Below are 55,960 nucleotides of genomic sequence, written 5' to 3' on the forward strand. Positions count from 1 at the left end.
GATATCGCGGATCTCGTCGACGCCGACGCACATCACGTCTTCCTTGGGGCCGATGTTCCAGCCGTAGGTGGCGTCGCTGGTGTAGAAGTCCGCCAGCGGCTTCCAGTCACCGGCCTTTTCGCAGTCCTTGTTGGCCTGCAGCCAGCGGTCGACCCATGCTTCGAGATCCGCGCGTGAATGCGACGCCTTGGAATTCATGAGTCAGCCTTCTTTCTCTTTGATGAATAGTGCTTGCGTGGGGCACATCGCGACCGCGCGTTCGACCTCATCGCGGGCGTCCTCGGACGGTTCGGGGTCGAGGATCTCGACCTTGCCTCGCTTGGGCACCCGAAAGTAGTCCGGTGCCTCTAGTTCGCACATGGCGTGGCCCTGACACAAATCCAGATCCGCTTCGACTCGAAAACCCATGACCGGTCAGGCTTTCCGCTTGCGGTAGCGCACCCTCGCCGGCCGGGCGAGTTGGACGACCATCTTGGAGTGGTCGTTGTGATAGCTGTCGGCCGGCTGGGCCATCTCGAACTCATACTCGCGCAACAGAACCGAGAAGATGGCCTTGATCTGCATCTGGGCGAAAGCGGCCCCGACACAGCGGTGTCGCCCCGCGCCGAACGGAATCCAGGTCCACCGGTTGACGATGTCGGCCTGCTCGGGCTTGTTGTAGCGATCGGGATGGAAGGCGTCCGGATCGGGAAAGTCCTCGGGGATCCGGTTCGAAATCGCCGGGGACGCCGCCACATAGTCCCCGGCGTGAATCGGGAAGCCCTCGACCTCGAACTCGCCCTTGGCGACCCGCATCAGGATGATCAGCGGCGGGTGCAGCCGCAAAGTTTCCTTGACCACGTTGTCCAGCTTCGGAATCGAGCGCAGCGCATGGAAACTCACCGCCTGGCCGTCGGCGTACAGCTCCTCGAGCTCGGCGAGCACCTCGGCGTAGATGTTGGCGTGGCGGATCAACTCGATCAACGTCCACGCCGAGGTCCCCGAACTGGTGTGGTGCCCCGCGAACATCAGTGAGATGAACATCCCGGTGACCTCGTCGGCGGAGAAGCGCGGCGTGCCGTCCTCGTCCTTGATCGAGACCAGCACGTCGAGCATGTCGCGGTCGGCCTTGTCCTTCGGCGGATTGGCCAGCCGCTGGTCCATGATCTCCTGCACCACCGCAACGAGCTTCACCCGTGCTTCATCACGACGCTTGAAGCTTTCGATCGGGAGATAGGGGTCGACGTAGCACAGCGGGTCGGTGCCGCGCTCGAGCTCGTGGTAGTACTCGGCGAACCGGTGGTCGAGCTGCTCACGAAACTTCAGCCCGATCAGGCAGGCGGTCGAGGTGTAGATGGTCAGCTCGGCGAAGAAGTCGAGCAGCTCGATCTCGCCCTCGTCGCCCCAATCGGCGATCATCTTCTTGACTTCGCCCTCGATGGTGGCGGCGTGGCCCTTCATCTGTTCGCCCCGCAGCGCCGAGTTGTGCAGCATCTCCTTGCGCCGCTCGGGGCTGGCATCGAACACCACGCCCTTACCGAAGATCGGCGTCATGAACGGGTACGCCTCGGCCTGGTCGAGGTCCTCGTCGGCGGAACGGAAGAAGAATTCGTTGGCGCCCGCGCCGGACAACAGGATCACGTGCTTGTCGACCAGCTGGAACCAGCCGACATCTCCGCATTCGTCGCGGACCCGCTGCATCAAACCGATTGGGTCCGTCCGGAACTCCTCCAGGTGGCCGTGCTCTTCTTCACCGCCGGAAACCCGCGGCACGATGGCAGTGGAAGTCATGACGGCATCCCCTCTTCGCCGAGCGCGAGCTTCTGGCGACCCTTCTTGTCGGCCAACGGGGCTTCCGGCTGAAGCTCCATGTTCGCGATGAAGCCACCGCGCGGGGTCTCGGCGACGAACGTGATGGCCCGCGCCAGATCCGCCGCGCGCAGGAAGTAGTCGTGGCGGGCCTGGCCCCACTTGGCCCAGTCTTCGAGCGCGGGGCCGATCTTCTCGGCCGGCAGGCTCCAGCCCATCGACGTCTTCGTGGGGCCGGGGTGCACGATCGAGGCGCGGACGCCGGTGCCCTCGAGCTCCATCTGGAAGTTGGTCACCATCGCGACGAGCGCGGCCTTGGCCGCGCCGTAGGCGCCCATGTGCGGCCGCTGGCGCAGGGCCACATCGGAGCCGACGAAGATCAGATCGCCGCGCTGCCGGTCGAGCATGCTGGGCAGCACCGCTGCGGCGAGCCGGTTGGCGCCGACGAGGTGGATCTGCAGCTGCGACTCGAACTCGTCCGTGGTGATCTCGGCGAGCTTGCCGAAGTAGGTGTCGCCAGCGCCGGCCACCAGCACCTCGATGTCACCGAGCGCGTCGACCGACTGTGCGACAAAGGATTTCACCGAGTTAGGGTCGGTGACGTCCAGGTGGAATCCGACCGCCTCACCGCCTTCGGCGTTGATCTTGCCGACGATGTCGTTGAGCTTCTCGACCCGTCGGGCGCCCAGCGCGACCGGGAAGCCGTGCGCCGCGAGTTCGATGGCGGTGGCCTCGCCGATGCCGGACGAGGCGCCGGCCACGATCGCCGGCCGGCGCTCGGGCAGGGGGTCAAAGCGGGGCATTCAGCGGACCTCCACGGTCATGGGTAGGTGAGCGAATCCGCGGACATTGCTGGAGTGGACGCGGACGGCGCTGGCCTCGTCCACCTGATATCCGCGGATTCGCTTGAACAACTCGGTCAGCGCGACCCGGGCCTCCATGCGCGCCAGATGCGCGCCCAGGCAGAAGTGTGCGCCGCTACCGAAACTCAATAACTTGGGCCCGATTTCGCGCCCGATCACATAGTCGTCCGGGTTGTCGAAGACCCGCTCGTCGCGATGGCCCGAACCGGGCAGCAACAGCAGAACGTCGCCCTCGGGAATGGTGGTGTCGTAGAGGGTGAGTTCGCCGGCCACGGTGCGGGCCAGGATCTGGCTCGAGGTGTCGTAGCGCAGGGTCTCCTCGACCCACAAGGGCACCCGGGACAGATCGGCGTAGACCGGGGTCAGCTGATCCGGGTTTCGGTGCCCCCAAAACGCCGCATTCGCAAGCAGTTTGGTGGTGGTCTCGTTGCCGGCGATCACCATCAGGAACATGAAGCCGAGCACTTCGTCGTCGGTGAGCCGGTCGCCGTCGATCTCGGCCTCCAGCAGCGCCGACGTCAGGTCGTCCGTCGGCCTCGTGCGCCGCTCGGCCACCATCCCCTGGTAGTAGACGATCAGGTTGATGGAGGCCTCGACGGCCTCCGGTGGCACGTCGGTGACACCCTCATCGCGGTGCATCACGCCGTCGGCCCAGGCGCGGACCTGGACCCGGTCCGGCTCGGGGACGCCCATCAGCTCGGAGATGACGTCCATGGGCAGCTTCCCGGCGAACTCGTCGACGTAGTCGACGGTGCCGTCTTTCGCCTTCGCCAGCATGGTGTCCAGGTGCCGGGTCGCGATCTCGGTGACACGGGGCTCCAGCTCCCGGATCCGCCTGGGGGTGAACCCTTTCGAGACCAGGGTCCGCAGCCGCAGATGGCTGGGATCGTCCATCGCCAGGAAGGACATCGTCTTGGACGCGTGCGGGCCGCGCGACGCCGGATCCAGCGAGACGCCGTACTTGTTGGACAGCGTCGTGCTGTTGCGGAAGCCTTGCAGCACATCCCGGTGCCGCGACAGCGCCCAGAACTTCAGCTCGTCGTTGCGATACAGCGGCGCCTCATCGCGCAGCCGCCTGTAGTACGGGTACGGATCCTCATGGAAGTCGTAGTCGTAGGGATCCAGGACCAGCTCGTGGTCGCCGACGTGCACGGTCATCTAACTACCTGTCTCCTCGCTGGCGGCGCCCAAGATGAGCCCCGCCACGTCGACGAGGCGGTCGGCGATCTCGCGGTAGGTGAGCTGCCCGCTGGCGGCCTGCACCAGCGCGCCGAAAAACGCCATCTCGAGCGCGGATACGGTGGCGGAGTCGGCGCCTGGACCGATCGCCGAGGCGATGCGGCGATGGATTTCCGCGCCAATCCGGTCGCGTGCGGCGCAGACGGCGGGATCGGTGCCGCCCCCCAGCAGCGCCGCCGTGCAGGCCGCGCCGACCTCGGGTTCGTCGGCGACCACCAGGGCCAGATGGCGCAAGACCTTGTCCACGCGGGTGGGCATGGGGTCGTTCACGTCGGTGAAGTAGGGCACCTGCCGCACCAGGTCGAGGTAGACCTCCGCGATCAGATGGTTCTTCGACGAGAAGTAGGTGTACGCGGTCGCCGGGGCCACTTTTGCGCGGGCCGCCACCGCGCGCACCGTCAGGTCGGCATAGGACTTCTCGCGCAGGGTTTCGATGCCGGCCGCGAGGACCTTGCGGAAGGTCTCCTCCTGGCGGCGGTTGCGCAAAGTCGCTCCGGTCTGACGGTCGGCGTGGGATGCGATCGTAACCAGTGCATCGCTGGACACATGTCCAAGCTATCGGATGCGTGCGCCGCGAAGCAAGCCCGGCCCGCAAAAATGCAGCTTAAATGCGTACTTTGCTGATCATCGGGGTGGCCGACGAGATCCGCTCTTGCACCTCCGGCGGCCGGACGACTATGGTTCGATGCGACTATATCGGACAAGTGTCCACTCAATTGGCGTGCTTGATTGAGCCGCGCACAGACGGGAGCGGAAGATGGCCTTGTTGGCCGACGGCGCGAGCGCACTGTTCATTGACGGGAAGCTGTCGCCGGGCAACGCCGGCACGTTTCCGACGATCAATCCGGCGACCGAGGAAGTGCTCGGAGTTGCCGCCGACGCCGACGCCGACGACATGGGTCGAGCCATCGATGCCGCGCGGCGGGCTTTCGACGACACGGACTGGTCCCGCAACACCGAGCTGCGGGTGCGGTGCGTGCGCCAGCTCCGCGAGGCGATGCAGCAGCACCTCGAAGAGCTGCGCGACCTGACCATCGCCGAAGTCGGTGCGCCGCGAATGCTCACCAGCATCGCCCAGCTGGAAGTCCCGGTCAACGACCTCGCGTTCGCGGCCGACACGGCCGAATCATACGAATACAACCAGGATCTCGGCGAGGCTTCGCCGATGGGCATCCGCACCCGGCGCACCATCGCCCGCGAGGCCGTCGGTGTTGTCGGCGCCATCACCCCATGGAACTTCCCCCACCAGATCAACCTCGCCAAGATCGGACCGGCGCTGGCCGCCGGGAACACCGTCGTCCTGAAGCCAGCGCCCGACACCCCGTGGTGCGCCGCCGTGCTCGGCGAACTCATCGCCGAGCACACCGACTTTCCGCCAGGTGTGATCAACATTGTTACGTCCAGCGACCACAGCGTGGGAGCGCTGTTGGCCAAAGACCCTCGGGTGGACATGGTTTCGTTCACCGGGTCGACCGCCACCGGTCGCAGCGTGATGGCCGACGGCGCGGCCACCATCAAGAAGGTCTTCCTCGAGTTGGGCGGCAAGTCGGCGTTCATCGTCCTCGACGACGCCGACCTGGCCGGGGCGGTGGGCATGGCGGGGTTCTCGGTCTGCATGCACGCCGGGCAGGGATGCGCAATCACCACCCGGCTGGTGGTGCCGCGGGCGCGGTACGACGAAGCCGTCTCCATCGCGGCCGCCACGATGGGCGGCATCAAGGCCGGTGATCCCACCGACCCCGGAACCATCTGCGGGCCGGTGATTTCGGCGCGCCAGCGTGATCGGATACAGGGCTACCTCGACTCGGCCATCGCCGAGGGCGGGGCGTTCGCGTGCGGTGGCGGGCGACCGGCCGACCGTGACGTCGGTTTCTTCATCGAGCCCACCGTGATCGCGGGGCTGGGCAACGACGCCCGCTGCGCGCGCGAGGAGATCTTCGGCCCGGTCCTGACCGTGATTCCCCACGACGGTGACGACGACGCCGTTCGCATTGCCAACGACTCGCCATACGGCTTGTCGGGCACCGTGTTCGGCGCTGACCCGCAGCGAGCGGCGAGGGTGGCCGCGCGCGTCCGTGCGGGCACGATCAATGTCAATGGCGGGGTGTGGTATTCGGCCGATGCCCCATTCGGCGGTTACAAGCAGTCCGGAAACGGTCGAGAGATGGGTCTGGCCGGTTTCGAGGAGTACTTGGAAATCAAGACCATTGCGACAGCGGTTAACTAGAGGAGTTCGAGAGCATGCGGTTTGAGAACAAGGTCGCCATCGTCACCGGTTCGGGTGGTGGCATCGGACAGGCGTACGCCGAGGCGCTGGCCCGCGAAGGCGCGGCGGTCGTCGTGGCCGACATCAAGGCCGAGGCCGCCGAGGGCGTGGCCAAGCAGATCGTCGCCGACGGCGGCACGGCGCTGGCGGTCCCGGTCGACGTGTCCGACCCGGCGTCGGCCAAGGCGATGGCCGACCGCACTCTGGCCGAGTTCGGCGGCATCGACTACCTGGTCAACAACGCCGCGATATTCGGTGGCATGAAGCTGGATTTCCTGCTCACGGTCGACCCCGAGTACTACAAGAAGTTCATGAGCGTGAACCTCGACGGCGCGCTGTGGTGCACCCGCGCGGTGTACAAGAAAATGGCCAAGCGCGGCGGGGGGGCGATCGTCAACCAGTCGTCCACCGCCGCGTGGCTGTACTCGAACTTTTACGGCCTGGCCAAGGTCGGCATCAACGGCCTGACGCAACAGCTGTCCCGCGAACTGGGGGGCCAGAACATCCGGATCAACGCGATCGCGCCCGGGCCCATCGACACCGAGGCCAATCGGACGACCACGCCGCAGGAGATGGTCGCCGACATCGTCAAGGGTCTTCCCCTGTCGCGCATGGGAACTCCCGACGACGTCGTCGGGATGTGCCTGTTCCTGTTGTCCGATGAGGCGTCGTGGATCACCGGGCAGGTGTTCAACGTCGACGGCGGGCAGATAATTCGATCATGAGTCGCGCCGGCGACGATGCAGAGCGGAGCGATGAGGAGGAGCGGCGCCAATGGCAGAAGATCTGAAGCTCGGGTACATCGGCCTGGGCAACATGGGCGCCCCGATGGCCACGAAGATGACGGAATGGCCTGGTGGGGTGACGGTTTACGACATCCGGACCGAGGCGATGACGCCGCTGGCCGAGAAGGGCGCCGGCCTGGCCGACAGCCTCGCCGACGTTGCCGCCGCGGACATCATCCACGTCACCGTCCTCGACGATGCCCAGGTGCGCGCCGTGGTTGGCGAAGTGGCGGCGCACGCCAAGCCGGGCACGGTGATCGCGATCCACTCGACGATCAGTGATACCACCGCCGTCGAACTGGCCCGCGAGCTGAAACCGCGCGGCATTCACATCGTGGACGCACCGGTGAGCGGTGGCGCGGCCGCCGCCGCGAAGGGTGAGCTGGCCACCATGGTGGGCGCCGAGCGCGAGGTCTACGAGCGAATCAAGCCGGCCTTCAAACACTGGGCGGCGATGGTCGTCCACGCCGGGGAGCCCGGCGCGGGGACGCGAATGAAGCTGGCCCGCAACATGTTGACGTTCACGTCGTATGCGGCGGCGTGCGAGGCCATGAAGCTGGCCGAGGCGGCCGGGCTCGATCTGCAGGCGCTGGGTCGGGTGGTGCGCCACACCGACGCGCTCACCAGCGGCCCGGGCGCGATCATGGTGCGCGACGATATGAAAAATCTTCAGCCTGAACACTTTCTGTACCAGCCCTTCGCGCACGCCCGCGGTCTGGGGGAGAAGGACCTGAGTCTGGCGCTGGGTTTGGGCGAGGCGTTATCGGTCGACCTGCCGCTGGCCAAGCTGGCGTACGAGGGGCTGGCCGCCGGCCTTGGTGTGCCACACACAGAGAAAGAGACGTAAATGGACGAGCTGCGCCGCAAGGGCCTTGAGAAGATGAACGAGGTCTACGGCTGGGAGATGCCCAACATCGAGGGCGACGCCTACTTCGACCTGACCGTCGATCACCTCTTCGGCAGCATCTGGACACGACCGGGATTGTCGATGCGCGACAAGCGCATCATGACGCTGACGGCGGTGACCGCGATCGGCAATCGCGACCTGGCCGAGATCCAGATCAACGCCGCACTGCTCAACGGGGAACTCACCGAGACCGAGCTGAAGGAGATGGCGGTCTTCCTCACCCACTATCTCGGGTTCCCGCTGGGTTCGGCGCTCAACGGCGCCGTCGACGCCGTCGTCGCGAAGCGCAAGAAGGCCGCGGCCAAGGGCGCCGGCGAGGACAAGAAGGCGAACGTCAACGACGCAGTGAAGGTGCACAGGGGCGACAAGGGCTGACCCGCCGAGCAGACGCAAAATCGCACGCTTCCAGTCGGAATTGTGCGATTCTGCGTCTGCTCGCGGTGAGGACTGACCTCAGTAAGGCCGAACGCCTTCTGGCATCACGTATTCCGAGATCGGCGCCGAGACGCCGTTGACCGTTGTCCCGCCGTTGATGATGCCCGGCGCCATTTCCAGCATGTTGTGCGGGAACCGGGATTTCGGCTTGGTCAGCGCGTCGAGCCGGGCCAGTTCGTCGGCGCTGAGGCTCACCTCGACGGCGCGGACGTTGTCGTCCAATTGCGAGAGCCTGCGCGCCCCGATGATGACGGACGAGACGGCTGCCTGCGCGTGTACCCAGGCCAGCGCGACACTGGCGACGGTCTTCTGGTGGGCCTTGGCGATGTTCTCGAGTTCGTCGATCAGCGCGTAGGTCTTGTCGTTGAGGAACGCGTTGACCATCGCGCCGCGGTCGGCGTTGTGCCGGCCCGCATCGGCGCGGGTGTACTTTCCGCTGAGCACGCCGCCCTTCAGTGGCGACCACGGTGTGATGCCGAGGCCGAATTCGGCGGCCATGGGAACGAGCTCCTGTTCGACGTCGCGTTCCAGCAGCGAGTACTCGATCTGCAACCCGACGAACGCCGACCAGCCGCGGAAGCGTGCGATCAGGTTGGCTTCGGCGATCTTCCACGCCGGGACGTCCGAAACGCCGATGTAGCGCACCTTGCCCGCCCGAACGAGGTCGTCGAGCGCCGCCATCGTCTCCTCGATCGGGGTGTTCGCGTCCCACATATGCAGCCAGTACAGGTCGATGTAGTCGGTCTGCAGGCGCCGCAACGAGTTTTCGCACGCGTTTACCAACGATTTGCGGCCCGAGCCGCCACCGTTCGGATCTCCCGGATAGAGGTTGCCGCTGAATTTGGTCGCGATCACCAAGCGGTCGCGGCGCGCCGGGTGGCGCCCGAGGTGGTCACCGATGATCTTCTCGGAGTGGCTCCTGGTGTAGAAGTTTGCGGTGTCGATGAAGTTGCCGCCGAGTTCGGTGTATCGATCGATGATCTGTTGGGACTCTTCCACACTGGTGCCCCAGCCGAGGTCTTCGCCGAACGTCATCGCACCCAGGCACAGGGGACTGACGCGCAAGCCGGAGCGTCCGAGTGTCACATATTGGTCCAGAGGCATAGCGGCCGCTTTCTGGTAGATTGTTCGATTATGCGTTTGTTCCATTCTAAACTAGTTCACGACTGAACGACCTCGCAAGTCGATGTCAGCGGTCGATGCGGCCAAGGTCTGGTCGTTGAACTACCGGGTGTTGGTTTCGGTCATCGCTTGCGCCGAGGCCGATATCAGCGCGCTCGGGCTCGAGTCCAAGGAGCTGTTCCTGCTCGCCGAGATCGACGAGCATCCCTACCCCGCCGAATTGGCGGCGACGCTCAGCATGCCCAAGGCGACGGTGACGGTCTACCTCAAGCGGCTTGAAGCCGCGGGGTTTGTGCGTCGTGAAATCGACCCCGCCGATCTGCGGCGACATCGACTTCTGCTCACCCCGGCCGGGCGCAAAGTCGCCGCCGCCGGCCTCGCGCTGCTGTCGGAAGAATTCAACAAGCGTCTCGGGCGTCTCACCGCCGCGCAGCAGAAAGAGCTGAAAAGCCTGCTGGAGCGAATCGTCTGAACGCCTGAGCTAGTCTGACGTGTCGTGCGCGTCCTGGTGATCGGCTCCGGTGCCCGTGAGCATGCGTTGCTGCTGGCGTTCCGCAAGGATCCGCAGGTCACGGGGCTGGCCATCGCTCCGGGCAACGCCGGCACCGCCCGCCTGGCCGAGCAGCACGACGTCGACATCGCCTCGGGCGAAGCGGTGGTCGCGTTGGCGCGCGAGGTCCGGGCCGACCTCGTGGTCATCGGACCCGAGGTGCCGCTGGTGTTAGGCGTGGCCGACGCCGTGCGCGCCGCGGGGATCGTCTGCTTCGGGCCCGGCAAGGACGCCGCCCGCATCGAGGGCTCCAAGGCGTTCGCCAAAGACGTCATGGCCGCGGCTGGCGTGCGAACCGCCGCGAGCGAAATCGTCGACAGCCCGGCACGTTTGGACGCGGCCCTGGACCGCTTCGGCCCGCCGGCCGGTGACCCGGCGTGGGTGGTGAAGGACGACGCCCTGGCCGCCGGCAAGGGCGTGGTGGTGACCCCCGATCGCGACGTGGCGCGCGCCCACGCCGCCAGCCTGCTCGAGGCGGGTCACCCGGTGCTGCTGGAGTCTTTCCTCGACGGCCCCGAGGTGTCATTGTTCTGCGTCGTCGACGGCGCCACCGTGGTGCCGTTGCTACCGGCGCAGGACTTCAAGCGGGTCGGCGACGGCGACACCGGGCCCAACACCGGCGGCATGGGTGCCTACGCGCCGCTCACGTGGCTGCCCGAGGAGGTGTACCGGGAAATCGTCAGCCGGATCGTCCAACCGGTTGCGGCCGAACTGGTTCAGCGCGGATGCCCGTTCAGCGGCTTGCTCTACGTCGGTCTGGCGATCACCGCGAAGGGGCCCGCCGTGGTCGAATTCAATTGCCGCTTCGGTGATCCCGAGACGCAGGCCGTGTTGGCCCTGCTCGAGTCGCCGCTTGGCCAGTTGCTCTATGCCGCGAGCACCGGCACGCTGGCCGATTTCGGTGGGTTGCGCTGGAGCGAAGGTGCCGCGGTGACGGTGGTGTTGGCGGCCGAAAACTATCCCGGACGACCGCGGGTCGGAGACGTCGTCGTCGGCGCGGAAGCCGACGGCGTGCTGCACGCCGGAACCGCGCGGCGCGACGACGGGGCGATCGTCTCGTCGGGCGGCCGCGTGCTGTCCGTGGTGGGCACCGGGGCGGACCTGTCCGCTGCCCGCGCGAACGCGTACGACATCCTGAGTTCGATTCGATTGCCCGGCAGCCACTTCCGCAGCGACATCGCCCTCGCCGCGGCGGAGGGCAAGGTCAGCGTCTAAAAGCCTGCGGCTTGCCCGTCGCGGCGTGGATCGCTCACCGCCAGGTACCCGTCGTCGAGGCGCCAGATCGCCTGGCAGCTGCCGAATTGGTTGTAGTCGTCCACGGCTACCAAATCGTGGCCGCGCCGCCGGAGTTCGTCGAGCGTCGACCCCGGGAAACCCCGTTCGCAGCTGACCTGCGTGCCCTGCACCCACCGGAACCGCGGTCCGTCGCACGCCGCCTGCGGATTCTGCCCGTGGTCGGCGATGCGGACCATCACCTGGACATGCCCCTGCGGCTGCATCGTGCCGCCCATCACCCCGAAGCTCATCACCGGGGCCCCGTCCTTGGTGACGAACCCCGGGATGATGGTGTGGTAGGGGCGCTTGCCGGGCCCGACCCGGTTCGGATGTCCCTCGGCCACAGCGAAATCCGCGCCTCGATTCTGCAGCGACACTCCGGTGCCCGGCACCACCACGCCGGAGCCGAAGCCCATGTAGTTGGACTGGATCATCGACACCATGGCCCCGGCGGCGTCGGCCGCGGTCAGATAGACGGTGCCCCCGCGCGGTGTGCCCGCGGACGCCGGCCTGGCCCGGGTCCGATCGATCAGTGCGGCGCGCTGCCGCAGGTATTCCTTGTCCAGCAGGTGATCCGGAGCCAGCGCCATGTGATCGATGTCGGCGACGTGGGCCTGCGCGTCGGCGAATGCCAGCTTCACGGCCTCGATCTGCAGGTGCACGCTGTCGGCCGAATCGGCCGGCCACGAGGACATGTCGAAGTGTTCCAGGATCCCCAGCGCGATGAGTGCCACGATCCCCTGACCGTTGGGCGGTATCTCGTGCACCGTGTACTCGCGGTAGGCCGCATCGATCGTGCCCACCCAATCGGCGCGGTGCGCGGCGAGGTCGCCGGCGCGCATCGCCCCGCCATTGGCCAGCGCGTGCGCCTCGAGTTTGGCGGCCACGTCGCCGCGGTAGAACGCCTCCCCGTTGGTCGCGGCGATCCGCTCGAGCGTGGCCGCGTGAGCGGGAAACCTGAAGGTTTCACCGGGTTTCGGCGCGCGCCCGCCGGGCAGGAACGCCTCGGCGAAGCCCGGCTGGTCTCCGAACAGCGGCACCTGGGCGGCCCATTGCTCCGCGACGGTCGGCGACACCAGAAAGCCGTTGCGGCCGTATGAGATAGCGGGCTCGAACAGCCTCTCGAACGAGAGCTTGCCGAACTTGGCGTGCAGCTCCGCCCACGCCGACACCGCGCCGGGTACGGTCACCGAGTTCCAGCCGAGCGCGGGAACGGCGTTGCCGCCGAAATACTCCGGCGTCCAGGCCGCGGGGGAGCGGCCGGAGGCGTTCAGGCCGTGCAGGCGCCGGCCGTCCCAGACGATGGCGAATGCGTCCGACCCGATGCCGTTGGAGACCGGCTCGACCACGGTCAGGGTGATGGCGGTGGCGATCGCCGCGTCCACGGCGCTGCCCCCCTCGGCGAGCATGCGCAGACCCGCCTGGGCGGCAAGGGGCTGCGAGGTGCACACGGCGTTGGCCGCCAAGACGGGCTTTCGCGGCCAGGCATAGGGGAAGCTCCAACCGAACGGTGTGGTCACCTCCGCGAGCGTAACGCTGCTGCGATTTTCGGCCCGATTTTTCGCAGTGTGGTTACGCTCGCGGCCCTAGGCCTAGGCGGTCAGCAGCGGCGCCAGCCACGTCAGCTCGGCCGGCAGTTGCGAGCTCCAGAACTCCGGGTTGTGCCCGCCGGGCGAGAACCCGCCCGCGGGCGGGTTGGGCAGTTGCGCGATGAACTGTTTCGTCGCTCCGTAGAACGGGTCGCTGTCGCCGCAATCCACCCGGATCGGTATCGAGGCCAGCGCCGGCATTCCGAACACCGAGTTCGCCGCGAAGTCGTCCGGTCCGTCGAACGCGCCGGGCGCGGCCGCCCCGGACGACATCCACAGCGCCGGGCTCACCGCGCAGATCGCGGCGGTGCGCGCGGGCCCGAGCCGCCCGCCCAGCAGCAGCGCGCCGTAGCCGCCCATCGACCAGCCCAGGAACGCGACCCGCGAGGTGTCCAGGTCCTGGCCGCCCAGCATCGGGATCAGCTCGTTCAGCACCATGGCCCCGGCGTCCTCGCCCGACACCCGCTTGTGCCAATAACCGCCGCCACCGTCGACGGCGACCACCGCGAACGGCGGCAGTCCGGCATTGACGGCCTGGGCCAGCCCCTGCTCGACGCCGCCGGCCATCACGGTGGCCGCATCGCTGCCCTTCCCGTGCAGCGCGATCACCGGTCGCAGCGCCTTGGTCTGCCCCGGCGGACGGGCGATCGCCCAGTTGGTGTTGATGCCGCCACGCGCCGCCGAAACGAAGGAGCCCGTCACCATGGTCGGTGCAGGCGAGGCCGGTGCCGCCGGTTCAAGGGGCACGCTGGGGGGCGGAGCTAAGGGCGCCTGGGTGTTGGCCGCCGACACCGGCGCGGCGTGAGATGTTCGGGGCTCTAACAGGATGTCGAGGGCGTACGCGCCGGCGGCGCCGACGGCCGCGCTGGCGCCGAGACCGAGCAGGGCGCGACGGCTCAACTCGGGCATGCGGGCCATCATGCCACGGCCGTTTGGCCAAAATGGCAATGGAGTACCACTTTTGCTGGCACCATGGCTACTCGTGACTGCAGCAGTTACTCCAAAGGGAGAACGTCGACGGTATGCGCTCGTGAGCGCCGCCGCCGAGCTGCTTGCCGAGGGCGGGTTCGAAGCGGTGCGCCACCGGGCGGTCGCCCGGCGGGCGGGCCTGCCGCTGGCCTCGACCACCTACTACTTCTCGTCGCTGGACGATTTGATCGCGCGAGCCGTCGAACACATCGGGATGATCGAGATTGCCCAGCTGCGGTCGCGGGTCAACGCGTTGTCCCGGCGGCGCCGCGGACCGGAGACCACCGCCGAGGTGCTGGTCGACCTGCTGGTGGGGGACCTGTCGGATCCGGCGCTCACCGAGCAGCTGATCTCCCGTTACGAGCGGCACATCGCCTGCACCCGGTTGCCCGCCTTGCGCGAGACGATGCGTCGCAGCCTGCGCCAGCGCGCCGAGGCCGTCGCCGAGGCCCTCGAACGATCCGGCCGATCCGTGCGGATCGAGCTGGTCTGCACGCTGATCTGCGCGGTCGACGGTTGCGTGGTCTCCGCGCTGGTCGAGGGCGGGGACCCCGCGGCGGCCGCGTTGGGCACGGTGGTCGAGCTCATCGACGTGCTTGCGCCCATCGACCCGCGGCCGGTGCAGATCTGAACCGCTAGGGCCGGTACGGCGACGGCGTCACGATGTATCCGGTGGCGAAGTCGCCATAGATCGTGACGGCGGCCGGGCAGCGCTGGGCGTACAGCGCCACATAGGCGCAGACGACGGCATCGACCGGATCTTCGGCGCGGCGCAGCTCGCTCTTGCGTTGCACCGTGACGACCTGCCGGCGCAGCTCCGCCCAGCCGTCGTGGCCCGCGACCCGCAGCGGGACCGCGGCATCGGCGAGCTTTTCGACGCCGTCCATCAGCAGCAAGAGCTGGGACTTGAGCCCATCGACGGTGCGGCCGGGCTTCGCCTTGTATTTCAGCGTCCGCTCCAATCGAAACAGCGCGACGGTTGCCGCATGCGGGTAGACCTCGATGGCGCGGCGGCCGGCCGGTGATCGCGGATCCAGGTCGAGGCCCAGCGCCGCGGCCAGCCGGCCCCCGCGGGGGCCGTCGGCGAATTCGGGTTTTCCGGTGTTGCAGGGGTGCGCGCCGGCCTCGAACCGGCGGAAGTCCCGGTTGAGGGCCGCCTCGGCGGGCCGCTGGCCGGTCGGGTTGGTCACCACCAGCGGCGCGTCGAAGGCGACGAGGCACTCGTCGCGAACGTAGGGCGACAGGGCGGCCAGCACCGCCGCGTCATCGCGCACGGCGCACACGTGCACCAGGCGGCCGCCGTCGTCGACCACCGCGACGCCGGTGGGGTTGCGACCGGCCCACGCCAGGTCAACGCCGGCGAAGTACACCGCCACATTGTGCCGCGAGAGTGCAGTTACCGGCGTCGCCACTCGGCGGATGCGTTGCCAGTCGCACTTTGGCGGCGCCGGGCGAACCGTAAGCTGTGTGCTTGTGAGCATTCCGAACGTCCTGGCCGCCCGGTACGCCAGCGCGGAAATGGTCGCGATTTGGTCGCCGGAGGCCAAGGTCGTCGCGGAGCGGCGGCTGTGGCTGGCCGTGTTGCGGGCCCAGGCCGAGCTGGGAGTGGACGTTCCCCCCGATGCGGTCGCCGATTACGAACGGGTGCTCGACGACGTCGACCTGGCCTCGATCGCGAACCGCGAACGGGCGCTGCGCCACGACGTCAAGGCCCGCATCGAGGAATTCAACGCGCTCGCCGGTCACGAGCATGTGCACAAGGGAATGACCAGCCGCGACCTCACCGAGAACGTGGAGCAACTGCAGATCCGGCGGTCGCTGGAACTGGTTTTCTCCCACGGCATTGCGGTCGTCGCGCGGCTCGTCGAGCGCGCGGTGTCCTATCGCGATCTGGTGATGGCCGGACGCAGCCACAACGTCGCCGCGCAGGCCACCACGTTGGGCAAGCGGTTCGCCTCGGCGGCCCAGGAGACGCTGATCGCGTTGACCAGGTTGGGGGAGCTGATCGACCGCTATCCGCTGCGGGGGATCAAGGGCCCGATGGGCACCGCACAGGACATGCTGGACCTACTGGACGGCGACGTCGCCAAGTTGTCCGAACTCGAGCGACGCATCGCCGATTTTTTGGGCTTCGCAACGGTTTTGACCAGCGTCGGCCAGGTGTACCCGCGCTCGCTGGACCACGACGTGATCTCGGCGCTGGTGCAGCTCGGCGCCGGGCCGTCGTCGATGGCCCACACCATCCGGCTGATGGCCGGGCACGAACTCGTCACCGAGGGTTTCGCGCCGGGGCAGGTGGGTTCGTCGGCGATGCCGCACAAGATGAACACCCGCAGTTGCGAACGGGTCAACGGCCTGCAGGTGGTGCTGCGCGGCTACGCCTCGATGGCCGCCGAGCTGGCCGGCGCGCAGTGGAACGAGGGCGACGTGTTCTGCTCCGTGGTGCGCCGAGTCGCGTTGCCGGACAGCTTCTTTGCCATCGACGGGCAGATCGAGACGTTCCTGACGGTGCTCGACGAGTTCGGTGCCTACCCGGCGGTGATCACCCGCGAGCTGGACCGCTACCTGCCGTTCCTGGCCACCACCAAGGTGCTGATCGCCGCGGTGCGCGCCGACATGGGTCGCGAGGCGGCGCATCACGTGATCTCCGAACACGCGGTCGCGACGGCGCTGGCCATGCGGGAACGCGGCGCCGAGCCCGACCTGCTCGAGCGGTTGGCCGCCGACGAGCGGCTGCCGCTGGACCGGGCGGCGCTGGACGCGGCGCTGGCCGACAAGAAGTCGTTCACCGGGGCGGCCGGTGACCAGGTGGACGAAGTGGCCGCGATGGTGGACGCGCTGGTGAGCCGCTACCCGGACGCGGCGAAATACACCCCGGGTGCGATCCTGTGACGCTCGCCGCCGCGCTTTCGGGGATCGACTTCACCGATCTGGACAATTTCGCCAACGGATTTCCGCACGACCTGTTCGCCGTCCATCGGCGCGAGGCGCCGGTGTACTGGCACTCACCGACCGACAACACCCCCGACGGCGAGGGCTTCTGGTCAGTCGCCACCTACGCGGAAACGCTTGCGGTGCTGAAAGATCCGGTGACCTTCTCCTCGGTCACCGGCGGCGAGCGTCCGTTCGGCGGCACGCTGTTGCAGGACCTGGCCATCGCGGGCCAGGTGCTCAACATGATGGACGACCCGCGGCACTCGCAGATCCGGCGCCTCGTCAGCTCCGGGCTGACGCCGCGGATGATCGGACTCGTCGAGGACGATCTGCGGTCCCGGGCCCGCCGGCTGCTGGACGCGGCGGTGCCGGGCGAGCCGTTCGACTTCCTGGTCGACATCGCCGCCGAACTGCCGATGCAGATGATCTGCATCCTGCTGGGAGTGCCGGAATCCGAACGGCATTGGCTGTTCCAGGCCATCGAGCCGCAGTTCGACTTCGGGGGGTCGCGCAAGGCCACACTATCGCAGCTCTCGCCGCGAACGTCGGTCGAAGAGGCCGGGTCCCGGATGTACGCGTATGGCCAGGAGCTGATCGCGTCGAAGCGGGCCAACCCGACCGATGACATGTTGTCGGTCGTCGCGAACGCCACGGTCGACGACGCGAAGGCGCCGGCCCTGTCCGATCTGGAGTTGTACCTGTTCTTCAGCCTGCTGTTCAGCGCCGGTGCGGAGACGACGCGCAACGCGGTCGCCGGCGGGCTCCTGGCCCTGGCCGAGCATCCGAACCAATTGCGTGCGCTGCGTTCGGATTTGACCCTGCTGCCGACGGCGGTCGAGGAGATGGTGCGCTGGACGTCGCCGTCGCCGTCGAAGCGCCGCACCGCCACGCGCGACATCGTCCTGGGCGGACAGTCGATTCGGGCAGGGCAGAAGGTCCAGATTTGGGAGGGTTCCGCCAACCGGGACGCCGACGTGTTCGACCGCCCCGACGACTTTGATATCGCCCGGAAACCCAACCCGCACTTGGGCTTCGGTCAGGGTGTGCACTATTGCCTGGGCGCCAACCTGGCCCGGCTGGAACTGCGGGTGCTGTTCGAGGAGCTGCTGACGCGCTTTACCGCCGTGCGGATCGCGCGGCCCGTCGAATGGACCCGCAGCAATCGCCACACCGGCATCCGGCACCTGGTCGTGGAGCTGATCGAGGGGCCGTGACGATCCGGCTCGCCGATCTGGAGCCGCCACCCGATGCGTTCGCCGCGGTGATGGCGACCGGAATCTTGTCGATCGCCGCGCGCGATCACGGTTACCAGGCCATCAGCGAGATATTGGGCGTACTGGCGACTCTCAGTCTGCTGGCCCTCATCGTGCTGGTCGTCGTGACGAGGGCACTCGCGCCGTGGGATTTGCGGGATCCCGATGTCACCCTGCGACTGTTCACCTTTGTGGCCGCGTGCGCGGTGCTGGACAGCCGGCTGGCGTCCCACCGAATCGTCTTACAAGTCCTTGGTGTGGTTGCGCTGACGGCCTGGCTGGCCTTGCTCGCGCTCACCGCCCGCAACATGTCGGCCCGCCCCTGGGCGGCGTTGCGGGACCGCGCACATGGTGCGTGGGAACTGGCCAGCGTGGGCACCTCGGGACTGGCGATCGTGGCGGCGATGGCCGCGCGGCAGGAGCGCTGGTGGCTTTGGGTGGCGGTGCCGGTCTGGGTAGCGGCGCTGTGCATCTACGTGTTGATGACCTGGCTGATTCTGTGGCGCGCGGTGAGTGAGCGTCAGGATCGTGACGGCTTCGAGCCCGACAGCTGGATCTTGATGGGCGGGTTGGCCATCGCGACGTTGGCCGGCGACCACATCCACGACCTGGCTCCAGCGTGGCTGGGCGGGCCGGTGCTGGCGATTGCCGTCGTGACCTGGGTCGCGGCCACTCTCTGGATACCGCCGCTGATGCACTTGGGCCTGCGCCGGATCGGCCAGCGCCCCACCATCCTGGCCTTCGCCGGGGTGTGGTGGGCGCTGGTGTTTCCGTTGGGCATGTATTCGGCCGCCAGCTATGCGATGGTCGCTCAGATCCACCAGAATGCGCTGCTGACCGTTTCGCTGGTCTTCTTCTGGGATGCGTTGGCCGCGTGGCTGATTGTTGTGGTCGCGGGGCTGCTGCGCCTGCGGAGCGCCCTGGCGTCAGCCCGCTCGCAGCGCGATCCCGGCCGCCCGTAGCTCCAGGGCGGCCAGCGCCCGGATGGTGGCGGGATCCTCGTCGCGCCACCCGCCGACAGGATCCGCGCTGATCGCGGCCAGCTTGCGCGGCGGCCGGTTCGTCAGGGCCCGCAGCGCCAGCAGCTGTTCTCCCGCCGGGGTCCCGGCCAGACCGGTGACGGTCCATTTGCGCCGGAAGAACCGAAGCCGCAGGAACAGCCACGGGATGACCACGATGAGCAGCGGTACCGCAACGACGGCCAGCGACAGCAGCACCGCCAGCCAGCCCGCCGTGGTGTCGAGGCTGTGTCCGGCCCCCGCGATGTCGAGAGCCGCCGCGCTGGCCGAGACGAGGGGCTTGCTGACCGCGTCCCCGACCACCGGAATGTGCTGCGCACCTTGGCCCGCGGACGCCAGGTTGCCGGCGATGCCGTTGGCGCCGATCTCGACCTGCCGGCCGGCCTCGGCGATCGTCGAAATGGCGTCGTAGACGGCCGTGCCGACGAACAGCCAGATCACCGACCATAGGAAGATCGCGAGATCGCTGAACAGTTGGGCGGCCAGCCGGCCGGGCGTGGTGGCGTAGGGCAGAATCCGCAATGGCAGCGACGTCATAGCCTCGATCCCAGCACAGGGCCGCCCGATAGGCTGACCCGATGCGCCCAGCACTGTCCGACTACGAGCATGTGGCCAGCGGCAAGGTCCGCGAGATCTACCGCGTCGGCGGCGAGCACCTGCTGCTGGTGGCGACCGACCGGATCTCCGCGTACGACTACGTCCTGGACAGCACGATCCCGGACAAGGGCCGAATCCTGACCGCGATGAGCGTGTTCTTCTTCGGCCTCGTCGAGGCTCCCAACCACCTGGCCGGGCCGCCCGACGATCCGCGCATCCCCGACGAGGTGCTTGGCCGCGCGCTGGTGGTGCGGCGGTTGGAAATGCTTCCGGTGGAATGTGTGGCCCGCGGGTACCTGACCGGGTCGGGGCTGCTGGACTACCAGGCGACCGGCAAGGTCTGCGGCATCCCGCTGCCGCCGGGTCTGGTGGAGGCCAGCAGGTTCGCCACGCCGGTGTTCACTCCGGCGACGAAAGCGGCGCTGGGCGACCACGACGAGAACATCTCGTTCGCCCGGGTGATCGAGATGGTCGGTGCGGTGCGCGCCAACCAGCTGCGTGACCGGACGCTGCAGATCTATGTTCAGGCCGCCGACCACGCCCTGAGGAGGGGAATCATCATCGCGGACACCAAGTTCGAGTTCGGCACCGATCCCGACGGCAACCTGCTGCTGGCCGACGAGATCTTCACGCCGGATTCCTCGCGGTACTGGCCGGCCCAGGACTACCGGGCGGGTGTGGTGCAGACCAGTTTCGACAAGCAGTTCGTCCGCAACTGGTTGACCAGCCCCGAGTCCGGCTGGGACCGGCACGGCTCGCAACCCCCGCCACCGCTGCCAGACGACATCATCGACGCCACCCGCAGCCGCTATATCGAGGCCTACGAACGCATTTCGGGCTTGAGCTTCGGCGACTGGATCGGCCCGGGCGCATGACGGACGCCTCGCAGGACGCGCTGGTGCCACCGGTCGCGAAGCGGGTCGAGACCCGGCGCGAACACCACGGCGACGTCTTCACGGACCCGTACGAATGGCTGCGCGACAAGGCCGACCCTGAGGTCATCGGCTACCTGGAGGCCGAGAACGACTACGTCGACCGGATGACAGCCCACCTGGAACCGTTGCGGCAGAAGATCTTCGACGAGATCAAGTCGCGTACCAAGGAGACCGACCTGTCGGTACCGACCCGGCAGGGTGACTGGTGGTACTACGCCCGCACCTTCGAAGGCAAGCAGTACCGCGTCCAGTGCCGTTGCCCCGTCGCCGATCCCGATGACTGGGACCCGCCGATCCTCGACGAGGACACCGACGTCCCCGGCGAGCAGGTCCTGCTCGACTCGAACGCGGAGGCCGAGGGCCACGAATTCTTCGCACTGGGCGCCGCGATGGTCAGCCTGGACGGGAACCTGCTCGCCTACTCGGTCGACACCGTCGGCGACGAACGCTATACGCTGCGGTTCAAGGACTTACGCACCGGGGAGCTGTATCCCGACGAGATCGCGGACATCTCCGCGGGAGCGACCTGGGCTGGCGATCACCGCACTGTGTATTACCTGACCCTGGACGCCGCCCACCGGCCCGACAAGGTCTGGCGGTACCGGCTCGGCTCCCAAGAGGACTCGGAGCTGGTGTATCACGAAGCCGACGAACGGTTTTGGCTCGGGGTGGGGCTTACCCGAAGCGAGAAGTACGTGTTCATCGCGTCGGGGTCGTCCATCACCACCGAGATGCGCTACGCCGACGCCGCCGATCCGGACGCGACCTTCACCGTCGTGCTGCCACGACGTGAAGGAATCGAGTATTCGGCCGAGCACGCCGTGGTCGGCGGGGAAGACCGATTCCTGATCCTGCACAACGACGGGGCGGTGAACTTCACGCTCACCGAGGCCCCGGTCAGCGATCCGACGCGGCAGCGCACCCTGATCCCGCACCGCGACGATGTCCGGCTCGATGCCGTGGACGCCTTCGCCGGTCAGCTGGTGGTGAGCTACCGGCGTGCGGCGTTGCCGCGGGTCCAGTTGTGGCCCATCGAATCTGGTGGGGCTTACGGTGAGCCCGAGGAAATCTCGTTCGACTCCGAGCTGATGTCGTGCGGGTTGGGCGGCAATCCGAACTGGGATTCACCCAAGCTGCGGATCAGGGCCGGATCTTTGGTCACCCCGGCACAGATCTACGACATCAACCTCGCCACCGGTGAGCGGACGCTGCTGCGCGAGCAACCCGTCCTGGGCGGCTACCGTCCCGCCGACTACATCGAACGGCGCGACTGGGCGCAGGCGGACGACGGCACCAAGATCCCCGTGTCGATCGTGCATCGTGCCGACGTCGAATTCCCCGCGCCCACACTGCTGTACGGTTACGGCGCCTATGAGCTGTGCACCGACCCGAGCTTTTCGATCGCCCGGTTGTCGCTGCTGGACCGCGGCATGGTCTTCGTCATCGCCCACGTGCGGGGCGGTGGCGAGATGGGCCGGCTGTGGTATGAGCACGGCAAGCTGCTGGAAAAGAAGAACACCTTCACCGACTTCGTCGCGGTGGCAAGGCATTTGGTGGACTCGGGGCTGACCCGGCCGCACCAGCTGGTCGCGCTGGGCGGCAGCGCCGGCGGCCTCCTGATGGGCGCGGTGGCCAACCTGGCACCGGATCTCTTCGCCGGCATCCTCGCGCAGGTCCCCTTCGTCGACCCGCTGACCACCATCCTCGACCCGTCCTTGCCACTGACCGTCACCGAGTGGGACGAGTGGGGAAACCCGTTGAGCGACAGCGATGTCTACTCGTACATGAAATCGTATTCGCCCTACGAGAATGTCGAGGCCAAGAGGTACCCGGCCATCCTGGCGATGACGTCCCTGAACGACACCCGCGTCTACTACGTGGAGCCGGCCAAGTGGGTTGCGGCGCTGCGACATGCCAACACCGACGGGAATCCGGTCTTGTTGAAGACGCAGATGAACGCGGGACACGGTGGTGTCAGCGGTCGTTACAAAGCCTGGCAGGAAACCGCTTTCCAGTACGCGTGGCTGCTAGCCGCTGCCGACCGCGACCGCTATGGCGGCGGCCAGGAAGACGGTCTGGATGGCCGTCCGCAGGGGTAGCCGCGTCGTCATCGACTTGGGCGGAGCGGGCATCCGGGACGCATAGATGTTGGCCGGGAACATCGCCAGCATCAGCACCGCGAGGCAGACGGCCGCCGCCACCCGGGTCGCGGGAACCAACAGGCCCACCGCGCCCAGCAGCTCCAGCAGGCCGGTGAGCGTGACCAGGTAGCCGGGAGCGGGCAGCCGGGGCGGCACGATCGCGATGAGATCCCGCCGCAGCGGCGGCGCGAAGTGCGAAAAGCCGGTCAGCAGGAACATCGCCGCCAGCCCCACAGCGATCGCGGCGGTCCAGTTGTTGACGTAGGCGACGCCGAGCCAGCCGATGCTGCGGGCGGCGACGGTGCTCAGGAGCAGCGTGATCAACGGGGCCATGTGACATTCCAATCTAGACAGTGACAAGATTCTAGCACTCGAAGATAGCACCTATCTAGTCACTGTCAAGTTTGGCCGGTATGCTGGCGGCGTGAACCGCTACCACCACGGCGATCTGCGCGCGGTGATCCTCGCCGAGGCGGGGCGCCTGGTGGCCGAACGAGGCGCGGATGGGGTCTCGTTGCGCGAGTTGGCCCGCAGCGCGGGAGTTTCGCACGCCGCGCCGGCCCACCACTTCACCGATCGGCGGGGCTTGTTCACCGCGCTGGCGACCCAGGGATTCCAGCTACTGGCCGAGGCGCTGGCGAACGCTCGCGGCCGCTTCACCGACGCGGCCCTCGCCTACGTGCGGTTCGCCCTCGAGCACCCCGGCCACTATCAGGTGATGTTCAACAAGTCGCTGCTGGACGCCGCCGACAGCGAACTGGCCGCGGCCGAGGCCGCCGCCGGGTCCGAGCTATCCCGCGGCGTCGCGACCCTGCGGGACCCCAGCGCGCTGGCCGACCCCGCGGGCGCTCAACTGGCGGCGTGGTCACTGGTGCACGGGTTCTCGACGCTGTGGCTCAACGACGCGGTCAACGCCAACGTCAGGCAGGCCGACCCGATGGACGCCGTCGCGCGGATCGCAACGATGCTGTTCGAAGGGTGAGTGGCGCTAGTCGTGGGCCGTTTGAATCGCGGGCTGCTTCGGTAGGAACGCCGCCGGGATGATGGTGAACGTCACCAACACCACCGCGATCACGAATACCAGCGTGTAGGCGTGCGAAAGGTCGTGCAGCACACTGCCCGAGAAGCCTGGGGCCAGCGCCTGCGGGGGCACGGCGGACGGGTCGACCGGCACGCCGGTGGCGGCCGCTTTCTGCTGGAGCGTCGCGAGTTTACGTGCCGTGGCGATGTTCTCGCTGTGGTTGAACTGGTTGGTGAGGACCACCGACATCAACGCGGTTCCCATGGAACCGCCCACCTGATGGCTGACGCTCATCAGCGTTGTGCCGCGGGCGATCTGGTGCGGGGACAGCGCCTGCACCGACGCGACGGACAGCGGCATCATGGTGCAGCCCATGCCCAGCCCCATGATCGCCAGCCCGACCAGCAGCGTGGGCAGGTACGGGGTCTGCCTGGCCACCCCGAGGGCGAAGGTGCCCAGGCCGGCAATGATCAACGCGATGCCGACCAGCACGATCTTGCCCGGTCCCTGCCTGTCCACCAGCGGCCCGGTCAGCCGCATGGTCAGCATGGCTCCCAGTCCCTGCGGGATCATGTGGACGCCGGCCTGCATGGGCGTCTGGTGCAGTACCTGCTGGAAGTAGCTCGGCAGCAGCAAGCCCGCGCCGAAAAAGGCGGTGGCGAACAGCATCATCGTCACGTTGGCCTGGGTGATCACCTTGTTCTGGAACAGCCGCAGATCGATGAGGGGATGGTCGGCACGGCGCCGCGCGTGGACGACGAACGCGGCAATCAGCGCCAGGCCGACGGCGGCCGGGAGCAAGACGCGACGATCGGCCACGGTCCCGCAGCGCGGGACGGACGACACCGCGAACAGGAACGTCGCCAGCCCCGGCGACAGCAGCAGTCCGCCGACGACATCGAACGTTTCCGACCGCGCCGCTTGATCGCTGGGGAACACGATCGCGGCCAGCACCAGCGTTAACACCCCGATCGGCAGGTTGATCAGGAAAATCCATCTCCAGCTGGAGGTGTCGATGAGCCAGCCGCCCAGGATGGGCCCTCCGATCGGGGCGAGCAGCATGGGGATGCTCAGGATGGACATCAGGCGGCCGAGGCGCGCGGGGCCCGCTTCGCGGGTCATGATCATGAATCCCAGCGGCATCAGCATGCCGCCGCCGATGCCCTGCACCACTCGAAACACGATGAGCTGCACAATCGTTGACGCCAACGCGCACAGCAGCGAACCGAGGGCGAACGCCACCACCGATCCCATGAACAACCGTTTGGTGCCGAACCGGTCGGCCGCCCACCCCGTCAACGGAATCACCGACGCCAAGGCCAGGGTGTAGCCGGTCATGGTCCACGCGACGATGGCCTGGCTCGACCCGAATTGATCGATGAACGTGCGTTGCGCGACGGCGACGACCGTGACGTCCAGGATCGCCATCACGGTGGCCAGCAGGCACACCCCGGAGATCCGCAACAGCCTCGCGTCCAGTTTGTCGGGGAAGACATGGGCGCCCGGCGGCGGCGTAGAAGCGGTTGGCGGCGCGGTGTCGGCCGCTGCTGATCGGGCCTTGTCCATGGCGTTGCTTAGCATATCGAATCGATCGTGCGCCTCGGCGCCGGGACGCGTTTGCTGACCGGGCGTGCGGGCGGGCGCTGCGGGGCGCGTTCCGGCGCATCCACGCGGCCCTTTTCGCGGCTTCCGGACAGCGCCGACCTGGGCCGATATACGCCTGCTGTCTGCGTGTCCTTCACCGTCCCGACACCTGGAATCGTCAAACTGCGGGTGTGTCTGGAAAATTGATCGTCTCGGTGTCGGGGGTCGGCGAACGCACCCTGGACGACGCCCGGGCGTTCTGTGCCCAAATGGACGCCCGCAAGATTCCGGTTTCATTGCTGGTTGCTCCCCGGCTCAAGGGTGACTACCGGCTGGACCGGGACCCGCGCACCGTCGACTGGCTGACCGCCCGGCGGGCCGGTGGCGACGCCATCGTGCTGCACGGTTACGACGACCCCGCCACCAAGAAGCGTCGCGGCGAATTCGCGGTGCTGCGCGCCCACGAGGCCAACCTGCGGCTGATGGGCGCCGATCGAGTGCTCGAGCACCTCGGCCTGCGCACCCGGTTGTTCGCGGCGCCGGGTTGGGTGGTGTCACCGGGCGTGGTCAAGGCGTTGCCGCAGAACGGCTTCCGGCTGCTCGCCGATCTGCATGGGATCACCGACCTGGTCCGGCACCGCACCGACCGCAGCCGGGTGCTGGGCATCGGCGAGGGCTTCCTGACCGAACCGTGGTGGTGCCGGATGGTGGTGCTGTCCGCGGAGCGGATCGCGCGCCGCGGCGGCATCGTGCGGGTGGCGGTGGCCGCGCACCAATTGCGCAAGCCCGGCCCGCTGCAGGCGATGCTGGACGCCGTCGACCTCGCTCAGATGCACGGTTGCGCACCCGCTGTGTACCGGTGGCGGTCCGACAAGGCGATCCTCGACGCGGCCTGATCCGAGCGCCTGATCCGCCCCCGCCCGGGGGCATTACCCTGTTGCCACATGAGCGATTCTTGGGCCGCGCGCTTCGCCGCCGACGCGATCATCGTCGGTGCCGGGTTGTCGGGCCTGGTGGCCGCGTGCGAATTGGTGGAGCGCGGGCTGCGAGTGCTGATCGTCGACCAGGAGAACAGCGCCAATCTGGGCGGGCAGGCATTCTGGTCGTTCGGCGGCTTGTTCTTTGTCGACAGCCCGGAGCAGCGCCGCCTGGGTATCCGAGACAGTCACGAACTTGCCCTGCAGGATTGGCTCGGCACCGCGGCGTTCGACCGGCCGGAGGACTACTGGCCGCGCCAATGGGCGCACGCCTACGTCGATTTCGCGGCCGGGGAGAAACGCAGCTGGCTGCGTGCCCGCGGGCACAAGATTTTTCCGCTGGTGGGTTGGGCGGAGCGCGGCGGTTACGGTGCTCAAGGGCACGGCAATTCGGTGCCGCGTTTCCACATCACATGGGGTACCGGCCCGGCGCTGGTGGAAATCTTCGCGCGCCAGTTGCGTGACCGCTCGACGGTGCGCTTCGCGCATCGCCACCGGGTCGACGAGTTGATCGTCGAAGGCGACGCGGTGACCGGCGTCCGCGGCACCGTGCTGGAGCCGTCAACCGCCGCGCGCGGTGTGGCCTCGTCACGGAAAGTGGTGGGACAATTCGAGTTTCGCGCCTCCGCGGTGCTCGTGACCAGCGGGGGCATCGGCGGCAACCACGAGCTGGTGCGAAAGAATTGGCCCAAGCGGATGGGCCGGGTTCCCGAGCAATTGCTCGCCGGGGTGCCCGCGCATGTCGACGGCAGGATGATCGCCATTTCCCAGCGGGCCGGCGCGCGGGTGATCAACCCCGACCGGATGTGGCATTACACCGAGGGCATCACCAACTACGACCCGATCTGGCCGTTGCACGGCATCCGGATCATTCCGGGGCCGTCCTCGCTGTGGCTGGACGCATCCGGCAAGCGGTTGCCGGTCCCGCTGTATCCGGGCTTCGACACTCTGGGCACACTGGAGTACATCACCCGGTCCGGCCAGGACTACACCTGGTTTGTGTTGAACGCCAAGATCGTCGAGAAGGAGTTCGCGCTTTCCGGCCAGGAGCAGAATCCCGATCTGACCGGCCAGAGCGTGCGCGAGCTGCTGCGTAACCGGGCCAGCTCCGGGGCGCCCGGGCCGGTGCAGGCCTTCGTCGACCGCGGTGTGGATTTCGTCAGCGCGGATTCCTTGCGCGAGTTGGTGACCGCGATGAACAAGCTGCCCGATGTGGAGCCGCTCGACTACGCCACCGTCGAGGCCGAGGTCACCGCCCGCGACCGCGAGGTGGCCAACAGGTACAGCAAGGACGGCCAGATCACCGCGATCCGGGCCGCCCGCGGCTATATCGGGGACCGGGTGGGCCGGGTGGTCGCCCCGCACCGGTTGACCGATCCGAAGGCGGGCCCGATGATCGCGGTCAAGCTGCACATCCTGACCCGAAAGACGTTGGGCGGCATCGAGACCGACTTGGCCGGTCGGGTGCTCAAGGGCGACGGCACCCCGCTCACCGGGCTGTACGCGGCCGGCGAGGTCGCCGGATTCGGCGGCGGCGGCGTGCACGGCTACCGGGCGCTGGAGGGCACTTTCCTGGGCGGCTGCATCTTCTCCGGCCGCGCGGCGGGCCGCGGCGCCGCCGACGACATCACCTAGCTCCGCCCGCGGTGTGCGCCGGGTCTAGCCCTGGCCGAGCAGACGCAGAATCGCACGATTCGGGCTGCGAGAGTGCGATTCTGCGTCTGCTCGCGCTTAGAAGGTGACCGCGCTTTCTTCGGGCAGCACCTGGAAGTCGGTGCTGGTCATCTCGGTGAGACGGCCGTAGTAGATGCCCCTGGCATCCGGGGCGATAATGCCCTGGTGGATGGGCACCGCGCGGGCCGGCGCCACCGCGCGCAGGTAGTCGACGGCCTCGGCGATCTTCATCCACGGGGCCGCAGCGGGGGCGGCCAGGACATCCACCGGCTCGTCGGGGACGAAGAGCGCGTCGCCGGGATGCATCAGCCGCGCCGGATGGTCTGAATCACCGATCAGAAACGAAATGTTTTCGATCACTGGGATTTCCGGGTGGATCACGGCGTGCCGGCCGCCCACGGCCCGCACGGTCAGCTGCCCGATTTGCAGCTCGTCGCCGACGTGCACCGCCCGGCACGGCGCGCCCAGCTGCGCGGTGGTTTGCGGATCGGCGTAGAGCGCGGCGTCCGGGTTGCCCTCGAGCAGCGACGGGAGCCGCCCGACGTCGACGTGGTCGGGGTGCTGGTGGGTGATCAGGATGGCGGTCAGGCCGGTGATTCCCTCGAAACCGTGCGCGAAGGTACCCGGATCAAAAAGCACACGCGTGTTGTCGAACTCGGCAAGTAGGCATGAGTGGCCGAAATGCGTCAGTTGCATGACTACGATTGTGCCCCGACGGAGGGGTGATGCCGATGCGGGTGATCCTGGCCTCGATGCTGCTCGCCCTGGCTGCCGTGGCACCCGCGCACGCAGACCCGGAGACTTGCCCGACCACCTGCGACCAGATCCCGAACAGCGCGTGGATACAGCAGCGCGCGGTGCCGCTGGACGCCGTCTACAACTGGCCCGCGCTGGCCGGTGCGGAGATCCCCCTGACCGGGACGGGGACGGCGAGGTTTCGGTTCGAGGAGCTGTGTGACTCACCGGCGCTGCCGCAGGACCCCCGGGACTACGCGGTCGCGGCGCGCGTGACGGTGGCTCACCCGGAGGGCCAGTGGCAGCTGCAGGCGGAAATCCTGCACTGGCGTGGTGACACGGCCCGCGGCGGCCAGCTGGCGGCTTCGGTGTTCAGCACTGCCGTCGGCGCGCTGCGCGCGTGCCAGCAGCGCGCACCCGCGGAGTCGCCGTCGATCACAAGTGACGAACCGAACCGGATGGCGGCGGTCATCGGCGGTCCGGTCGTCATGCACACCTACCTGGTCGCCCACGCGGCGAGCAGCACCGTCACCGAGCTCACGCTGTGGTCGTCGGGGCCGCCGCAGGTGTCCTGGCCGGCGATGGGTGACGATCCCGTGCTGAACGCTCTGACCGCGCCGCTGTGCGACGCCTACATCGCCTCGTGTCCGTGACCCTGCCGGTAGAGTTGGCGCCGAGATCAATCCTGAGGAGGAGCGCCCGGTGAGCCGTGTGGTCGTTCATGTGATGCCCAAAGCGGAGATTCTGGACCCGCAGGGTCAGGCGATTGTCGGTGCGCTGGGACGGCTCGGTCACCCCGGTATCTCAGAAGTCAGGCAGGGCAAGCGGTTTGAGCTCGAGGTGGATGACACGATCGGTGACGCCGAGCTCGCCGAGATCGCCGAATCGCTGTTGGCGAACACGGTGATCGAGGACTGGACGATCAGCCGGGAGCCGCAGTGACAGCACGGATCGGCATCATCACCTTCCCGGGGACGCTCGACGACGTGGACGCCGCCCGCGCGGCGCGACGCGTCGGGGCCGAGGCGGTCGCTCTGTGGCACGCCGACGCCGACCTCAAGGGGGTCGACGCGGTGGTGGTGCCCGGCGGGTTTTCCTACGGCGACTACCTGCGCGCCGGCGCGATCGCCCGGTTCGCACCGGTGATGGCCGAAGTCGTCGACGCCGCGCGCCGCGGCATGCCGGTCCTGGGTATTTGCAATGGTTTTCAGGTGCTCTGCGAGGCCGGCTTGTTGCCGGGGGCCCTGACCCGCAACGCGGGTTTGCACTTCGTCTGCCGCGATGTGTGGCTGCGCGTCGCGTCGACCTCGTCGGCCTGGACGTCGCGCTTCGAGTCCGATGCGGACCTGCTGGTGCCGCTGAAGTCCGGTGAGGGCCGCTACGTGGCGCCGGAGAACGTGGTCCATGAGCTGGAGGGCGAGGGCCGGGTGGTGTTTCGCTACCACGACAACCCCAACGGCTCGCTGCATGACATCGCCGGCATCAGCTCCGCCAACGGTCGCGTCGTCGGGCTGATGCCGCACCCCGAGCACGCCATCGAGGCGCTGACGGGCCCCTCCGACGACGGCCTGGGCCTGTTCTATTCGGCGCTGGACTCCGTGCTGGCCGCCTGAGCGGAAACTTCTGCCGCACTGCGTAATTCGTCGAATGCGCCGACGAGCGCGTCGGTCGCTTCGTGCGGGTCGTCGAATGTCTGGTCGTCGGTGAGCACCGCGATGCCGAGCTGGTCGACGTAGCTCCACACGGTGATGTTGACCGGCGCACCGGGCGACAGCACGCCGGTCGAGTAGATTTCGCTGACCGTTGCCCCCCCGAAGTGGCCACGCTCCCGCGGGCCCACCACGCTGGACACCGCCACGTTCATCATTTTGTTGGGTGCGTCCCGCCGGCCCAGCCACCGGAACGCGGTGGGGGCGAGTGCGGTCGGCAGATAGGCCATCATTCGCCCGTACAGCCGCGGGCCCATGATTTCGTGGTCTTCCTTGGCGATTTGGGTCGCCAGCGACACCAGCCGAGCCCGTTGCGTGGGGTCGGCGATGTGCACGGGCAGCGAGATGGACAGGCCGCTGATCTCGTTGCCGGTGACCCGGTCCGACTTGTCGGTCGCGGTCGGCACCGACGCGATGATCGGCCGGTCGGCCGCTCCGTCGTAGGCCAACAGCAGCTTTCGCAGCCCGCCGGCCGCCGTCGCCAACACCACGTCGTTCATCGTGATGCCCAGCGCCTTGGCCGTCGCCTTGACGCCGGACAGCGGCAGCGCCGCGCTGGCGAATCGTCGCCGCGGCGACACGACGTGGTTGAGGAAGGTGGCCGGCGCGTCGAACGCATCGGCCAGGTCGGGCTGCTCTCCGCGCGCGCGGGACCGGCGCCGCACCCGCGTCAACCCCACGGCCGCGTCCCTGATCAGGCCCGGCAGTGCGGCGACCTGGCGGCCGTGGTCGCGCGCCGCGGCGCGCAGCAGCTCCGCCGTCGACGGTGTGGCGCCGGCGTCGTCGTTGTCCCGCTCGTCCGTCGGCCCGTCCTTGAGGTCCATCGCGCGCGCCAGCAGGTTCACCGAGGCAACGCCGTCCGCCAGCGCGTGGTGAATCTTGCCGATCAAAGCGAACCGGCCCCCGGCCAGTCCCTCGGCGAAGTGAAACTCCCACAGCGGACGGCCGCGATCCAGCGGCGTGGAGGCGATTTCGCCGATGAGATCGTCGAGTTCCCGCCGTCCGCCCGGTGCGGGCACGCGCACCCGCCGCAGGTGGTAGTCCAGGTCGACTTCGCAGCCCTCCTGCCACATCGGGTGATGCAGGTGCCAGGGAATGTCGACGAGCTTGTAGCGCAACGGTTCCAGCAGATGCAGGCGGCGGCGCACGTGGTGACGAAACGCCTCGAAACCGAAATCAGCCGCGGACTCGGTGGGGTCGAGGATCGCAACCTTCAACGTGTGGGTGTGCAGGTTCGGGGTCTCGCTGTACAGCAGCATGGCGTCCATGCCATTGAGCCTCTTCACACGCCACCTCGCCGTGGCGTTCAGCCCAGAATCGGGAAGCGGCGCTGGCCGGCCAGCCGTTTGAGCGCGGCCTCCATCACGGCGCGCACGTGCGCGTCGACCTCGTCGACATCGGGGTCTTTGCCGAAGCGGGCGGTGACGTCGATGGGCTCGAGCACCTCGGTGACGATCTTTGCCGGCAGCGGCAGGTTGGGCGGAAAGACCACGCTCGGACCGAACGGAAAGCCGAAGCTGACCGGCAGAATGTTGATCCGGGCCTTCGTGAGTCGCAACGTGCGCGCCAGCCAGTTGCCGCGAGTCAGGAACAGCTGGGTCTCCTGGGCGCCGATGGAGACGGTGGGCACGATCGGTACCCCCGCCTCGATGGCGGTCCTGACGTAACCGGTGCGGCCGTCGAAGTCGATGGTGTTCGCGCTGAAGGTGGACCGGTAGGCGTCATAATCGCCGCCCGGGAAGACCAACACGACAGCGCCCGAATGCAGGGCAGCGGCGGCGTTTTGCCTGCTCGCCTCGATGACCCCGAGGCGGCGCAGCCAGCCGTCCAGTGGGCCGATGAACAGGCCGTAGTGGGCCAGCGTGTAGACGGGGCGGTCGTAGCCGAACCTGTCGTAGAAGGCCGGCGCGAAGATCAACACGTCGGGTGTCAGCATGCCGCCCGAGTGGTTGGACACCACGAGCGCCCCACCGGTCGCGGGGACTTTCTCGATGTTGCGTACCTCGGCGCGGTACCACCGCTTGATGACGGGGCCGACGGCTTTGGCAACCTGTTCGGTGAAGGCCGGATCCCACTTGGTGGTTTCCTGAGTGGGGGCCTCCGCGCCGGTGCCGTTCATGGCCCCCCGCTGCCGTGTTCCTGCCATTCGCTATTGATTGCCGGTGAGGCGCCGGTCCCAAACCTCCGCTGGCTGTGACATAGCCTACTCTCCGTTTTAGAGAATGTCGTATCCGTTTGCTGAAGCGACGGAACGGCGGGCGGCCGCGCCTCGGCGATGTCTGGCGCCAGACCCCTCAGCCGGCGTCACACAACAACGGATGCCCCGCCGACGGCAATTCGACGGCGGGACCCAACTGGCCGAACAGGTCGATCGCGTCCGCGATCGCGCCATCGACGAAGGACGCGAAATCCCCGAACGCGACGCCTTTTCGGATCCATTGCGACCTGCGCGCCACCACGCCGATGCGCTGCGGGTCGGATGACCCGTGCACGATCGCGATCACCCCGCGGTCCTGCGCATTCCACGTGTCGGCGAAGTGTGTCAGCCAGGGACGGTCGGAGGCGGGAAAAAAACATGCGGGGGTCACCCGGATCATCAACACGTCGCCGTGTGTCGGGCAGACCTCGAGGTGGACGTGCAGCTTCCGCGGATGGGTATTGGCGACGTAGAAAAACTCGCCGTCGTGATGGCCCCGGAAATACCGGCTGCCGCGCGTGCGCAGGTAGCGTTCGACCAGGTCTGCGCAGAGCGGCTCACTCGTCATGAGTTAGATGGTGAGGCCGGCGGCTTTGCGGATCCTAGGAGCCGAGCCAGTCGGGACCGAAGAAATTGTTGAGAATTGGCTGAGCGAACCGACGGCTGCGTGCCCGTACCGTTAGTCGCCTTAGTCCCAATAGTGACTTCACTTTTCTACCGTTGGTTGCAGAAGAAAAAGGGGGTGTCGTCTTTGACTGCAAACTATCGATCCGGGGGTCGGCATGCCGAAGGCCGCCCGGCATGACCACGGCGACGCCTACGCACGCGTTCGGCTTGCCGGATGGTGAATCGGAGGTAAGCCCCGGGACTGCCTTGGCCGTAAGAAACCAAGCGACAACCTGGCCAGCCGAGACCGTCATGCCGCGCTGGCGACCCAGCGAAGACGAAATCGTGCGCGCGGCAATCACGGTGATATTGGTGGCCCTTGGGACCATCATCGCGCTGGCCGCAATGGCGATCTTGACCATGGGCTAGCGAGGACAGCGCTGATGGCCGACAAGTCACGCCCGATCGCGCTGCCGCGCCGCACCCCGCCAGATCGGCCGCATCGAGATCGCGCGCCCGTGCTCATGAGACGTAGTCAGACGTGTTGTGGCATGTTGTCAACGCCGCGCGCCACGCTCGAAGGTGGGGCGACGGGACCGACAACGCCACACCGATCGGGAGGGCCGAACGTGGGATTCGCGGTGGAACGGATCGACCATATCGTGCTGAACTGCAAGGACGTCGAGGCCACCGCGTCGTGGTACGAGCGCGTCCTGGGCATGCGTCGGGAGACCTTCGGGCCGGCTGGGAGGACGGCCGTCGGCTTCGGAAACCAGAAGATCAACCTGCGACCGGTGGGGGCGCTGGCCGACGATCCCGACTGGGTCACCGGATCCGTCGAAGCCGCCGGCTCCGCAGACCTGTGCTTCATCACGCGGGCAACGCCGGACGAGGTCCGCGCCCATCTCGCCGGGTGCGGCGTCGACATCGTATCGGGGCCCGTAACCAAAACGGGTGCGCTGGGGCCGATGACCTCGCACTACTGCCGTGACGTCGACGGGAACCTCGTCGAAATCGCCGTCTACTGAGTGCTTTCCAGCGGATACAGCTCGGGAAGATTGATCACGACGGCCTCCTGGGTGCTGCGCGCTATGACGACTTCCGCGGGGGAGTCCGGGTCGGGATTCTCTTCCCGGTGCGGGAGATACGGCGGGATGAAGACGTAATCGCCGGGCGCGGTGGAGATGCGAACCTCTTGAACGCCGTCGTGAAAGACGAACTCCGGGTGGCCGCTTCGCACGTAGACCGCAGTCTCCGAGTCGCCGTGATGGTGGTTTGACGAAACGGTCGCCGGTGACGCGTGTGTCTCGCCCATCCACAGCTTCTCGGCGCCGACCGACTTGCCGGACAGCGCGGCGAAGCGGCGCAGGCCCTCCGATTGCGCGGTGTCGGAGCTGATCTCCGACGCCTTGACGTGGTGCACCCGGTTGCGGGTGACCTCCGCTGCCGCGTCGCCGAAGTCCGGATGGAACCCATCTGAAGTCGCCATGCGTCAATTATTGTCCGCCGCGTCCCGATCGGCCTCGAGCAGTCTCAGCCACAGTTCGCTGACCGTCGGGAAGCAGGGGACGGCGTGCCACAACCGGTCGACGGGCACCTGGGCGGCCACGGCGATGGTGGCCGAGTGCAGCATCTCGGTGACCCCGGGACCGACCAGTGTCACGCCGAGCAGGTGGCTGCGATCCACATCGACCACCATCCGCGCCCGACCGGTGTATCCGTCCGCGTAGAGCTTGGCTCCCATGACGACGTCTCCGATCTGCACGTCGACCGTGCGGATCCGGTGGCCGGCGTCCTCGGCCTGCCGGGCCGTCAGCCCGACGGCGGCGGCTTCCGGGTCGGTGAAGAAGGCCTGCGGCACGGCGCAGTGGTCGGCGGTGGTCGCGTGCGCGCCCCACGGCGAGGTGTCCAATGGCTGTCCCGCGGCGCGGGCCCCGATCGCCGCCCCGGCGATGCGGCCTTGGTACTTGCCCTGGTGGGTCAGCAGGGCCCGGTGATTGACGTCACCCGCCGCATAGAGCCAACCGTCCTCGATGGCCCCCACCCGGCAGGTGTCGTCGACGTCGAGCCAACTGCCCGGCGTCAGCCCGACCGTCTCCAGGCCGATGTCGTCGGTGAGCGGCGCCCGGCCCGTGGCGAAAAGCACTTCGCTGACGCGCAATTCGGATCCGTCGTCCAATTCGAGGGCTACCTGTCCGCCGTCGGGGCGGCGCAGGGCGCGCACCGATGCCCCCAGGCGCACGTCCACTCCGGCCTCGGTGAGTCCGCGGGCGATCAGTTCGCCCACGAAGGGCTCCATCCGGGGCAGCAGTCCGGAACCGCGAGCGAGCAGGGTTACCTGGGAGCCCAATCCTTGCCAGGCGGTGGCCATTTCGACGCCCACGCCGCCGGCGCCGACGACGGCGAGCCGTTCCGGGACATAGCTGCTGTCGGTGGCCTCGCGGTTGGTCCACGGTTTGGCCTCGGTGATGCCGGGCAGGTCGGGGAGCGCGGGCCGGCTGCCGGTGCAGACCACGACCGCGTGCCGCGCGGTCAGTACCGGCTGCTCGCCCCCGGGCGTGCTGACGGCGACTCGTCGGGGCCCGGCCAGCCGGCCGTGCCCGCGTATCAGGGTGGCGCCGATGCCACTCACCCAGTCGGCCTGGCCGCTGTCGTCCCAGTCGCTGACGTAGCGGTCGCGGCGGCCGAACACACCCGCGCTGCTGATGACACCCGTGACCGCCTCCCGTGCGCCGTCGACGCGGCGGGCGTCGGAGACGGCGATGACCGGCCGCAGCAACGCCTTACTGGGTACGCACGCCCAATACGAACATTCGCCCCCGACGAGTTCGCGCTCCACCATCGCAACGCTGAGGCCGGTGGCGCGGGCGCGCTCGGCGACGTTCTGCCCGATCGGCCCGGCGCCGAGCACGATGACGTCGTAGTCGCGTTCGAAATCCGCTGCCATAGTCAGCGCCGCCCTTCGATGAGTCGCTCGGCCAGCTCGCGCAGGTCGCTCACCACGAGCGTCGGCTGGGGCAGCCCGTCGACGGGCAGCGGTGGATTGCCCGGCCGGGTGATGAGGGCCGAGCTGTAGCCGACATTGTGCGCGCCGAGGGTGTCCCACACGTGGGCGGCGACCATCATGCAAGCGGCGGGAGCGGCGCCCAGCGTTTCGCATACGTAGCGGTACACCGCCGGGGCCGGCTTGAAGGCGCGGCAGGCGTCGACGCTCAACTGACGTTCGAAGAAGCCGCCCAACCCCGAATTCTGCAGCGCCGTCGGCCCGTTCGGGTTTGGTGGAGAATTGGTCAGGGTGACAAGGCGAAATCCGTTGTCGCGCAGAGCGGCAAGCCCCTCCGCCGCATCCGGATGTGCCGGCATGGTGAGCAGGCCGGTCTTCAGGCGACGCAGGTCGTCGTCAGTGACGTCGACGCGGTGGACGTCGCCGAGCATGCGCAGCACGCCCCGGGCGAGCGTCGAGAAGTCCACGTAGCTCTCCGCCAGGGTCGCCGTCATCGAGTACATGACGAGCTGGGCGAACCATTCGCGGAGCACCCGTTCGTCGCCGAACCGCTCTCTGAAAAGCGGTGCCAGGGAGCCGATATCGAGGAGCGTCTCGTTGACATCGAAGACAAGCACGGACGGTGTCGGCATAGCTAGGCCTCGGCATTCTTCGGCGGGTGAACATCCGGCCGCAAGTACCCGACCAGACACAAACAGATCAACGCCATCCCGACGACTGGCCACCAGAGCGCGACGACGGCCGCCGTCGCGAAGACGCCGATCGTGACGAACGATCGCATCCGCAGCAGCCTACGCATGCGCTGCGTGACGTCGTCGTGCGAGGGCCGGTCGACCACTTCGAAACAGAGCGCGACGTAGGTGACGTTGACGAGGACGAACACGGACGCGTACAGGGTCACGGGCGCGGCGGAAAGCCGGCTGTCGGCGATCCACTCGGTGGTGATCGGGATCAGCGACACCGAAAAGAGGTGCGCAAAATTGGACCACACCAGCCGCGGCGTCGCCTCCCGCGCGTAGCTGAATAGATGATGGTGGTTGACCCACACGATCGCGATGAACAGATAGCTGACCACATAGCTCAGACCCGTGGGCCACAACGGGAGTAGGGCGTTGAAGGTGGGCGCCGTCGGCGGTTTGAGCTCCAACACCAGGATCGTGATGATCACCGCGAACACACCGTCGGAAAATGCCCCCACCCGGTCCGGACCGGTCTTTCGCGCAGCCACGCCCTGCCCCTTCATGCCGGCGTCTTGCGGAGTACCTCATCGGTGTCGAGTCGCCGGTCGACACCGTGGGGAAGGACGGTTTGGCCGGGCTCGAGTTGTAGCTGTTTGCCGTCGAGGTATACGTCGATCTTGTCGGGCTCGAAGGACACCAGATTCGTCACCCGGCCTACTTCCGGCCACGCGTTGACGTAGGACCACGCGGCGCGCTGGTGGCCACCGATGTCGTAATAGGAACATATCCCCTTGTATGGGCAAAAGGTTTGGAGATCAACGAGTTTGAGCGCGGATTCGTCGATGTCCTCGCGCGCGGCGTACCAGCGGGGTGCAAAGCCGGATTCGTATAGCGCCAGTGGATGCTTCGTGTCGGCGATCACCTGCTCGCCGTCCCGGACAACCAGGTGCCTTGAGGTGGACCGGATGTCGATGCGGTGGTAGGCGTCGGCGGCATGTCCGACGATGCGTTCGTTTTCTTCGTAGAATGCGTCCATCGCGCGCCATGCGAATGCCAGCCGACCGTCCAGAACCGCCGCATGCTGCGGCAGCGCCGTGTGTTGCCACGCGCTGTGATTGGTCTCGCGTTCGGCAACTTTGGCGGTGAACCACTGAGTTTCGCCGAGATCCTGGTGCTGGGTGACCCGGTCCTCGGCCGTCAAGATTCCCGCTTCGATGTCGCCGACGGGGAAGTAGGCAACCGGGTAGCGTCCCGGCTCGTGTAACAGGATGACGTCCTCGCTGTCGGCGATCCACCGGTCCGCGAAGCGCACCCGCATGTGGCGACGCAATGGCTCGGCGAACAGCAGCCGCGGCGGCATGGGCTGCCCGGTGAGAAAGTGGCCCACCGATCCGGATGCCAGGGGTCCTTGTTGCCATGCCAAACCCACTGCGGTGTCCCCTCGTTAGCGAAAGCTGTTCCATGACAACAACGACCTTGCCGCCGACCTCTCCCGACTCGGCCATCGGGTGGTGGACGTCGGATATGGCCGCCGACAACATCGAGTTGAATGGGCTATCTAACCCAATATTATGGGCTGAAAGGCCCAATCTGTCTAGGGTGGGCCCTCGCAGTCCGTTAAGGCTTAGGTTTGCGGAGCCTTTTGCGGGGCGTGGGAGGTACTGCGAAGGAGCGCACGTAGTCGACGGCCGCGTTGACGGCCGATCGCAACGGCTCGGGGTCACCGGTGGCATGCGTGACCATCGCGCCGCCCTGGTGCGCGACCACCAGCGACACGGCCAGGTGTCGCGGGTCGGCGTCGGGACGCAGGTCGCCGCGGCTCCGCATCGCCTCGATACCCGCCTGAAACAGCCCGATCCAGTGGTCGTAGCCGGCGGAGAGATCGTCGTGCAATTCGTCGTCGGCGTCGATCAACTCGCCGGCCAACGAGCCGTAGACGCAACCGCCGACGCGGTATATCGGGTCGATGTTGGCCACGCACGCGTCGGCCCACGCTCGCAGGGCTTCGATGCTGTCGAGGCCGCCCAACGACGGTTGCGTGTGGAAGGCGCGCACGTCGTCGCGCCGGCTGGCGACGACCTGGCGGGTGAGATCGCGCTTGTCGTCGAAGTAGTGCGAGATCTGCGATCCGCCCACGTCGGCGACGCGTCGCACCTGGTCGATGCTGGTATTCGCGACGCCGCGCTCGAACATGAGCCGCGCGGCGACATCGACGATCCGTGCCCGGGTCGCCAATCCCTTGCGGGTGAACCGAGATTCGCTGTCGTCATTCATGTTGCCGCCCGCGCCGGCCCCGGGCGCGCCGGGCGGCCCGCGGAACCCGTTCGGCGGAATCGGTGGCGAACGTCCGCAGATAGTTGACCGCGAAACGGACGGCGTCGGCATGCGGCCATTCCTCGCGATAGGTGAAGGACAGGGTGCCACCCCCTTGGTGAGCGCTGACGATCACCAGCGCTATCCGTCGCGGGTCGGCATCCCGGACTAGCACACCGCCATCCTTCATGCGCTGGATCGACTCCTCGAGCAGGTCGACCCACTGCCAATAGCCCCACCCCAGCGTTTCGCGCGTCGCTTCGTCGGATTTCGCCAGCTGCGCGGCGAGGGCGTGGTAGGTGGGGGTGCCGAAGTAGCCGATCCGTCCGAGGTAACGCATGTTGAGATCGATCCACCGCTCGAAATCATCAAACGACTGCAGGCCGCGAAGTTTGGGCTGGCGGTGAAAATCGAGGACCACGCCGATCTGACGCCGGATCACCGCGCGGATCAGCGCGCTCTTGTCCGTGAAATAGTGCGCGAGTTGCGAGCCGCTGACCGCCGCCGCCCTGCGCACGTTTTCCATGTTCGATGCCGACAGTCCCTCGGTGACGATCAGCTGGGCGGCCGACTCCACGATCCGGTCACGGGTGGCACGCCCCTTGGCGGTCAACCGTTGTTCGTCCTGAACATCGGGATGGACCATCGCGCCAGGCTAACCCCCAGTCCCGCGAAACTATGGGATATTCAACCCATTGATGCCCTGCCGAGGAAGTTGCGGACCAGCCCGGCGACTTCGTCCAGCGCGGACTCGAGCAGGAAGTGTCCGCCGTCGAGCACGCGAATCTCCGCGTCGGGCAAATCGTCGGCGAACGCCTCGGCGCCGGCCGGGCCGAAGATTTCGTCACCGCGACCCCACGCCGCCAGCAGCGGCACCCGCGTGGCGCGGAAGTACTCGTGCAGGCGCGGATAGAGCGGCGCGTTGGTGGCGTAATCGCGCAGCAGCTTCAGCTGCACCTCGTCGTTGCCGGGACGGGAGATCAGCGCGTAGTCGTGATGCCAGGTGTCGGGGTCGACGAGTGTCTCATCGGCTACGCCGGTGAGGTATTGCCATCGGGTGGCGTCCAGCGTGAAGAACTGCCGAACCGCGGCCTCGGTGTCGGATGTCGGTTCATTTTGATAGGCCCACACCGCCTTCCAGAAGCTTTCGACGAATCCCGCGTCATAGCCGTTGCCGTTCTGGGTGACGATCGCCGTGATGGCGGACGGATCGCGCAGCGCCAGGCGCCAACCGATCGGGGCGCCGTAGTCCTGTACATACATGGCGTAGCGATTGATGCCGAGTGCACGCAGCAGGCCCGCCGTCAGATCCGTGAGCGCATCGAACGTGTAGTCGAACTCCTCGACCGGGGGTGCGTCCGAGAGCCCGAAGCCAAGATGGTCGGGCGCGATCACGTGGTAGCGATCGGCCAGGGCCGGTATCAGGTTCCGGAACATGTAGGAGCTGGTGGGGAACCCGTGCAACAGCACCAGCGCAGGGGCTCCTGGGTCGCCGGCCTCGCGGAAGAACAGTCGATGACCGTCAACCGATGTGTAGCGATGGTGGACAGAGGCCATGAGGTTCCCTTCTCGGCCATGAATTCGGGCAGCTGGGCCCGGCCTGAGGCATTCTGGGTTGTTCATCCCAGTATGCACCTGACGCGCCGGTTCGCAATAGTCTCGGTACGAGTTGCCGTTCGATCCGAGCGGGCATACCGTGGGCCGGTTATCCCAATTGGCCACGCTGCGGGCGGTGACATGGTGGGCACGCTTGTTTCGGTAAACGTGGGCATGCCCAAGGACGTCCAATGGCGGGGCAAAACGGTCTACACCGGGATATGGAAGACGCCGGTCGGCGGCCCGGTCATGGTGCGCCGCCTCAACCTCGACGGTGACGGCCAGGGCGACCTTGCCGGCCACGGGGGCGAACAACGCGCGGTCATGGTCTACCAGGTCGAGTCATATGACTTCTGGACGTCTTACCTGGGTCGCGACGACCTGGAACCCGGCAACTTCGGTGAAAATTTCACGATCACCGGGCTCGCCGACGACGAGGTCTGCGTCGGCGACCGCTATCGCATAGGTGAGGCGGAATTCGAGGTCACCCAGCCGCGCGTCACGTGCTTCCGGGTTGGCATGCGCATCAACGAACCGAAGATGCCCAGTCTCCTTGTCTCCCAACACCGTCCCGGTTTCTATTTCCGGGTGATCAGCGAAGGCGTCGTTCGCGCCGGCGACGATATCGTGCGGACCCGGCGCGGCCGTCACGAGCTCACCGTGGCCGACGTCGACGCGCTGTTGTATCTGCCGAAGCGCGACGTCGAGCAGCTGAGGAAGGCCGTCGACGTCCCGGCGCTCAGCCCCGGCTGGCAACAGTCCTTCCGCGACCTGCTCGCCGAACCCGAGGGCGCCGCCGCGCCACCGATCGGAGTCGCACCGCCGTGGCCGGGATTTCGCCCGCTGCGGGTCACGGATATCCACCGGGAAAGTCCACAGGTGCTCTCGCTTCGCCTTGAGTCCGAGGATCGCACCGCATTGCCGCCGCCGCTTCCCGGCCAATACCTGCCCGTCCGGCTTCCGGACGCCGGCGACCCGGCCCCGCTGCGCAGCTACTCGCTTTCGGGCGACCCCGCCGCGGGGATCTACCGAATCAGCGTCAAGCGCGAAGATCATGGTTTGGTGAGCGGCTGGCTGCACGGCCACATCCGGCCGGGGTCCGTGATCGAGGCGGCCGCGCCACGCGGCGACTTCTACCTCACCGAGGACGGCAATCCGGTCGTCCTCCTTTCGGCGGGAATCGGGGCCACGCCCGTCCTGGCGATGCTGCACGCGCTGTCGGCGGCCCGCAGCGGCCGCGACGTCTGGTGGGTGCACAGCACTCGCAATCCCCAAACATTGGTGTTTGCAGAGGAAGTCGCGGCTCTGATCGACTCCTTGGCCCACGCTACGGAGCGGGTCTTCTACACCGAAACTCAGGGCCGTCTCAACCAGGACTCGATCGCGGCACTGGGACTGCCGTCGGCTGCCACCGTTTACCTCTGCGGCCCAACTCAATTCATGGCGGACGCCCGCGACTGCCTCATCGCCGTCGGCTTGGACCCCGAACGCATTCACAGCGAACTCTTCGGCGCCTTGCCGTCGATCAACCCGGGCGTTGTGGAAACGGGCGAGCGCGAGCCGCCGCACCAGCCCGCCGGAACTCCGGGGACTGGACCCGCGGTCACCTTCGCGCGCAGCGGGCTGACCGTCAATTGGTCACCGGCCTACGCGAGCATCCTCGACCTCGCCGAGGCCTGCGACGTGCCGACCCGCTTCTCGTGCCGAAGCGGGGTGTGCCACGTGTGTGTCACCGGCATCGTCTCCGGGGCAACGACATACGTCCAAGCGCCGCTGGAAGAGCCCGGCGAAGCCGAAGTGCTGATCTGCTCGGCCGCACCCGGCGGGGACCTGGTGTTGGACCTATGAACCCTTGGGCACGAGCGTCGACTTGTTGCGCGAATTGGCCTTCTTTGGCACAACAACTCGACGCTGGACGTTATCTCACGGGGCCAGGCAGACCGACGCTTCGGCGGTGTAGCACAGGAACGTCAGGGTCTCCTGCAGGTACAGCCGCACGGTCTCGGCGTCGTGGCTGAGGTACCCGATCGCCACGTCGGTGCCCAGCTGCAGATCGAAGTCGCCGCCACGGGTGGTCAGCACGAAGGCGCCGTCGATTGCCGGCGCCCAGATGATGTCCCCGTCCACCAATCGATTCAGGTGCTCGCGGATGGGATATCCGTGTTCGGTGGTCTCACTGACCTTGGTGTAGACGTCGGCGGCCAACAGCACCGAATACGGGCCATCGACGCCGGCCAGCCGCAGGCCGGTCAACGCCTGTGAGATGGCATCGGGCATGTCGCGGGGATCCTCGGGCAGCTTCAACGGGGCATTGGAGCTGCAGCTACGGATGCCGTCGATCGACCCGGCGGCGTAGCCCTCGAAGATGGCACGGTCCTCGACGAACGCCAGTTTCTTCGCCGCCTCTTTGACCGGGTCCCAGTCGGAGTCCTGCGCGCCACGCTCGACGTTGTCGATCTCGTACCGGGACAGCGTGAACGGAACACGCAGGCGGACAAGGGGTTTACTGGCCCGCAGGTGCGCCTCCACGCCGTCGGTGGGTGCCTCGACATCGAGCAGCCGGCCGGTGCTGACCGCCGCGGTGACCGGTCCGCCGGGGTCGCTGACGTCGACGACGCGCCGCCCTGCGATGTGGCGCTTGAAGGTTCTGGTGGCCTCCAATTCAATTTCGGTCCAAGCGACTTCGGTGACCGGTGCCAGGTTGCGGTAGAGGTTGTTCATCGATTGGTTCCTTTCAGGCTGCCGATCGCGAGTGAGCCGTCATCTGATGCCGGTGTGGCCGGAGGTGCCGTCGCCCGCGGCGCCGGCAACGGCGGTGGGTCGTCGAGGAAGTCGACGGTGGGGGAGAAGAACAGTCCGCCGGTGATCGCCGTCGAGAAGTCCAGGATGCGGTCGGTGTTGCCGGGCGGATCGCCGATGAACATGTTCTCCAGCATCTGCTCGGTGACCCGCGGCCGCCGTGAATACCCGATGAAGTACGTGCCGTATTCACCCTTGCCCAGCTCGCCGAAGGGCATGTTGTGCCGCACGATTTTCAGCTCGGTGCCGTCGTCGTCGGTGATGACGTTGAGCGCGATGTGGGCGTTGGGCGGCTTGTCATCGTCACCCAATTCGATGTCATCCAGCTTGGTCCGGCCGATCACCAGTTCCTGCTCGGTCGCCGACAGCGCGTTCCACGCCGACATGTCGTGGACGTACTTCTGCACGTGCACGTAGCACGAGCCGGCGAAGTCGGGATCCTCGTCACCGATGGTGGTGGCGCTGACGGCCAGTGGGCCATCGGGATTTTCGGTGCCGTCGACGAACCCCAGCAGGTCGCGGTTGTCGAAGTAGCGGAACCCGTGCACCTCGTCGACAACGGTGACCGCGCCCGCCATCGCGCGCAGGATGCGGTCGGCCAATTCGAAACAGACGTCCAAGCTCTCGGCGCGGATGTGCAACAACACGTCGCCGGGTGTGGCCGGGGCGGTGTGGCGCGGGCCGTTGAGCGCAATGAAGGGATGCAGTTCGGCGGGACGCGGCCCGGAAAACAGCCGATCCCAGGCGTCGGAGCCGATCGACGCGATCGCCGACAACCGTTTCGGCGGTTCGCGGAAACCGATCGCGCGCACCAACCCCGAGATCTCCGGCAGCGCGTCGTGCACCGTCGCCTCACCGCCGTCGTCGATGGTGACAACGAGGAAGATGGCGGCAGGTGTCAACGGCTGGAGGATGGGTTGCGGCTGGACCGGAGGCACTCTGGCAACCCTAGCGTGAAGTCCGCTGCGCCCGACAGCCATGATGGTCAACATGTCGGCCAGCGCCGCAGGCCTCTGCGATTTCATCGACGCCTCCCCGTCGCCGTTTCACGCCTGCGCCACGGCGGCCGCCCGACTGGTCGAGTCCGGCTATGCCGAACTCAGCGAGGCCGACCGCTGGCCGGAGCAACCCGGCCGCTACTTCATCGTGCGCTCCGCCTCGCTGGTCGCCTGGAATTCCGAGGGGGCCGAGGGCCCCTTCCGGATCGTCGGCGCACACACCGACAGCCCCAACCTGCGGGTCAAGCAGCATCCGGACCGGCTGGTCGCCGGTTGGCGGGTGGCGGCGCTGGAGCCGTACGGGGGCGCGTGGCTGAACTCGTGGCTGGACCGCGACCTCGGCATCAGCGGACGGCTGTCGGTACGGGACGGAAACGGGATCGGCCATCGGCTGGTCCGGATCGACGACCCCATCCTGCGGGTGCCGCAGCTGGCGATCCACCTGGCCGAGGACCGCAAATCGGTGACGCTGGACCCGCAGCGACACGTCAACGCGGTGTGGGGCGTTGGGGAACAACGGGGTTCGTTCATCGACTACGTCGCCGTGCGAGCGGCAGTGGCGGCCAAAGATGTGCTCAGCGCCGACCTGATGACGCACGATCTGACGCCGTCGGCGGTGATCGGGGCCGACGCCGACCTGCTCAGCGCGCCCCGGCTGGACAACCAGGCCAGCTGCTACGCGGGGACGCAAGCGTTACTGGACGCCGAGCCGCGGGGCTTTGTGCCGGTGTTGGTGCTCTTCGACCACGAGGAGGTCGGGTCGACCTCCGACCGCGGCGCGCAGTCCAACCTGCTGAGCACCGTCCTGGAGCGCATCGTGTTGGCCGCGGGCGGTAACCGGGAGGATTTCCTGCGCCGGCTGCCGGCGTCGCTGCTGGCCTCGGCCGACATGGCCCACGCCACCCACCCCAACTACCCGGACCGGCACGAGCCCGGCCACCTGATCGAGGTCAACGCGGGTCCGGTGCTCAAGGTGCACCCCAATCTGCGCTATGCCACCGACGGGCGCACCGCGGCCGCGTTCGAACTGGCCTGCCGGCAGGCCGGGGTCGGGCTGCAACGTTACGAGCACCGCGCCGACCTGCCGTGCGGATCGACGATCGGGCCCCTGGCGGCCGCCCGCACCGGCATCCCCACCGTCGATGTCGGCGCGCCGCAGCTGGCGATGCACTCGGCGCGCGAGTTGATGGGCGCGCACGATGTGGCCGCCTATTCGGCGGCGCTGCAAGCTTTTCTGTCGCCCCGCTGACCTACGATCCGGCCATGACGCTCAATGTGGAAATGGTTACGTTCGACTGCAGCGATCCCGCGGGGCTGGCCGGCTGGTGGGCCGAGCACTTCGGCGGGACGACGCAGGAGTTGCTCGCCGACGAGTTCACCGCGGTGACGTTGGCGGAGGGGCCCAAGCTCGGATTCCAGAAGGTGCCCGACCCCACCCCCGGGAAGAACCGCGTGCACCTCGACTTCAGCGCCGCCGACGTCGATGGCGAGGTGGCGCGGCTGACGGCGGCCGGGGCCTGCGAGGTCGGCCGGCACAGCTTCGGCGAAAACTTCCGCTGGGTGGTACTGGCCGACCCCGAGGGCAACGTCTTCTGCGTCGTGGGGCAGTAGCCCCGCGGCCGACGAGTGTGCGCCCTGGGCGCTGAGCGTGCGCGTAGGGCGGGAAAATCGCGCGATTTCCGCCACCTGCACACACGGAAGTACCGCAGCGCACACTCGGGTCTCGCCCTCAGCCCTGGGCCAGGAAAAGCGGGTCGTAGCGGATGACGTTCTCCACGACGATTCCGTCGCGGGTGCGAACTCGGTCGATCCCGCGGATTTGGAACGGCCCGTCGGGGCCGGTGCCCCGTCCGACGTAGTGCAAAAACACCAGTTCCTCGCCGGGGGCGGCGCCGGGCACGGTGGCGCTGTCGATCACCTCAAGCGTCAAATCCGGTGCGGCGTGCAGTATTTCGGCGATCTTGGCCGTGTAGGGCTCGATGCCCCGGACCGGCTCGGGGTCCCCCGGCCAGTAGCCCACGATGTCGTCGGCCAGGATGTCGAAGCCGCGCGACATGGTGGGCGCGGCCCAGTACGCCGCGAATACCTCGGCGCTGAACTTAGGGGCGGATTGGACGTCGGTCATCGTTCCTCCTTGGGTCGGGCGCTCAGGTTGAGCGCGTTGTGCCCAGCGTGTCGCGGCGGCGTGCGGCGGCACAATTACCTCTGAGGTCATCGCCACGGCTACACCGGCGTGGTTACCGTGGCTTGGTGAGCCACGCGGCGGTAGGTGCCCTGTTGCGCGAATGGCGGGAGCGTCGACGGGTGAGCCAGCTCGACCTGTCGCTGGCTGTGGGCGTGTCGGCGCGACACCTGAGCTTCATCGAAACGGGGCGCTCACGCCCCAGCCCCGAGATGGTGCTCGCCCTCGCCGAGGGCCTCGACGTTCCACTGCGCGAGCGCAACACGCTGCTGCTTGCGGCCGGGTTCGCGCCGCGTTACCAGTCGCGTTCGCTGGAAGATGCCGCGCTGTCCCCGGCCCGTGCCGCGGTGCAGCGCCTCCTCGATGCCCACGACCCGTACCCCGGCATCGTGATCGACCGCTGCTGGAACATCGTGGGCGCCAACGCCGCGGCGTCGGCGCTGACCGCGGGCCTGCCCGACGATCTGCTCGGCCCACCGGCCAACGTCTACCGGCTGTCGCTGCATCCCGACGGCCTCGCCGGACGGACCCTGAATTTCCCCGAATGGGCGGGCTACCTCCTGCACCAGCTCCGCCGCACGATCGCGCTCACCGGGGACCCAGGATTGCAGGCGCTCGACGACGAGGTGCGCGGATACCCGGGAGTCGCGAGCGCGGCCAGGGCGTGGCGCTCGCCCGCAGACAACGCCTGCCTGCTCGTTCCGTTCGAGCTCGATGCCGGCGGCGGACAACGGCTGTCGATGTTCACCACACTGACGACGTTTGGGACGCCGCTTGACGTCACGCTCGCCGAGCTGGCCGTCGAGCTGTTCTATCCGGCCGACGCCGCCAGCGCCAGCCTGCTCCACGGCAGGTAGCGCTCTTACACTGTTCGGGTGACCGTCTCCGGGACCAGCGCGCGCACCCACACCATCGACACCGTCGAACACGCCGAGAGCAGCCCCGACCAACCGCAGCCGTTTCACGAACTGGGCCTCAAGGACGACGAGTACCAGCGGATTCGCGAGATCTTGGGCCGCAGGCCCACCGACACCGAGCTGGCCATGTACTCGGTGATGTGGAGCGAGCACTGCTCCTACAAGTCCTCGAAGGTGCACCTGCGCTACTTCGGCGAGACCACGACCGACGAGATGCGCGCGGGCATGCTGGCCGGTATCGGCGAGAACGCCGGCGTCGTCGACATCGGCGACGGCTGGGCGGTCACCTTCAAGGTGGAATCGCACAACCACCCGTCCTACGTCGAGCCCTATCAGGGCGCGGCCACCGGCGTGGGCGGCATCGTCCGCGACATCATGGCCATGGGCGCGCGACCGGTCGCCGTGATGGACCAGCTGCGGTTCGGCGCCGCCGATGCGCCCGACACCCGCCGTGTTGTCGACGGCGTGGTCCGCGGCATCGGCGGCTACGGCAACTCGCTGGGCCTGCCCAACATCGGCGGCGAGACCGTCTTCGACGCCTGCTACGCCGGAAACCCGTTGGTGAACGCGATGTGTGTGGGCGTATTGCGCCAGGAGGACCTGCATTTGGCGTTCGCCTCGGGTACGGGGAACAAGATCATCCTGTTCGGCGCGCGGACGGGGCTCGATGGCATCGGCGGGGTGTCGGTGCTGGCGTCGGACACCTTCGACAGCACCGGATCCCGCAAGAAGCTGCCGTCGGTTCAGGTGGGCGACCCGTTCATGGAGAAGGTGCTCATCGAGTGCTGCCTCGAGCTGTACGCGGGCGGCCTGGTGATCGGCATCCAGGACCTCGGCGGGGCCGGTTTATCCTGCGCCACTTCGGAATTGGCGTCGGCCGGAGACGGCGGGATGGCGGTCGAGCTGGACACCGTTCCGCTGCGGGCCAAGGAGATGACGCCCGCCGAGATCCTGTGCAGCGAGTCGCAGGAGCGCATGTGCGCGGTGGTGGCGCCGGAGAACGTCGATGCCTTCATGGCGGTGTGCCGCAAGTGGGAGGTGCTGGCCACCGTCATCGGTGAGGTCACCGACGGCGACCGGTTGCGGATCACCTGGCGGGGCGAGACCGTCGTCGACGTGCCGCCGCGCACCGTGGCACACGAGGGCCCGGTGTATCAGCGCCCCGTCGCGCGGCCCGAATCGCAGGACGCCCTGAACGCCGACCGCTCGACGAGCCTTCCCCGCCCGGCCACCGGCGACGAGCTGCGCGCGACTTTGCTTGCGCTGCTGGGCAGTCCGCACCTGTGCAGCCGCGCGTTCATCACCGAGCAGTACGACCGCTACGTGCGCGGCAACACCGTGCTGGCCGAGCATGCCGACGGCGGCGTGCTGCGCGTCGACGAGTCGACCGGCCGCGGCATCGCGGTGTCGACCGACGCGTCGGGTCGCTACACGCTGCTGGATCCCTACACGGGCGCGCAGCTGGCTCTGGCCGAGGCCTACCGCAACGTGGCCGTCACCGGTGCGACCCCGGTCGCGGTGACCAACTGCCTCAACTTCGGTTCGCCCGAAGACCCCGGCGTCATGTGGCAGTTCTCGCAGGCCGTGCGGGGCCTGGCCGATGGCTGTGCGGCCCTTGGGATTCCGGTGACCGGCGGCAACGTGAGCTTCTACAACCAGACCGGGTCTGCGGCGATCCTGCCCACGCCGGTGGTGGGCGTACTCGGCGTGATCGATGACGTCGGACGGCGCATCCCCACCGGCATGGGCACCGAACCGGGCGAAACCCTGGTGCTGCTGGGCGAGACGCGTGACGAGTTCGACGGTTCCGTCTGGGCGCAGGTGAGCGCCGACCACCTGGGCGGGCTGCCGCCCGCGGTCGACCTGGCGCGCGAGAAGCTGCTGGCCGAGGTGCTGGCCTCGGCATCGCGCGACGGGCTGGTATCCGCCGCGCACGACCTGTCCGAGGGCGGCCTCGCCCAAGCCATCGTGGAATCGGCGCTGGCCGGTGAAACCGGTTGCCGCATCGTGCTTCCCGAGGACGCCGATCCCTTCGTGACGTTGTTCTCGGAGTCCGCCGGCCGGGTGCTGGTGGCGGTGCCGCGCACCGAGGAAAGCCGGTTCCGCTCGATGTGCGAGGCGCGGGGGCTGCCCGCGGCCCGCATCGGCGTCGTCGATCAGGGCTCGGACGCGGTGGAGGTTCAGGGCTTGTTCAGGGTGTCGCTGGCGGAACTGCGCGAGACGTCCGAGGCGGTGCTGCCGCGATTCTTCGGCTAGCTCCGCTTCGGGCGCTGTCTGTGGCCGCGGCCCTCGTCGGCTGGAGTTTTGTCAGTCCGCGCCTACCGCCCGCCTGGCGCGTCACCCTGCAGGCCGGCGTGGGCGCGCTGCTGGTGTCGGTGAACCGTGCGCCGCTGGGCCTGCGGCCGCCGCGGCTGTGGGCGGGGGTACGGCTGGGGTCGGTGGCCGGGGTGGGCGTCGCGGGCGCGATCGCTGCCACGACCGCGCTGCCCGCGGTGCGAACCGCGATGGCCGTGCGCGAGCCGCCGGTGTCCGCGCCCGCGTGGCTCCTGTTGCGGATCCCCGTCGGCACCGTCTGGGCCGAGGAGGCCGCCTTCCGCGCCGCGCTGGGCGGCGCGGGCGCCCGAGCCTTCGGTCGGCCCGGCGGACGGCTGCTGCAGGCCGCCGCGTTCGGCCTCTCCCACATCCCGGACGCGCGCGCGACGGGTCAGCCCGTGGCCGCCACAGTGCTGGTCACCGGTATCGCCGGCTGGGCGTTCGGCTGGCTGGGCGATCGCTCCGGCAGCCTCGCCGCCCCGATGCTGGCGCATTTGGCGATCAACGAGGCCGGCGCGATCGCCGCGCTGACCGTGCGACGCTAAGGGCATGGCCGCCCGCCAACGAGCCGATCCGGCAAAGACACGCCAGGCGGTGCTGGCCGTTCTGGACTGGTTGCGCGACGAATCGCGCGCGGTGCCCGACCGGGACGCACTGGGGGCCGCGGTCCGGCTCACGACGCGCACGCTGGCGACAATCGCGCCCGGCGCCAGCGTCGAGGTCCGGGTCCCGCCTTTTGCCGCCGTCCAGTGCATCGCGGGACCACGTCACACCCGTGGCACACCGCCGAACGTGCTGGAGGCCGATCCGCGCACCTGGCTGCTGCTGGCCACCGGCCTGGTGCCGCTCGACGAGGCGAGAACCGCCGGTGTGCTGACGCTGTCGGGCTCCCGCGCGGGTGAGATCGGCCACTGGCTGCCGCTGTTCGACGTGGGCGAAATATAAGTCTGAACTGCAGGTTTAGGGTTGTGCGGCGGAGTTTTCGGTGCGCAACACGCCCGCCGGATTCGGCGCGCCGGCCGGGCGGGCCGTAGACTCCGTTACGTCACCAATCGTTCGCCAGGGAGCCGCCGAACCGTGACCGTCCAGGAACCCGAGCAGGACCTGAATTCCCCCCGTGAAGAGTGTGGCGTATTCGGGGTCTGGGCCCCGGGCGAGGAAGTCGCGAAACTCACCTACTACGGCCTGTACGCGCTGCAGCATCGCGGGCAGGAAGCCGCGGGTATCGCCGTCGCCGACGGTTCCCAGGTGCTGGTGTTCAAAGACCTGGGCCTGGTCAGCCAGGTGTTCGATGAGCAAACGCTGGCAGCGATGCAGGGCCACGTCGCGATCGGGCACTGCCGCTACTCCACCACCGGCGACACGACGTGGGAAAACGCGCAGCCGGTGTTCCGCAACACCGCCGCCGGCACCGGGGTTGCGTTGGGGCACAACGGAAATCTGGTCAACACCGCCGAACTTGCCGCCCGCGCCCGCGACGAGGGGTTGATGGGCACCCGCTGCCCGGCCCCGGCGACCACCGACTCCGACATCCTGGGCGCCCTGCTGGCCCATGGCGCGGCCGATGCCACGCTGGAACAGGCTGCGCTGGAACTGCTGCCGACCGTGCGCGGCGCGTTCTGCCTGACGTTCATGGACGAGAACACGCTGTACGCGTGCCGCGACCCGTATGGGGTGCGTCCGCTTTGCCTCGGCCGGCTGGACCGCGGCTGGGTGGTGGCGTCCGAAACCGCCGCGCTCGACATCGTCGGCGCCTCGTTCGTGCGCGACATCGAGCCGGGCGAGCTGCTGGCCATCGACGCCGACGGCGTGCGCTCGACGCGGTTCGCCAACCCCGAGCCCAAGGGCTGCGTCTTCGAGTACGTCTACCTGGCGCGCCCGGACAGCACCATCGCGGGCCGGTCGGTGCACGCCACCCGCCTCGAGATCGGTCGACGGCTGGCGCGCGAATGCCCCGTCGAGGCGGACCTGGTGATCGGCGTGCCGGAATCGGGCACCCCGGCCGCCGTCGGTTACGCCCAGGAGTCCGGCATCCCCTACGGGCAGGGTCTGATGAAGAACGCCTACGTCGGGCGCACCTTCATCCAGCCGTCCCAGACCATCCGCCAGCTCGGCATCCGGCTGAAGCTCAACCCGCTCAAAGAGGTGATCCGCGGCAAGCGGCTGATCGTCGTCGACGATTCGATCGTGCGGGGGAACACCCAGCGGGCCCTGTTGCGGATGCTGCGCGAGGCCGGTGCCCTCGAGGTACACGTGCGCATCGCCTCGCCGCCGGTGAAGTGGCCGTGCTTCTACGGCATCGACTTCCCGTCGCCGGCCGAGCTGATCGCCAACGCCGTGGCGGACAAAGAGGAGATGCTCGAGGCGGTGCGGCACGCCATCGGCGCCGACACGCTGGGCTACGTCTCGCTGCGGGGCCTGGTCGCGGCCTCCGAGCAGCCCGGGTCGCGGCTGTGCACCGCCTGCTTCGACGGCAAGTACCCGATCGAACTGCCCGGCGAAAGCGCGCTGGGCAAGAACGTCATCGAGCACATGCTCGCCAACGCCGCGCGCGGAGCCGCGTTCGATGACCTGACGCCCGATGAAGTGCCGATTGTGCGCTGACCCGATGGGTTCTCGTTGCTTCACAGACGCGTGATACCGGCGCCGAGCGCAGCCCGGTAGCCTTTATCGCGATGACGGATCCCGGAAAAAGCCCCGGACGAAACCCGGGCAGCCAGGGCATCACCTACGCGTCGGCCGGGGTGGACATTGAAGCCGGTGACCGCGCGGTGGCTTTGTTCAAACCGCTTGCCACCAAGGCGACCCGGCCCGAGGTACGTGGGGGGCTGGGCGGATTCGCGGGGTTGTTCGCTTTGCGAGGCGATTACCGCGAGCCGGTGCTGGCAGCGTCCACGGACGGGGTCGGTACCAAGCTGGCGGTCGCCCAGGCGATGGACAAGCACGACACCGTCGGCCTCGACCTGGTCGCGATGGTGGTCGACGACCTCGTCGTGTGCGGCGCCGAACCGCTGTTCCTGCAGGACTACATCGCCGTCGGGCGCACGGTGCCCGAACGGCTCAGCGCAATCGTCAGCGGCATCGCCGAAGGCTGTGTGCGCTCCGGGTGCGCGCTGCTGGGCGGCGAAACCGCCGAGCACCCCGGCCTGATGGAGCCGGACCACTACGACATCTCGGCCACCGGAGTCGGCGTCGTGGAGGCCGACGACGTCTTGGGCCCCGACAGAGTCAAGCCCGGCGACGTCATTATCGCGATGGGCTCGTCCGGCCTGCATTCCAACGGATATTCGCTGGCCCGCACCGTCCTGCTCGAGATCGACCGGATGAACCTGGCCGGTTACGTCGAAGAGTTCGGCCGCACGCTCGGCGAAGAGTTGTTGGAACCCACCCGCATCTACGCCAAAGACTGCCTGGCGCTCGCCGCCGAAACCCATGTCCGCACGTTCTGCCACGTCACCGGCGGTGGGCTAGCGGGCAACTTGCAGCGCGTCATACCGCCCGGGCTGGTCGCCGAGGTCGACCGGGGCACCTGGACGCCCGCGCCGGTGTTCGCCATGATCGCCCAGCGCGGCCGCGTGGCGCGGGAGGAGATGGAGAAGACGTTCAACATGGGCGTCGGCATGATCGCCGTCGTCGCGCCGGAGGACACCGACCGCGCCCTTGCCATCCTGACCGCGCGGCATCTGGGTTGCTGGGTGTTGGGCACCGTCGGCAAAGGCGGCAAAGACGGCCCGCGGGCCACGCTGGTCGGGCAACACCCGAGGTTCTAAGGGCCGGAACGAGCACTGTGCCGATGCTCAGCGCATCGGCACAGTGGTTTCCGGTTCTAGCGGCGCCACTCGTCGTGGTCATCCCAAGAGGTGCTCGGGAGTGGTCCGTCCGAGTCGTCCAGTTCGCTGGATTCGTCGGCGTCGGTTCCCGACAGCTCGCGCTGAAGCCGCTCGAAGTCGGTCTGCGGGGAACTGTATTTGAGTTCTCGAGCAACCTTGGTCTGCTTTGCCTTCGCCCGGCCGCGGCCCATGGGGGGACCCCCTCGCGCAATAACGGAGCGGCCTAACGAGTAGGCGGCTCCGATCTCTTGGTGTCGTTATTGTCCTGCCGACAGTTTACCGTGCCTTACGGTCGGGTGTCGGCGACCCCTACCCGCTGTGGCGGACGTCATCGACGATTATCTCGCACCGCCCCGCAACCGTTCAACGGCTCGCCGGCCCGCGCCGACGTGTTCGGTGGCGGGCAGCGAATCGGCGTCGATAACCGCGGCGACCGCCCCCTCGGGCCCGGTCGTCAGCGCGGTGTCGGCCGGCACTCCCCGCTTGAGCAGCGCCAGGGCCACCGGCCCGAGGTCCACGTGCTCGACGACGGTTCCGAGGCGCCCGACGGCGCGACCGCCGGCGAGCACCGCATCGCCCGTCGAGGGCCGCTCCACCGTGCCGTCGAGGTGCAGCAGCACCAGCATCCGCGGCGGCTTGCCCAGGTTGTGCACGCGCGCGACGGTCTCTTGGCCGCGATAGCAGCCCTTGTCCAGGTGCACGGCCCCCGCACCCGGACCACCGATCCAACCCACCTCGTGGGGAATCGTGCGCTCGTCGGTGTCGACGCCGAGGCGCGGGCGCAGCGCCACCACCCGGTGGGCTTCGTAGGCCCATACGCCGGCCGGCCGCAGACCGGCCTGGGTCAGGCGGTTCAGCCAGCCGGGCGCCTCGCCGCGGGGCACCACCAGATCCAGCTCGATCGGGCCGGCGGGCAGCCGCCGCACAAAGCCGCCCCCGGGGACCGCAACCGCGGTCAGCTCGGCGGGCAGGGCGTCGAGCCCGAGCGCGTCGAGCACCGCGCGGTCGGCCAACCGCGGGCCCAGCAGCGACAGCACCGCCATCTCCGCGCCGGCCGGGGTGACCTCGGACCAGAACACCATCTTGCGCAGGTAGGCCAGCAGCGGCTCGCCCCGCCAGGGCTCGGTGTCGAGGTACGTCGTGCCGCCCAGCTCGGTCTGGATCCAGTGGTCCTCGACGCGGCCCTGGCCGTCGAGGCTGAGGTTTTGGGTGGTGGCGCCCTCGGGGAGTTCGCTCACGTGTTGGGTGGAGATGCTGTGCAGCCACGCCTGGCGATCCTTGCCGGTCAGGCTGAGCACCGCGCGGTGCGAGCGGTCGACCACCACCGCCTCGGTCTCGGCCGCACGCTGCTCGCCCAGCGGATCGCCGTAGTGCCAGACCGCGCCGGCGTCGGGCCCGGGATCGGGTGCGGGGACTGCGTTCACCACGTCAACTCTACGGACCGGGCGCGCGGCTAGGCTTACCGTCCATGGCCGACCAGATGGGCGTGATCGTCATGCTGGACGGCGAGATCCATCCGCCGGGGACGCCACTGCTGCACGCCGACGACCTGGCGGCCGTCCGTGGCGACGGCATCTTCGAGACGCTGCTGATCCGCGATGGCAGGGCCTGCCTGGTGGAGTCCCATTTGCAGCGGCTCACCCATTCGGCCAAATCGATGGACCTGCCCGCGCCGGACCTGCCAGGTTGGCGGCACGCCATCGAGGAGGCCACGCGCCGGTGGGCCGCGGGCACCGCCGACGAAGGCGCGATGCGCTTGATCTACAGCCGCGGCCGCGAGAGCGGTTCGGCGCCGAGCGCCTACGTGATGGTCAACCCCGTCCCGGACCGGGTGACCGCGGTTCGCCGCGACGGGCTTTCGGCGATCACGCTCGACCGCGGGCTGCCGGCCAACGCCGCCGATGCCATGCCGTGGCTGCTGGCCGGCGCCAAAACGCTGTCGTACGCGGTCAACATGGCCGCCCTGCGGCACGCCGCCCGCCAGGGCGCCGGCGACGTCATCTTCGTCAGCTCCGACGGCTACATCCTGGAAGGCCCGCGCTCGACGGTGGTGATCGCCACAAACGCCGGGGCGGACGGCGGCACCCCCTGCCTGCTGACGCCGCCGCCGTGGTACCCGATCCTGCGGGGAACCACGCAGCAGGCCCTCTTCGAGGTG

Annotated in this window: 58 protein-coding genes and 2 pseudogenes (1 of these 60 cut by a window edge); 29 read left to right on the plus strand and 31 right to left on the minus strand. The window is 68.1% G+C overall.

The window, feature by feature from the left end; translation table 11 throughout:
* The 6 genes and pseudogenes from A5787_RS12290 to A5787_RS12315 form a co-directional block, all read right to left on the minus strand.
* Positions 1–198 (minus strand): annotated as a pseudogene (locus A5787_RS12290) (nuclear transport factor 2 family protein); the annotation flags it as partial.
* 3 nt (positions 199–201) lie between these two features.
* On the minus strand, positions 202–408 hold the full coding sequence (locus tag A5787_RS12295; RefSeq protein ID WP_066966682.1) for a ferredoxin: 207 nt from the start codon (positions 406–408) through the stop codon (positions 202–204).
* A 6-nt stretch (positions 409–414) separates the two neighbouring features.
* Positions 415–1,770, minus strand: a complete 1,356-nt coding sequence (locus A5787_RS12300) for a cytochrome P450 (protein WP_066966685.1) — start codon at positions 1,768–1,770, stop codon at positions 415–417.
* Positions 1,767–2,591, minus strand: coding sequence for an SDR family oxidoreductase (locus A5787_RS12305; protein ID WP_066966687.1), 825 nt, complete (start codon positions 2,589–2,591; stop codon positions 1,767–1,769). The genes A5787_RS12300 and A5787_RS12305 overlap by 4 nt, the downstream gene beginning before the upstream one ends.
* The gene (locus A5787_RS12310; protein WP_066966690.1) at positions 2,592–3,809 is read right to left on the minus strand and encodes a cytochrome P450; all 1,218 of its coding nucleotides are present in this window, start codon (positions 3,807–3,809) and stop codon (positions 2,592–2,594) included.
* A complete protein-coding gene (locus A5787_RS12315; RefSeq protein ID WP_066966694.1) occupies positions 3,810–4,436 on the minus strand; it encodes a TetR/AcrR family transcriptional regulator in 627 nt (208 codons plus the stop codon).
* Positions 4,437–4,647: 211 nt separating this feature from the next.
* On the opposite strand from A5787_RS12315, the gene A5787_RS12320 reads away from it, so the two are divergent.
* The 4 genes from A5787_RS12320 to A5787_RS12335 are packed head-to-tail and all read left to right on the plus strand — an operon-like array spanning position 4,648 to position 8,223.
* The gene (locus A5787_RS12320) at positions 4,648–6,117 is read left to right on the plus strand and encodes an aldehyde dehydrogenase (protein ID WP_066966697.1); all 1,470 of its coding nucleotides are present in this window, start codon (positions 4,648–4,650) and stop codon (positions 6,115–6,117) included.
* Between the two features lie 14 nt (positions 6,118–6,131).
* Entirely contained in the window at positions 6,132–6,881 is a 750-nt protein-coding gene (locus A5787_RS12325; protein WP_066966700.1) for an SDR family oxidoreductase, read from the plus strand.
* 49 nt (positions 6,882–6,930) lie between these two features.
* Positions 6,931–7,788, plus strand: coding sequence for an NAD(P)-dependent oxidoreductase (locus tag A5787_RS12330; protein WP_066966703.1), 858 nt, complete (start codon positions 6,931–6,933; stop codon positions 7,786–7,788).
* Positions 7,789–8,223 (plus strand): carboxymuconolactone decarboxylase family protein, encoded by a 435-nt coding sequence (locus tag A5787_RS12335; protein ID WP_066966706.1) that lies wholly within the window; start codon positions 7,789–7,791, stop codon positions 8,221–8,223. It abuts the gene before it with no gap.
* 78 nt (positions 8,224–8,301) lie between these two features.
* Here A5787_RS12335 and A5787_RS12340 read toward each other — a convergent pair whose 3' ends face one another.
* Complete coding sequence (locus A5787_RS12340; protein ID WP_066966710.1) at positions 8,302–9,387, minus strand: aldo/keto reductase; 1,086 nt, start codon at positions 9,385–9,387, stop codon at positions 8,302–8,304.
* An 82-nt stretch (positions 9,388–9,469) separates the two neighbouring features.
* Here A5787_RS12340 and A5787_RS12345 point away from each other — a divergent pair, with 82 nt between their 5' ends.
* Positions 9,470–9,877 carry a MarR family winged helix-turn-helix transcriptional regulator gene (locus A5787_RS12345; protein WP_066966712.1) on the plus strand — a complete coding sequence of 136 codons (408 nt, stop codon included), beginning with the start codon at positions 9,470–9,472 and terminating at the stop codon, positions 9,875–9,877.
* Positions 9,878–9,901: 24 nt separating this feature from the next.
* Positions 9,902–11,170, plus strand: coding sequence for a phosphoribosylamine--glycine ligase (gene purD / locus A5787_RS12350; protein WP_066966715.1), 1,269 nt, complete (start codon positions 9,902–9,904; stop codon positions 11,168–11,170).
* Here purD and A5787_RS12355 read toward each other — a convergent pair.
* Positions 11,167–12,750 (minus strand): gamma-glutamyltransferase family protein, encoded by a 1,584-nt coding sequence (locus A5787_RS12355; RefSeq protein ID WP_066966718.1) that lies wholly within the window; start codon positions 12,748–12,750, stop codon positions 11,167–11,169. The two genes, purD and A5787_RS12355, sit on opposite strands and share 4 nt — an antisense overlap.
* Positions 12,751–12,822: 72 nt before the next feature.
* Entirely contained in the window at positions 12,823–13,740 is a 918-nt protein-coding gene (locus A5787_RS12360; RefSeq protein WP_066966721.1) for an esterase, read from the minus strand.
* 61 nt (positions 13,741–13,801) lie between these two features.
* Between A5787_RS12360 and A5787_RS12365 the strand changes: the two genes are divergently transcribed.
* A complete protein-coding gene (locus A5787_RS12365; protein WP_066966724.1) occupies positions 13,802–14,419 on the plus strand; it encodes a TetR/AcrR family transcriptional regulator in 618 nt (205 codons plus the stop codon).
* A 4-nt stretch (positions 14,420–14,423) separates the two neighbouring features.
* Here the strand turns inward: A5787_RS12365 and A5787_RS12370 are convergent, their stop codons facing one another.
* Entirely contained in the window at positions 14,424–15,158 is a 735-nt protein-coding gene (locus tag A5787_RS12370) for a DUF429 domain-containing protein (protein WP_066966972.1), read from the minus strand.
* 103 nt (positions 15,159–15,261) lie between these two features.
* Here A5787_RS12370 and purB point away from each other — a divergent pair, with 103 nt between their 5' ends.
* Genes purB through A5787_RS12385 form a run of 3 tightly spaced genes read left to right on the plus strand, consistent with a single transcriptional unit; the run spans position 15,262 to position 18,937 of the window.
* Positions 15,262–16,680 (plus strand): adenylosuccinate lyase, encoded by a 1,419-nt coding sequence (gene purB / locus A5787_RS12375; protein WP_066966725.1) that lies wholly within the window; start codon positions 15,262–15,264, stop codon positions 16,678–16,680.
* On the plus strand, positions 16,677–17,936 hold the full coding sequence (locus A5787_RS12380; RefSeq protein ID WP_066966728.1) for a cytochrome P450: 1,260 nt from the start codon (positions 16,677–16,679) through the stop codon (positions 17,934–17,936). The genes purB and A5787_RS12380 overlap by 4 nt, the downstream gene beginning before the upstream one ends.
* The gene (locus tag A5787_RS12385) at positions 17,933–18,937 is read left to right on the plus strand and encodes a tellurite resistance/C4-dicarboxylate transporter family protein (protein ID WP_066966731.1); all 1,005 of its coding nucleotides are present in this window, start codon (positions 17,933–17,935) and stop codon (positions 18,935–18,937) included. The genes A5787_RS12380 and A5787_RS12385 overlap by 4 nt, the downstream gene beginning before the upstream one ends.
* On the opposite strand, the gene A5787_RS12390 is transcribed toward A5787_RS12385, so the two are convergent.
* Complete coding sequence (locus A5787_RS12390) at positions 18,902–19,531, minus strand: hypothetical protein (protein ID WP_066966734.1); 630 nt, start codon at positions 19,529–19,531, stop codon at positions 18,902–18,904. The genes A5787_RS12385 and A5787_RS12390 overlap by 36 nt on opposite strands.
* A 41-nt stretch (positions 19,532–19,572) precedes the next feature.
* Here A5787_RS12390 and A5787_RS12395 point away from each other — a divergent pair, with 41 nt between their 5' ends.
* Positions 19,573–20,466 (plus strand): phosphoribosylaminoimidazolesuccinocarboxamide synthase, encoded by an 894-nt coding sequence (locus A5787_RS12395; RefSeq protein WP_066966737.1) that lies wholly within the window; start codon positions 19,573–19,575, stop codon positions 20,464–20,466.
* On the plus strand, positions 20,463–22,625 hold the full coding sequence (locus A5787_RS12400; RefSeq protein ID WP_066966740.1) for a S9 family peptidase: 2,163 nt from the start codon (positions 20,463–20,465) through the stop codon (positions 22,623–22,625). Before A5787_RS12395 ends, A5787_RS12400 begins: the two co-directional genes overlap by 4 nt.
* Here the strand turns inward: A5787_RS12400 and A5787_RS12405 are convergent.
* On the minus strand, positions 22,554–23,000 hold the full coding sequence (locus A5787_RS12405) for a DoxX family protein (RefSeq protein ID WP_066966743.1): 447 nt from the start codon (positions 22,998–23,000) through the stop codon (positions 22,554–22,556). The two genes, A5787_RS12400 and A5787_RS12405, sit on opposite strands and share 72 nt — an antisense overlap.
* 91 nt (positions 23,001–23,091) lie before the next feature.
* On the opposite strand from A5787_RS12405, the gene A5787_RS12410 reads away from it, so the two are divergent.
* The gene (locus A5787_RS12410) at positions 23,092–23,649 is read left to right on the plus strand and encodes a TetR/AcrR family transcriptional regulator (protein ID WP_066966746.1); all 558 of its coding nucleotides are present in this window, start codon (positions 23,092–23,094) and stop codon (positions 23,647–23,649) included.
* Positions 23,650–23,655: 6 nt separating this feature from the next.
* Here A5787_RS12410 and A5787_RS12415 read toward each other — a convergent pair whose 3' ends face one another.
* Positions 23,656–25,254 (minus strand): DHA2 family efflux MFS transporter permease subunit, encoded by a 1,599-nt coding sequence (locus A5787_RS12415; protein ID WP_082977187.1) that lies wholly within the window; start codon positions 25,252–25,254, stop codon positions 23,656–23,658.
* A 209-nt stretch (positions 25,255–25,463) separates the two neighbouring features.
* Here A5787_RS12415 and A5787_RS12420 point away from each other — a divergent pair, with 209 nt between their 5' ends.
* Both A5787_RS12420 and A5787_RS12425 read left to right on the plus strand, forming a co-directional pair.
* The gene (locus tag A5787_RS12420) at positions 25,464–26,168 is read left to right on the plus strand and encodes a DUF2334 domain-containing protein (protein ID WP_066966751.1); all 705 of its coding nucleotides are present in this window, start codon (positions 25,464–25,466) and stop codon (positions 26,166–26,168) included.
* Between the two features lie 48 nt (positions 26,169–26,216).
* The gene (locus A5787_RS12425; protein WP_066966754.1) at positions 26,217–27,884 is read left to right on the plus strand and encodes an FAD-binding dehydrogenase; all 1,668 of its coding nucleotides are present in this window, start codon (positions 26,217–26,219) and stop codon (positions 27,882–27,884) included.
* Positions 27,885–27,980: 96 nt separating this feature from the next.
* Here the strand turns inward: A5787_RS12425 and A5787_RS12430 are convergent, their stop codons facing one another.
* Positions 27,981–28,619, minus strand: coding sequence for an MBL fold metallo-hydrolase (locus tag A5787_RS12430; protein WP_066966757.1), 639 nt, complete (start codon positions 28,617–28,619; stop codon positions 27,981–27,983).
* On the opposite strand from A5787_RS12430, the pseudogene A5787_RS12435 reads away from it, so the two are divergent.
* The 3 genes and pseudogenes from A5787_RS12435 (at position 28,596) to purQ (ending at position 30,271) form a co-directional block, all read left to right on the plus strand.
* A pseudogene (locus tag A5787_RS12435) lies at positions 28,596–29,311 on the plus strand (ATPase). The gene A5787_RS12430 and the pseudogene A5787_RS12435 overlap by 24 nt on opposite strands.
* 49 nt (positions 29,312–29,360) lie before the next feature.
* Positions 29,361–29,600 carry a phosphoribosylformylglycinamidine synthase subunit PurS gene (purS, locus tag A5787_RS12440; RefSeq protein ID WP_066966763.1) on the plus strand — a complete coding sequence of 80 codons (240 nt, stop codon included), beginning with the start codon at positions 29,361–29,363 and terminating at the stop codon, positions 29,598–29,600.
* A complete protein-coding gene (gene purQ / locus A5787_RS12445; protein WP_066966766.1) occupies positions 29,597–30,271 on the plus strand; it encodes a phosphoribosylformylglycinamidine synthase subunit PurQ in 675 nt (224 codons plus the stop codon). The genes purS and purQ overlap by 4 nt, the downstream gene beginning before the upstream one ends.
* Here purQ and A5787_RS12450 read toward each other — a convergent pair.
* From A5787_RS12450 to A5787_RS27330, 4 genes are all read right to left on the minus strand, one after another.
* A complete protein-coding gene (locus tag A5787_RS12450; RefSeq protein WP_197507091.1) occupies positions 30,238–31,653 on the minus strand; it encodes a wax ester/triacylglycerol synthase family O-acyltransferase in 1,416 nt (471 codons plus the stop codon). The genes purQ and A5787_RS12450 overlap by 34 nt on opposite strands.
* A gap of 20 nt (positions 31,654–31,673) precedes the next feature.
* Positions 31,674–32,486 (minus strand): lysophospholipid acyltransferase family protein, encoded by an 813-nt coding sequence (locus A5787_RS12455; RefSeq protein WP_066966772.1) that lies wholly within the window; start codon positions 32,484–32,486, stop codon positions 31,674–31,676.
* A 175-nt stretch (positions 32,487–32,661) separates the two neighbouring features.
* Positions 32,662–33,132 (minus strand): hypothetical protein, encoded by a 471-nt coding sequence (locus tag A5787_RS12460; RefSeq protein WP_066966775.1) that lies wholly within the window; start codon positions 33,130–33,132, stop codon positions 32,662–32,664.
* Positions 33,133–33,166: 34 nt separating this feature from the next.
* A complete protein-coding gene (locus tag A5787_RS27330; protein WP_156763910.1) occupies positions 33,167–33,592 on the minus strand; it encodes a hypothetical protein in 426 nt (141 codons plus the stop codon).
* A gap of 207 nt (positions 33,593–33,799) precedes the next feature.
* On the opposite strand from A5787_RS27330, the gene A5787_RS12470 reads away from it, so the two are divergent.
* Complete coding sequence (locus A5787_RS12470; RefSeq protein ID WP_066966782.1) at positions 33,800–34,198, plus strand: VOC family protein; 399 nt, start codon at positions 33,800–33,802, stop codon at positions 34,196–34,198.
* Here A5787_RS12470 and A5787_RS12475 read toward each other — a convergent pair.
* From A5787_RS12475 to A5787_RS12510, 8 genes are all read right to left on the minus strand, one after another.
* Positions 34,192–34,659 carry a cupin domain-containing protein gene (locus A5787_RS12475; RefSeq protein ID WP_066966785.1) on the minus strand — a complete coding sequence of 156 codons (468 nt, stop codon included), beginning with the start codon at positions 34,657–34,659 and terminating at the stop codon, positions 34,192–34,194. The two genes, A5787_RS12470 and A5787_RS12475, sit on opposite strands and share 7 nt — an antisense overlap.
* A 3-nt stretch (positions 34,660–34,662) precedes the next feature.
* Positions 34,663–36,117, minus strand: a complete 1,455-nt coding sequence (locus A5787_RS12480; protein ID WP_066966788.1) for an NAD(P)/FAD-dependent oxidoreductase — start codon at positions 36,115–36,117, stop codon at positions 34,663–34,665.
* 2 nt (positions 36,118–36,119) lie between these two features.
* Entirely contained in the window at positions 36,120–36,806 is a 687-nt protein-coding gene (locus A5787_RS12485) for a haloacid dehalogenase type II (RefSeq protein ID WP_066966791.1), read from the minus strand.
* A gap of 2 nt (positions 36,807–36,808) precedes the next feature.
* Entirely contained in the window at positions 36,809–37,402 is a 594-nt protein-coding gene (locus A5787_RS12490; RefSeq protein ID WP_231993948.1) for a TMEM175 family protein, read from the minus strand.
* A gap of 11 nt (positions 37,403–37,413) precedes the next feature.
* Positions 37,414–38,283, minus strand: a complete 870-nt coding sequence (locus A5787_RS12495; protein WP_066966794.1) for a DUF427 domain-containing protein — start codon at positions 38,281–38,283, stop codon at positions 37,414–37,416.
* Positions 38,284–38,471: 188 nt separating this feature from the next.
* Positions 38,472–39,128, minus strand: coding sequence for a TetR/AcrR family transcriptional regulator (locus A5787_RS12500; RefSeq protein WP_066966797.1), 657 nt, complete (start codon positions 39,126–39,128; stop codon positions 38,472–38,474).
* Positions 39,121–39,813: a TetR/AcrR family transcriptional regulator gene (locus tag A5787_RS12505; RefSeq protein WP_066966800.1), complete on the minus strand. Its 693-nt coding sequence runs from the start codon at positions 39,811–39,813 to the stop codon at positions 39,121–39,123. The genes A5787_RS12500 and A5787_RS12505 overlap by 8 nt, the downstream gene beginning before the upstream one ends.
* A gap of 41 nt (positions 39,814–39,854) precedes the next feature.
* Positions 39,855–40,724 (minus strand): alpha/beta fold hydrolase, encoded by an 870-nt coding sequence (locus A5787_RS12510; protein ID WP_066966803.1) that lies wholly within the window; start codon positions 40,722–40,724, stop codon positions 39,855–39,857.
* A 183-nt stretch (positions 40,725–40,907) separates the two neighbouring features.
* Here A5787_RS12510 and A5787_RS12515 point away from each other — a divergent pair, with 183 nt between their 5' ends.
* A complete protein-coding gene (locus A5787_RS12515; protein WP_082977194.1) occupies positions 40,908–42,611 on the plus strand; it encodes an MOSC and FAD-binding oxidoreductase domain-containing protein in 1,704 nt (567 codons plus the stop codon).
* Positions 42,612–42,686: 75 nt separating this feature from the next.
* On the opposite strand, the gene A5787_RS12520 is transcribed toward A5787_RS12515, so the two are convergent.
* Entirely contained in the window at positions 42,687–43,484 is a 798-nt protein-coding gene (locus A5787_RS12520; RefSeq protein ID WP_066966809.1) for a family 1 encapsulin nanocompartment shell protein, read from the minus strand.
* Positions 43,481–44,542, minus strand: coding sequence for a Dyp-type peroxidase (locus tag A5787_RS12525; protein WP_197507093.1), 1,062 nt, complete (start codon positions 44,540–44,542; stop codon positions 43,481–43,483). The genes A5787_RS12520 and A5787_RS12525 overlap by 4 nt, the downstream gene beginning before the upstream one ends.
* Positions 44,543–44,552: 10 nt before the next feature.
* Between A5787_RS12525 and A5787_RS12530 the strand changes: the two genes are divergently transcribed.
* A complete protein-coding gene (locus tag A5787_RS12530; protein ID WP_066966978.1) occupies positions 44,553–45,809 on the plus strand; it encodes a M18 family aminopeptidase in 1,257 nt (418 codons plus the stop codon).
* 14 nt (positions 45,810–45,823) lie between these two features.
* Positions 45,824–46,171, plus strand: coding sequence for a VOC family protein (locus A5787_RS12535; protein ID WP_066966815.1), 348 nt, complete (start codon positions 45,824–45,826; stop codon positions 46,169–46,171).
* Between the two features lie 118 nt (positions 46,172–46,289).
* On the opposite strand, the gene A5787_RS12540 is transcribed toward A5787_RS12535, so the two are convergent.
* On the minus strand, positions 46,290–46,685 hold the full coding sequence (locus A5787_RS12540) for a nuclear transport factor 2 family protein (RefSeq protein WP_066966818.1): 396 nt from the start codon (positions 46,683–46,685) through the stop codon (positions 46,290–46,292).
* Positions 46,686–46,810: 125 nt separating this feature from the next.
* On the opposite strand from A5787_RS12540, the gene A5787_RS12545 reads away from it, so the two are divergent.
* The 6 genes from A5787_RS12545 (at position 46,811) to purM (ending at position 53,742) form a co-directional block, all read left to right on the plus strand.
* Complete coding sequence (locus tag A5787_RS12545) at positions 46,811–47,599, plus strand: helix-turn-helix domain-containing protein (protein WP_066966821.1); 789 nt, start codon at positions 46,811–46,813, stop codon at positions 47,597–47,599.
* Between the two features lie 18 nt (positions 47,600–47,617).
* Complete coding sequence (gene purL, locus A5787_RS12550) at positions 47,618–49,915, plus strand: phosphoribosylformylglycinamidine synthase subunit PurL (RefSeq protein ID WP_066966824.1); 2,298 nt, start codon at positions 47,618–47,620, stop codon at positions 49,913–49,915.
* Positions 49,903–50,517 (plus strand): CPBP family intramembrane glutamic endopeptidase, encoded by a 615-nt coding sequence (locus A5787_RS12555; protein ID WP_197507095.1) that lies wholly within the window; start codon positions 49,903–49,905, stop codon positions 50,515–50,517. The genes purL and A5787_RS12555 overlap by 13 nt, the downstream gene beginning before the upstream one ends.
* Positions 50,518–50,521: 4 nt before the next feature.
* Positions 50,522–50,917 (plus strand): sterol carrier family protein, encoded by a 396-nt coding sequence (locus A5787_RS12560; RefSeq protein ID WP_066966830.1) that lies wholly within the window; start codon positions 50,522–50,524, stop codon positions 50,915–50,917.
* Positions 50,918–51,049: 132 nt separating this feature from the next.
* A complete protein-coding gene (gene purF / locus A5787_RS12565) occupies positions 51,050–52,576 on the plus strand; it encodes an amidophosphoribosyltransferase (protein WP_066966834.1) in 1,527 nt (508 codons plus the stop codon).
* A 71-nt stretch (positions 52,577–52,647) separates the two neighbouring features.
* Entirely contained in the window at positions 52,648–53,742 is a 1,095-nt protein-coding gene (purM, locus tag A5787_RS12570) for a phosphoribosylformylglycinamidine cyclo-ligase (RefSeq protein WP_066966837.1), read from the plus strand.
* Between the two features lie 56 nt (positions 53,743–53,798).
* On the opposite strand, the gene A5787_RS12575 is transcribed toward purM, so the two are convergent.
* Together A5787_RS12575 and A5787_RS12580 are read right to left on the minus strand one after the other, a co-directional pair.
* Positions 53,799–53,993 carry a DUF3073 domain-containing protein gene (locus A5787_RS12575; RefSeq protein WP_066966840.1) on the minus strand — a complete coding sequence of 65 codons (195 nt, stop codon included), beginning with the start codon at positions 53,991–53,993 and terminating at the stop codon, positions 53,799–53,801.
* Positions 53,994–54,140: 147 nt separating this feature from the next.
* Positions 54,141–55,226: a folate-binding protein YgfZ gene (locus A5787_RS12580; RefSeq protein ID WP_156763911.1), complete on the minus strand. Its 1,086-nt coding sequence runs from the start codon at positions 55,224–55,226 to the stop codon at positions 54,141–54,143.
* A 62-nt stretch (positions 55,227–55,288) separates the two neighbouring features.
* Between A5787_RS12580 and A5787_RS12585 the strand changes: the two genes are divergently transcribed.
* On the plus strand, positions 55,289–55,960 hold the 5' portion of the coding sequence (locus tag A5787_RS12585) for an aminodeoxychorismate lyase (RefSeq protein ID WP_156763914.1). It continues 198 nt past the right edge of the window; 672 of the gene's 870 nt are visible here — the first part of the coding sequence; it begins with the start codon at positions 55,289–55,291; the stop codon falls past the right edge of the window.

The sequence above is a fragment of the Mycobacterium sp. 852002-50816_SCH5313054-b genome (genome assembly GCF_001667185.1).
GTDB lineage: Bacteria > Actinomycetota > Actinomycetes > Mycobacteriales > Mycobacteriaceae > Mycobacterium.

Coding starts and splice junctions, on each gene's coding strand:
- A5787_RS12295 (WP_066966682.1), bottom strand. CDS start 408: ATGGGTTTTCGAGTCGAAGCGGATCTGGATTTGTGTCAGGGCCACGCC.
- A5787_RS12300 (WP_066966685.1), bottom strand. CDS start 1,770: ATGACTTCCACTGCCATCGTGCCGCGGGTTTCCGGCGGTGAAGAAGAG.
- A5787_RS12305 (WP_066966687.1), bottom strand. CDS start 2,591: ATGCCCCGCTTTGACCCCCTGCCCGAGCGCCGGCCGGCGATCGTGGCC.
- A5787_RS12310 (WP_066966690.1), bottom strand. CDS start 3,809: ATGACCGTGCACGTCGGCGACCACGAGCTGGTCCTGGATCCCTACGAC.
- A5787_RS12320 (WP_066966697.1), top strand. CDS start 4,648: ATGGCCTTGTTGGCCGACGGCGCGAGCGCACTGTTCATTGACGGGAAG.
- A5787_RS12325 (WP_066966700.1), top strand. CDS start 6,132: ATGCGGTTTGAGAACAAGGTCGCCATCGTCACCGGTTCGGGTGGTGGC.
- A5787_RS12330 (WP_066966703.1), top strand. CDS start 6,931: ATGGCAGAAGATCTGAAGCTCGGGTACATCGGCCTGGGCAACATGGGC.
- A5787_RS12335 (WP_066966706.1), top strand. CDS start 7,789: ATGGACGAGCTGCGCCGCAAGGGCCTTGAGAAGATGAACGAGGTCTAC.
- A5787_RS12340 (WP_066966710.1), bottom strand. CDS start 9,387: ATGCCTCTGGACCAATATGTGACACTCGGACGCTCCGGCTTGCGCGTC.
- A5787_RS12345 (WP_066966712.1), top strand. CDS start 9,470: ATGTCAGCGGTCGATGCGGCCAAGGTCTGGTCGTTGAACTACCGGGTG.
- A5787_RS12360 (WP_066966721.1), bottom strand. CDS start 13,740: ATGATGGCCCGCATGCCCGAGTTGAGCCGTCGCGCCCTGCTCGGTCTC.
- A5787_RS12390 (WP_066966734.1), bottom strand. CDS start 19,531: ATGACGTCGCTGCCATTGCGGATTCTGCCCTACGCCACCACGCCCGGC.
- A5787_RS12395 (WP_066966737.1), top strand. CDS start 19,573: ATGCGCCCAGCACTGTCCGACTACGAGCATGTGGCCAGCGGCAAGGTC.
- A5787_RS12400 (WP_066966740.1), top strand. CDS start 20,463: ATGACGGACGCCTCGCAGGACGCGCTGGTGCCACCGGTCGCGAAGCGG.
- A5787_RS12405 (WP_066966743.1), bottom strand. CDS start 23,000: ATGGCCCCGTTGATCACGCTGCTCCTGAGCACCGTCGCCGCCCGCAGC.
- A5787_RS12415 (WP_082977187.1), bottom strand. CDS start 25,254: ATGGACAAGGCCCGATCAGCAGCGGCCGACACCGCGCCGCCAACCGCT.
- A5787_RS12425 (WP_066966754.1), top strand. CDS start 26,217: ATGAGCGATTCTTGGGCCGCGCGCTTCGCCGCCGACGCGATCATCGTC.
- A5787_RS12430 (WP_066966757.1), bottom strand. CDS start 28,619: ATGCAACTGACGCATTTCGGCCACTCATGCCTACTTGCCGAGTTCGAC.
- A5787_RS12455 (WP_066966772.1), bottom strand. CDS start 32,486: ATGAACGGCACCGGCGCGGAGGCCCCCACTCAGGAAACCACCAAGTGG.
- A5787_RS12460 (WP_066966775.1), bottom strand. CDS start 33,132: ATGACGAGTGAGCCGCTCTGCGCAGACCTGGTCGAACGCTACCTGCGC.
- A5787_RS27330 (WP_156763910.1), bottom strand. CDS start 33,592: ATGGTCAAGATCGCCATTGCGGCCAGCGCGATGATGGTCCCAAGGGCC.
- A5787_RS12475 (WP_066966785.1), bottom strand. CDS start 34,659: ATGGCGACTTCAGATGGGTTCCATCCGGACTTCGGCGACGCGGCAGCG.
- A5787_RS12480 (WP_066966788.1), bottom strand. CDS start 36,117: ATGGCAGCGGATTTCGAACGCGACTACGACGTCATCGTGCTCGGCGCC.
- A5787_RS12485 (WP_066966791.1), bottom strand. CDS start 36,806: ATGCCGACACCGTCCGTGCTTGTCTTCGATGTCAACGAGACGCTCCTC.
- A5787_RS12500 (WP_066966797.1), bottom strand. CDS start 39,128: ATGAATGACGACAGCGAATCTCGGTTCACCCGCAAGGGATTGGCGACC.
- A5787_RS12505 (WP_066966800.1), bottom strand. CDS start 39,813: ATGGTCCATCCCGATGTTCAGGACGAACAACGGTTGACCGCCAAGGGG.
- A5787_RS12510 (WP_066966803.1), bottom strand. CDS start 40,724: ATGGCCTCTGTCCACCATCGCTACACATCGGTTGACGGTCATCGACTG.
- A5787_RS12520 (WP_066966809.1), bottom strand. CDS start 43,484: ATGAACAACCTCTACCGCAACCTGGCACCGGTCACCGAAGTCGCTTGG.
- A5787_RS12525 (WP_197507093.1), bottom strand. CDS start 44,542: ATGGCTGTCGGGCGCAGCGGACTTCACGCTAGGGTTGCCAGAGTGCCT.
- A5787_RS12530 (WP_066966978.1), top strand. CDS start 44,553: ATGTCGGCCAGCGCCGCAGGCCTCTGCGATTTCATCGACGCCTCCCCG.
- A5787_RS12535 (WP_066966815.1), top strand. CDS start 45,824: ATGACGCTCAATGTGGAAATGGTTACGTTCGACTGCAGCGATCCCGCG.
- A5787_RS12540 (WP_066966818.1), bottom strand. CDS start 46,685: ATGACCGACGTCCAATCCGCCCCTAAGTTCAGCGCCGAGGTATTCGCG.
- A5787_RS12560 (WP_066966830.1), top strand. CDS start 50,522: ATGGCCGCCCGCCAACGAGCCGATCCGGCAAAGACACGCCAGGCGGTG.
- purM (WP_066966837.1), top strand. CDS start 52,648: ATGACGGATCCCGGAAAAAGCCCCGGACGAAACCCGGGCAGCCAGGGC.
- A5787_RS12575 (WP_066966840.1), bottom strand. CDS start 53,993: ATGGGCCGCGGCCGGGCGAAGGCAAAGCAGACCAAGGTTGCTCGAGAA.